Origin of the sequence: Solibaculum intestinale (assembly GCF_040096205.1) — a bacterium.
In the GTDB taxonomy this organism is placed as follows: domain Bacteria; phylum Bacillota; class Clostridia; order Oscillospirales; family Acutalibacteraceae; genus Solibaculum_A; species Solibaculum_A intestinale.
Window position 1 is genome coordinate 1 of record NZ_JBBMFD010000020.1, and the last position, 47,329, is coordinate 47,329.

56 protein-coding genes are annotated in these 47,329 nt (G+C 56.3%); 34 read left to right on the forward strand and 22 right to left on the reverse strand.

Annotated features, from left to right (window positions below; translation table 11 throughout):
- Both WMO26_RS10360 and WMO26_RS10365 read right to left on the reverse strand, forming a co-directional pair.
- On the reverse strand, positions 1-211 hold a 211-nt coding region (locus WMO26_RS10360; protein ID WP_349220194.1), incomplete at its 3' end, for a pentapeptide repeat-containing protein.
- A 6-nt stretch (positions 212-217) separates the two neighbouring features.
- Positions 218-358: a hypothetical protein gene (locus WMO26_RS10365; protein ID WP_349220196.1), complete on the reverse strand. Its 141-nt coding sequence runs from the start codon at positions 356-358 to the stop codon at positions 218-220.
- A gap of 410 nt (positions 359-768) precedes the next feature.
- On the opposite strand from WMO26_RS10365, the gene WMO26_RS10370 reads away from it, so the two are divergent.
- Positions 769-1,230: a DUF5067 domain-containing protein gene (locus WMO26_RS10370; protein ID WP_349220278.1), complete on the forward strand. Its 462-nt coding sequence runs from the start codon at positions 769-771 to the stop codon at positions 1,228-1,230.
- A gap of 41 nt (positions 1,231-1,271) precedes the next feature.
- Here the strand turns inward: WMO26_RS10370 and WMO26_RS13610 are convergent, their stop codons facing one another.
- Positions 1,272-1,505 (reverse strand): helix-turn-helix transcriptional regulator, encoded by a 234-nt coding sequence (locus WMO26_RS13610; RefSeq protein ID WP_353963369.1) that lies wholly within the window; start codon positions 1,503-1,505, stop codon positions 1,272-1,274.
- Between the two features lie 180 nt (positions 1,506-1,685).
- On the opposite strand from WMO26_RS13610, the gene WMO26_RS10375 reads away from it, so the two are divergent.
- The 5 genes from WMO26_RS10375 to WMO26_RS10395 all read left to right on the forward strand — a co-directional run bounded on the left by WMO26_RS10375 (position 1,686) and on the right by WMO26_RS10395 (position 5,536).
- Positions 1,686-2,168 (forward strand): helix-turn-helix domain-containing protein, encoded by a 483-nt coding sequence (locus WMO26_RS10375; RefSeq protein ID WP_349220198.1) that lies wholly within the window; start codon positions 1,686-1,688, stop codon positions 2,166-2,168.
- A gap of 102 nt (positions 2,169-2,270) precedes the next feature.
- On the forward strand, positions 2,271-3,509 hold the full coding sequence (locus tag WMO26_RS10380; RefSeq protein ID WP_349220200.1) for a hypothetical protein: 1,239 nt from the start codon (positions 2,271-2,273) through the stop codon (positions 3,507-3,509).
- Positions 3,510-3,579: 70 nt separating this feature from the next.
- Positions 3,580-3,777, forward strand: a complete 198-nt coding sequence (locus WMO26_RS10385; protein ID WP_349220201.1) for a type II toxin-antitoxin system HicA family toxin — start codon at positions 3,580-3,582, stop codon at positions 3,775-3,777.
- A gap of 48 nt (positions 3,778-3,825) precedes the next feature.
- Positions 3,826-4,212, forward strand: a complete 387-nt coding sequence (locus tag WMO26_RS10390) for a type II toxin-antitoxin system HicB family antitoxin (protein ID WP_349220280.1) — start codon at positions 3,826-3,828, stop codon at positions 4,210-4,212.
- Between the two features lie 136 nt (positions 4,213-4,348).
- On the forward strand, positions 4,349-5,536 hold the full coding sequence (locus tag WMO26_RS10395) for a tyrosine-type recombinase/integrase (protein ID WP_349220202.1): 1,188 nt from the start codon (positions 4,349-4,351) through the stop codon (positions 5,534-5,536).
- Between the two features lie 508 nt (positions 5,537-6,044).
- On the opposite strand, the gene WMO26_RS10400 is transcribed toward WMO26_RS10395, so the two are convergent.
- Positions 6,045-6,758, reverse strand: a complete 714-nt coding sequence (locus WMO26_RS10400) for an acyl-[acyl-carrier-protein] thioesterase (RefSeq protein ID WP_349220203.1) — start codon at positions 6,756-6,758, stop codon at positions 6,045-6,047.
- Positions 6,759-6,894: 136 nt separating this feature from the next.
- Positions 6,895-7,641 carry a MerR family transcriptional regulator gene (locus WMO26_RS10405; RefSeq protein ID WP_349220204.1) on the reverse strand — a complete coding sequence of 249 codons (747 nt, stop codon included), beginning with the start codon at positions 7,639-7,641 and terminating at the stop codon, positions 6,895-6,897.
- Positions 7,642-7,775: 134 nt separating this feature from the next.
- Here WMO26_RS10405 and WMO26_RS10410 point away from each other — a divergent pair, with 134 nt between their 5' ends.
- Together WMO26_RS10410 and WMO26_RS13670 are read left to right on the forward strand one after the other, a co-directional pair.
- Entirely contained in the window at positions 7,776-8,294 is a 519-nt protein-coding gene (locus WMO26_RS10410; protein ID WP_349220205.1) for a DUF6125 family protein, read from the forward strand.
- A gap of 73 nt (positions 8,295-8,367) precedes the next feature.
- The gene (locus WMO26_RS13670) at positions 8,368-9,342 is read left to right on the forward strand and encodes an immunity protein Imm33 domain-containing protein (protein WP_349220206.1); all 975 of its coding nucleotides are present in this window, start codon (positions 8,368-8,370) and stop codon (positions 9,340-9,342) included.
- Between the two features lie 205 nt (positions 9,343-9,547).
- On the opposite strand, the gene WMO26_RS10420 is transcribed toward WMO26_RS13670, so the two are convergent.
- Positions 9,548-9,781, reverse strand: coding sequence for a helix-turn-helix transcriptional regulator (locus tag WMO26_RS10420; RefSeq protein ID WP_349220207.1), 234 nt, complete (start codon positions 9,779-9,781; stop codon positions 9,548-9,550).
- Positions 9,782-9,893: 112 nt separating this feature from the next.
- On the opposite strand from WMO26_RS10420, the gene WMO26_RS10425 reads away from it, so the two are divergent.
- The 3 genes from WMO26_RS10425 to WMO26_RS10435 all read left to right on the forward strand — a co-directional run bounded on the left by WMO26_RS10425 (position 9,894) and on the right by WMO26_RS10435 (position 11,275).
- Positions 9,894-10,169: a helix-turn-helix domain-containing protein gene (locus WMO26_RS10425; protein ID WP_349220208.1), complete on the forward strand. Its 276-nt coding sequence runs from the start codon at positions 9,894-9,896 to the stop codon at positions 10,167-10,169.
- Positions 10,170-10,301: 132 nt separating this feature from the next.
- A complete protein-coding gene (gene sfsA / locus WMO26_RS10430) occupies positions 10,302-10,985 on the forward strand; it encodes a DNA/RNA nuclease SfsA (RefSeq protein WP_349220209.1) in 684 nt (227 codons plus the stop codon).
- Between the two features lie 17 nt (positions 10,986-11,002).
- On the forward strand, positions 11,003-11,275 hold the full coding sequence (locus WMO26_RS10435) for a GIY-YIG nuclease family protein (RefSeq protein WP_349220211.1): 273 nt from the start codon (positions 11,003-11,005) through the stop codon (positions 11,273-11,275).
- Between the two features lie 45 nt (positions 11,276-11,320).
- Here WMO26_RS10435 and WMO26_RS10440 read toward each other — a convergent pair whose 3' ends face one another.
- Entirely contained in the window at positions 11,321-11,737 is a 417-nt protein-coding gene (locus WMO26_RS10440; protein WP_349220212.1) for a YjdF family protein, read from the reverse strand.
- Positions 11,738-11,963: 226 nt separating this feature from the next.
- Between WMO26_RS10440 and WMO26_RS10445 the strand changes: the two genes are divergently transcribed.
- Positions 11,964-12,410, forward strand: a complete 447-nt coding sequence (locus tag WMO26_RS10445; RefSeq protein ID WP_349220213.1) for a MarR family winged helix-turn-helix transcriptional regulator — start codon at positions 11,964-11,966, stop codon at positions 12,408-12,410.
- Positions 12,407-12,946, forward strand: a complete 540-nt coding sequence (locus WMO26_RS10450; protein WP_349220215.1) for a flavodoxin domain-containing protein — start codon at positions 12,407-12,409, stop codon at positions 12,944-12,946. Before WMO26_RS10445 ends, WMO26_RS10450 begins: the two co-directional genes overlap by 4 nt.
- 129 nt (positions 12,947-13,075) lie before the next feature.
- Here the strand turns inward: WMO26_RS10450 and WMO26_RS10455 are convergent, their stop codons facing one another.
- The 4 genes from WMO26_RS10455 to WMO26_RS10470 form a co-directional block, all read right to left on the reverse strand.
- Positions 13,076-14,137: a DUF3788 family protein gene (locus WMO26_RS10455; RefSeq protein ID WP_349220217.1), complete on the reverse strand. Its 1,062-nt coding sequence runs from the start codon at positions 14,135-14,137 to the stop codon at positions 13,076-13,078.
- A gap of 12 nt (positions 14,138-14,149) precedes the next feature.
- Positions 14,150-14,908: an N-acetyltransferase gene (locus WMO26_RS10460; protein WP_349220219.1), complete on the reverse strand. Its 759-nt coding sequence runs from the start codon at positions 14,906-14,908 to the stop codon at positions 14,150-14,152.
- 24 nt (positions 14,909-14,932) lie between these two features.
- Positions 14,933-15,667 carry a zinc ribbon domain-containing protein gene (locus WMO26_RS10465; RefSeq protein ID WP_349220220.1) on the reverse strand — a complete coding sequence of 245 codons (735 nt, stop codon included), beginning with the start codon at positions 15,665-15,667 and terminating at the stop codon, positions 14,933-14,935.
- Between the two features lie 70 nt (positions 15,668-15,737).
- Complete coding sequence (locus tag WMO26_RS10470) at positions 15,738-16,643, reverse strand: helix-turn-helix transcriptional regulator (protein WP_349220222.1); 906 nt, start codon at positions 16,641-16,643, stop codon at positions 15,738-15,740.
- Between the two features lie 125 nt (positions 16,644-16,768).
- On the opposite strand from WMO26_RS10470, the gene WMO26_RS10475 reads away from it, so the two are divergent.
- A complete protein-coding gene (locus WMO26_RS10475; protein WP_349220224.1) occupies positions 16,769-17,311 on the forward strand; it encodes a nitroreductase family protein in 543 nt (180 codons plus the stop codon).
- 189 nt (positions 17,312-17,500) lie between these two features.
- Here the strand turns inward: WMO26_RS10475 and WMO26_RS10480 are convergent, their stop codons facing one another.
- The 3 genes from WMO26_RS10480 to WMO26_RS10490 form a co-directional block, all read right to left on the reverse strand.
- Entirely contained in the window at positions 17,501-18,313 is an 813-nt protein-coding gene (locus WMO26_RS10480) for a MerR family transcriptional regulator (protein WP_349220226.1), read from the reverse strand.
- Between the two features lie 314 nt (positions 18,314-18,627).
- Complete coding sequence (gene feoB, locus WMO26_RS10485) at positions 18,628-20,643, reverse strand: ferrous iron transport protein B (protein WP_349220228.1); 2,016 nt, start codon at positions 20,641-20,643, stop codon at positions 18,628-18,630.
- Entirely contained in the window at positions 20,640-20,873 is a 234-nt protein-coding gene (locus WMO26_RS10490) for a FeoA family protein (protein WP_349220229.1), read from the reverse strand. Before WMO26_RS10490 ends, feoB begins: the two co-directional genes overlap by 4 nt.
- Before the next feature lie 193 nt (positions 20,874-21,066).
- On the opposite strand from WMO26_RS10490, the gene WMO26_RS10495 reads away from it, so the two are divergent.
- The 7 genes from WMO26_RS10495 (at position 21,067) to WMO26_RS10525 (ending at position 24,022) form a co-directional block, all read left to right on the forward strand.
- Positions 21,067-21,402 carry an arsenate reductase family protein gene (locus WMO26_RS10495; protein ID WP_349220230.1) on the forward strand — a complete coding sequence of 112 codons (336 nt, stop codon included), beginning with the start codon at positions 21,067-21,069 and terminating at the stop codon, positions 21,400-21,402.
- Positions 21,403-21,679: 277 nt separating this feature from the next.
- The gene (locus WMO26_RS10500; protein ID WP_349220232.1) at positions 21,680-22,201 is read left to right on the forward strand and encodes an O-acetyl-ADP-ribose deacetylase; all 522 of its coding nucleotides are present in this window, start codon (positions 21,680-21,682) and stop codon (positions 22,199-22,201) included.
- A 2-nt stretch (positions 22,202-22,203) separates the two neighbouring features.
- The gene (locus WMO26_RS10505; protein ID WP_349220234.1) at positions 22,204-22,563 is read left to right on the forward strand and encodes a YccF domain-containing protein; all 360 of its coding nucleotides are present in this window, start codon (positions 22,204-22,206) and stop codon (positions 22,561-22,563) included.
- A 14-nt stretch (positions 22,564-22,577) separates the two neighbouring features.
- Positions 22,578-22,778, forward strand: a complete 201-nt coding sequence (locus WMO26_RS10510) for a YwbE family protein (protein WP_349220236.1) — start codon at positions 22,578-22,580, stop codon at positions 22,776-22,778.
- Positions 22,778-23,008, forward strand: coding sequence for a hypothetical protein (locus WMO26_RS10515; RefSeq protein WP_349220238.1), 231 nt, complete (start codon positions 22,778-22,780; stop codon positions 23,006-23,008). The genes WMO26_RS10510 and WMO26_RS10515 overlap by 1 nt, the downstream gene beginning before the upstream one ends.
- Entirely contained in the window at positions 23,005-23,355 is a 351-nt protein-coding gene (locus WMO26_RS10520; RefSeq protein WP_349220240.1) for an arsenate reductase family protein, read from the forward strand. Before WMO26_RS10515 ends, WMO26_RS10520 begins: the two co-directional genes overlap by 4 nt.
- 13 nt (positions 23,356-23,368) lie before the next feature.
- Positions 23,369-24,022, forward strand: a complete 654-nt coding sequence (locus tag WMO26_RS10525; RefSeq protein WP_349220242.1) for a CatA-like O-acetyltransferase — start codon at positions 23,369-23,371, stop codon at positions 24,020-24,022.
- On the opposite strand, the gene WMO26_RS10530 is transcribed toward WMO26_RS10525, so the two are convergent.
- Complete coding sequence (locus WMO26_RS10530) at positions 24,019-24,582, reverse strand: sugar O-acetyltransferase (RefSeq protein WP_349220244.1); 564 nt, start codon at positions 24,580-24,582, stop codon at positions 24,019-24,021. The genes WMO26_RS10525 and WMO26_RS10530 overlap by 4 nt on opposite strands.
- Before the next feature lie 147 nt (positions 24,583-24,729).
- Here WMO26_RS10530 and WMO26_RS10535 point away from each other — a divergent pair, with 147 nt between their 5' ends.
- From WMO26_RS10535 to trxB, 3 genes are all read left to right on the forward strand, one after another.
- Positions 24,730-25,584: an NAD(P)/FAD-dependent oxidoreductase gene (locus tag WMO26_RS10535; RefSeq protein WP_349220246.1), complete on the forward strand. Its 855-nt coding sequence runs from the start codon at positions 24,730-24,732 to the stop codon at positions 25,582-25,584.
- A complete protein-coding gene (gene trxA / locus WMO26_RS10540; RefSeq protein ID WP_349220248.1) occupies positions 25,577-25,909 on the forward strand; it encodes a thioredoxin in 333 nt (110 codons plus the stop codon). Before WMO26_RS10535 ends, trxA begins: the two co-directional genes overlap by 8 nt.
- A gap of 260 nt (positions 25,910-26,169) precedes the next feature.
- Positions 26,170-27,090 carry a thioredoxin-disulfide reductase gene (gene trxB, locus WMO26_RS10545; RefSeq protein ID WP_349220250.1) on the forward strand — a complete coding sequence of 307 codons (921 nt, stop codon included), beginning with the start codon at positions 26,170-26,172 and terminating at the stop codon, positions 27,088-27,090.
- Between the two features lie 96 nt (positions 27,091-27,186).
- On the opposite strand, the gene WMO26_RS10550 is transcribed toward trxB, so the two are convergent.
- Genes WMO26_RS10550 through WMO26_RS10560 form a run of 3 tightly spaced genes read right to left on the reverse strand, consistent with a single transcriptional unit; the run spans position 27,187 to position 29,414 of the window.
- Positions 27,187-27,702 (reverse strand): GNAT family N-acetyltransferase, encoded by a 516-nt coding sequence (locus tag WMO26_RS10550; protein WP_349220252.1) that lies wholly within the window; start codon positions 27,700-27,702, stop codon positions 27,187-27,189.
- The gene (locus tag WMO26_RS10555; protein ID WP_349220253.1) at positions 27,699-28,703 is read right to left on the reverse strand and encodes a helix-turn-helix transcriptional regulator; all 1,005 of its coding nucleotides are present in this window, start codon (positions 28,701-28,703) and stop codon (positions 27,699-27,701) included. Before WMO26_RS10555 ends, WMO26_RS10550 begins: the two co-directional genes overlap by 4 nt.
- A gap of 12 nt (positions 28,704-28,715) precedes the next feature.
- Positions 28,716-29,414, reverse strand: coding sequence for a M48 family metallopeptidase (locus WMO26_RS10560; protein ID WP_349220255.1), 699 nt, complete (start codon positions 29,412-29,414; stop codon positions 28,716-28,718).
- A gap of 135 nt (positions 29,415-29,549) precedes the next feature.
- On the opposite strand from WMO26_RS10560, the gene WMO26_RS10565 reads away from it, so the two are divergent.
- The gene (locus WMO26_RS10565) at positions 29,550-30,077 is read left to right on the forward strand and encodes a nitroreductase family protein (RefSeq protein ID WP_349220257.1); all 528 of its coding nucleotides are present in this window, start codon (positions 29,550-29,552) and stop codon (positions 30,075-30,077) included.
- 171 nt (positions 30,078-30,248) lie between these two features.
- On the opposite strand, the gene WMO26_RS10570 is transcribed toward WMO26_RS10565, so the two are convergent.
- Positions 30,249-30,722 carry a pyridoxamine 5'-phosphate oxidase family protein gene (locus tag WMO26_RS10570; RefSeq protein WP_349220258.1) on the reverse strand — a complete coding sequence of 158 codons (474 nt, stop codon included), beginning with the start codon at positions 30,720-30,722 and terminating at the stop codon, positions 30,249-30,251.
- 234 nt (positions 30,723-30,956) lie between these two features.
- On the opposite strand from WMO26_RS10570, the gene WMO26_RS10575 reads away from it, so the two are divergent.
- Positions 30,957-32,216 carry an HlyC/CorC family transporter gene (locus WMO26_RS10575; RefSeq protein WP_349220260.1) on the forward strand — a complete coding sequence of 420 codons (1,260 nt, stop codon included), beginning with the start codon at positions 30,957-30,959 and terminating at the stop codon, positions 32,214-32,216.
- 33 nt (positions 32,217-32,249) lie between these two features.
- Positions 32,250-35,222 carry a diguanylate cyclase domain-containing protein gene (locus WMO26_RS10580; protein WP_349220261.1) on the forward strand — a complete coding sequence of 991 codons (2,973 nt, stop codon included), beginning with the start codon at positions 32,250-32,252 and terminating at the stop codon, positions 35,220-35,222.
- A gap of 246 nt (positions 35,223-35,468) precedes the next feature.
- On the opposite strand, the gene WMO26_RS10585 is transcribed toward WMO26_RS10580, so the two are convergent.
- The gene (locus WMO26_RS10585; protein WP_349220282.1) at positions 35,469-36,716 is read right to left on the reverse strand and encodes a glycosyltransferase family 2 protein; all 1,248 of its coding nucleotides are present in this window, start codon (positions 36,714-36,716) and stop codon (positions 35,469-35,471) included.
- A gap of 347 nt (positions 36,717-37,063) precedes the next feature.
- On the opposite strand from WMO26_RS10585, the gene WMO26_RS10590 reads away from it, so the two are divergent.
- The 6 genes from WMO26_RS10590 to secF all read left to right on the forward strand — a co-directional run bounded on the left by WMO26_RS10590 (position 37,064) and on the right by secF (position 43,300).
- Positions 37,064-37,408: a TIGR04076 family protein gene (locus tag WMO26_RS10590; RefSeq protein ID WP_349220263.1), complete on the forward strand. Its 345-nt coding sequence runs from the start codon at positions 37,064-37,066 to the stop codon at positions 37,406-37,408.
- 31 nt (positions 37,409-37,439) lie between these two features.
- Positions 37,440-38,201 carry a nickel pincer cofactor biosynthesis protein LarB gene (gene larB, locus WMO26_RS10595; RefSeq protein ID WP_349220265.1) on the forward strand — a complete coding sequence of 254 codons (762 nt, stop codon included), beginning with the start codon at positions 37,440-37,442 and terminating at the stop codon, positions 38,199-38,201.
- Entirely contained in the window at positions 38,198-39,400 is a 1,203-nt protein-coding gene (gene larC / locus WMO26_RS10600; protein ID WP_349220266.1) for a nickel pincer cofactor biosynthesis protein LarC, read from the forward strand. Before larB ends, larC begins: the two co-directional genes overlap by 4 nt.
- A gap of 90 nt (positions 39,401-39,490) precedes the next feature.
- Entirely contained in the window at positions 39,491-40,768 is a 1,278-nt protein-coding gene (locus tag WMO26_RS10605) for an aspartate aminotransferase type Ic (RefSeq protein ID WP_349220268.1), read from the forward strand.
- Between the two features lie 172 nt (positions 40,769-40,940).
- Entirely contained in the window at positions 40,941-42,350 is a 1,410-nt protein-coding gene (locus tag WMO26_RS10610) for a preprotein translocase subunit SecD (RefSeq protein WP_349220270.1), read from the forward strand.
- Entirely contained in the window at positions 42,347-43,300 is a 954-nt protein-coding gene (gene secF / locus WMO26_RS10615; RefSeq protein ID WP_349220272.1) for a protein translocase subunit SecF, read from the forward strand. The genes WMO26_RS10610 and secF overlap by 4 nt, the downstream gene beginning before the upstream one ends.
- 439 nt (positions 43,301-43,739) lie before the next feature.
- Here secF and WMO26_RS10620 read toward each other — a convergent pair whose 3' ends face one another.
- Positions 43,740-44,330, reverse strand: a complete 591-nt coding sequence (locus WMO26_RS10620; protein WP_349220274.1) for a biotin transporter BioY — start codon at positions 44,328-44,330, stop codon at positions 43,740-43,742.
- Positions 44,331-44,433: 103 nt separating this feature from the next.
- Positions 44,434-45,411, reverse strand: coding sequence for a biotin--[acetyl-CoA-carboxylase] ligase (locus WMO26_RS10625; RefSeq protein WP_349220276.1), 978 nt, complete (start codon positions 45,409-45,411; stop codon positions 44,434-44,436).
- A gap of 273 nt (positions 45,412-45,684) precedes the next feature.
- Between WMO26_RS10625 and rny the strand changes: the two genes are divergently transcribed.
- Positions 45,685-47,247 (forward strand): ribonuclease Y, encoded by a 1,563-nt coding sequence (gene rny, locus WMO26_RS10630; RefSeq protein WP_435431557.1) that lies wholly within the window; start codon positions 45,685-45,687, stop codon positions 47,245-47,247.
- Positions 47,248-47,329: the final 82 nt, after the last annotated feature.

Consider the following 47,329-nt stretch of genomic DNA (forward strand, 5'->3'; position numbering starts at 1 on the left):
CACCCGTGAGGTTGGCATACGTGAGGTCGGCATCCGTGAGGTTGGCACCCGTGAGGTTGGCATACGTGAGGTTGGCACCCGTGAGGTTGGCACCCGTGAGGTCGGCACACGTGAGGTCGGCACACGTGAGGTCGGCACGCCTACCATCCCCATCGCCTGATAACCATAGCTTGTGATTTTTTAACAATTCCTGGATCTCTTTCTTTTTCATACCATTTCACTCCTTGTCCATTTCGTCCATTTGCCTGACATACCGCCTGACACGCCGCTCCCGCTGATCGGGCTCGGGTATACAGCACCCGCGCAGGGCCAGCGCCGTCAAAAACGCCACACCCAGGATTGCGATTACCGTTTGCATGAGGATTCCTCCTTTCATTCTTTGATCGGTCGAACGCCCGTTTGCTCAATCCTCTGCGTTGCTTTGAGGGCGGCGCATATATCATCGGCCAGGCTGTCGATGTCGACAAAAAGTCTCCTCCCGTCTCGCAGCGATGGGACCAGGCCTTGTTTAACCAGCCTTTGCAGCTGGTAAAGCGTGATTGGCGACCCTGGATCAACCTCCTTTAGCGCCTCAATTGCCTGTGGCAGTCTCCTAAGTCTCATGGTTTTCTCCTTTCCCGCTCCCGGTGAGCGTTTTTTGTCTTAATATGTTGATTTTTCGCGGGTCAAAAGGTATAATGTGGATGAATTGGTTTGCATTTTGCAAATCTAAAGCCAAAAGGAGTTTTGAAAATGAAAAAGAAAGCGTCTCTTGTGTTACTTTGCGCTATGCTCTCCCTATCTCTTGCCGCTTGCGCAACATCTGGCGGAGGACAGAAAAGCAGCGCGCCGTCCGATTCGTCCTCATCTGCGCCCGCCAGTTCGGCAAACGTCGCCTCGAAGTCCGACCAGGATGTTTCTGTGAAAATTCTGGGCTCTTCCGTGAGCACGGATTACTCCGGCGACAACATCCTAATCGTTGAGTACGAGTTTACAAACAATTCCGACCGAGAAAGAAACTTTATGACCACTTGCGACGACAAGGCTTATCAAAACGGGGTAGAGTGCGGTAGCGCTTATGTGGTTAGCGGCGTTGACGCCCAGGCGGAGATGAATGACCTTAAACCTGGTGCTACAATGACGCTTAAATCCGCGTATAAGCTGCAAGACACCACCACTCCGGTCGAAATCGAAATCAAGCAGTATTTCGGCAACGATGTGTTTCTGGAAGAAACCATAAACCTTTCCTGATTACGATTTCCTTAACCCGCCCGATTGGGCGGGTTTTCTTTTTAACTGGCTCTATAACTCCCATCTGATACCGATCTATCTTCTTTTAGTCCTAATAGATAATCGGTAGAACACTCAAACAATCTTGCCAAGCGAAGCAGCTTAGTAGACGGGATGGGGCACCCGTTAACGTAATTGCTATACGTTTTTGTAGTGACATCCAATTCTTTCGCTACAGCTTGTTTCGACATTCGGTGTCGCACTCGTTCTACCTCTAAATTATTTTTGTACAACATACAATCACCTCGATTCTCGTTTTGAAAATTTCTGTTTTAATTATATTTTCGATTTGAGTATTTGTCAAGATATTTTTATAAATAAATTTTCGATTCGGGAATATTTTTTTTAATTTACGAAATCAAATACTTGACATGGGTATTTTACTATGATAGATTAAGTTCAGGAGGTGAGAACAATTGTTTTGCAAACGACTTCGTTCTCTGCGCGAATCAAAAGGGCTAAACATGAAGCAATTCGCTTTCGAACTAGGGATACCATACACAACTTATTACAATTACGAGACAGGGAGCAGGGAAGTGAACTCAGATATTTTGGTCCTTTTGTCTGAATATTTTAATGTTTCGGTGGATTATCTTCTAGGAGTCACAGATATTAAAGAAAGAACCGATAGATTGATAGAAAGCTATCCAACGCCCCACGAGCAAAAAGTAATAACGGCCTATCGCGCCCAACCCGACATGCAGGCGCCGGTCGATAAGCTTCTCGGGATTTCCGACGACTTGGTGTCCGGCGGCAGATATGTTAATAAAATGCCGCTTGCGGCGCATGGGGGCGGCGTCACGCTCGTTGATGCTCCCGATCCCAGCAAAAAACAAAAAATCGAGCGCCTGACAAAAGAGGCGCTCGACGAATCCTTCGACGAGGATGAAGAGTTTTAACTTACAGCATTTACCTGTGCATTTGTGATAGTTTTACACGGTTGTTTTTGTCGTGTTATGGTATTATTTTATCAAATAATACCTTGGCAGGTGACTAACAACATGTATAGTGTACGGGAGTATGCAGACCTATTTATCAACCGCGAGGGCATCCATGAGATGCCGGTAAACGTCAAAAAGATCGCAAAATCAAAAGGATACATAATCAAGTCGTACAGCAAAGGCGCGGCACTGATCCAAACTCTTGGCCTTACTGCCCACGCCAGCTGTTTTGACAGCTTTTCATGCCGATATGAGGGCAAATGCTATATCTTTTTGGCCGACGATATTGACGGGCAGTCCGAACAAAGGCTTATTGGCCACGAACTGGGGCATTTGGAAATGCATATGTCGGAGGACCCCGGCCGCGTGCTCATTGGTTATGACGACGACGAGGAAGCCATGTGGCGGCTGGAAAGAGAGGCGGACGAATTCGGCGCCTTAATCCGTGCCCCTCTGGCGTTGCTCTACGTCATGGGTGTATCGACCATCTCCGATATTGCAGAGGCGGCCGATGTTGAGCGCAAAGACGCGATTATTTTATCGCAATCCCTTGTATCCTATCGGGCTGCCCTTAAATCGGCATCGCGGCAGCTCGGGGAATACCGACAACAGCGCCGCGCACATTTGCGGCGTGAGGGCGCGAAAATGGCATCAAAGATTATGGGCGTTGCCGTGGTAACGATTACGGTATGCCTTGGGCTTGCCTGCCTGATTGCGTCCGTAGTGGCCGGGCAGAGAGCGCCCGAATTGCTGCTGGATGATTTCGGCCAGACGAGCTCGGCTGTAGAATCTGTTGCAGACTCGGCCCCGGAAAGCTCTACGTCAGATGATCCCGCCCCTGGGAGCAATCCAGTAAGCGAGCAACCGCAGGATCAGCCCCCAACCGTAAATAATGACTCCCCTGCAGCAAGCTCCCAAGCTCAAGCGTCTGCGGTGGAGCGTGTTCCATCTACGACGCATCAGCCACAAACGCATTACACGCAACCGCAGCAGCCCGCCGCGCCATCAAGCAGCGCGCCTACATATACGCCGCCTGCGTCGTCCATCGCTCCGCCTGTATCGTCATCGGCCACCGAAATTGTCATACCAACAAAGCCAAAAGAGCCGTACATCAATATCACGCCATATACACGGTATTATTGGACGGGCGGCGGGACCAAGTACCACTTGTTTGAGGATTGCTACCATATCAGAGACTCGCTTTATCAATTGGAGAGCGGCTTGCTGTCGGACGCCCAAGCAGCGCGAAAGGATGGATTGTGCGCAGATTGCGCCCGGAGAAATAACAAAAACAAATAACTTTTTTCTGATTTTCTATTGACACGTATCTATAATACGTGTTATAATAACATCAGAGGGAGGGGGTAGGATGAAGCGATATACTTCACGGGAAATACTTAAAATCTTGATGGACGATGGATGGTACGAGGTTAACTGCAAGGGCGATCATCACCAATTTAAGCACCCAACTAAAAAAGGTAGGATTACTCTGACGCACCCTAAAAAGGACATCCCTATCAAGACCCAAATAAGTATATTCACTCAGGCGGGAATCAAAATAAAATGATTCCCGCTCCCTCCCTCATAGCCGAAAGGAGAGATAGTTGTGAAAGACATGTACTCGTACATTGCTGTTTTTACGTTTGCGGATGATGGCATCTCAATTGAGTTTCCCGACCTCCCCGGATGCCTGCCGTGCGCACAAACCGGCGATGAGGCGATGCGTAACGCAAAAAAAGCTCTAGGCTTGCATTTATACGGCATGGAGCAAGATGGAGATGTGATTCCCAATCCTACCCCAATCAACAAAATCCACACCGCCGAAAACGAGGTCGCGGTACTCGTATCCGTATATATGCCGGCTATCCGAGACAAAGCGCAAACTGCCAGCGTCAAAAAAACCCTTACCGTCCCCACTTGGCTAAACGACATGGCGGAAAAAGAGGGCATTAATTTTTCTCAAGCACTGCAATCTGTCCTCAAAAGCATGTTGCTCAAATAATCGTAAACAAAAACCGCCCCCTGGTGTTGGCGCACCAGAGAGCGGCCACCGGCCGGACGGTCGGTGATGCAATTACTCGCATTTAGATTGTATCATAAGCCGTCCGTTTTTACAACCGTGAAAGGACGGAGATAATATGGCAACCGTACAAAAGAGGGGAGATGCGTACCGCATCCGTGCATCCGCAGGCTACGACGCGACCGGGAAGCAAATCATGCGGTCTATGACCTGGCGCCCAGCGCCTGGCATGTCCGCAAAGCAAATTACAAAGGAGCTGGAAAGGCAGAAAGTCCTTTTTGATGAAAAGACGAAATCTGGTCACCATCTGGACGGCAACATTAAGTTTAAGGACTTCGCGGAGAAATGGTTTGAAGATTATGGAAAAGAGCACCTGCGAGAACGTACCTATTACCGATATAAGGAGCTCGCGGAGCGAACCTATACCGCTATCGGTCATATACGGCTGGATCGGCTACAGCCTCACCACCTTTTGGAATTTTATAGGCAATTGGCCGAGCCCGGCGTTAACATGCGCACCGGCGGCGGACTGTCTCCTAAAACGATTAAGCATTATCATACGTTTATCTCGTCGGTGATGGATCGGGCGGTTAAGTGGCAGTTGATCCAAGACAATCCGTGCAAGCGTGTGGATGCTCCCAAAGTCGAGGCGCATGAAATTGATTGCCTCGACGAGACGGAGGCTGCTCAATTTATGCGATGTTTGCAGGACGAGCCGGTCGAGACGCAGGTTATTTTCTCGCTGCTCATCCTGACAGGGATGCGGCGCGGGGAACTCCTTGGCTTAGAGTGGACTGATATTGATTTTGACAATTGCACTATCACGATCCGGCGCACATCCCAATACGCTACCGGGCGAGGCATCTATACGGACACGACAAAAACCGAGAAATCCAAGCGGACGATCACAATACCTGTCGAGCTCGCCGCGCTGTTGCGGCAATTTCGGGCGTGGCAGGGCGAGCGCCGGTTGCGTCTTGGAGATGTGTGGTGCACTGACTGGGCGGAGCATCCCCGTCTCTTTTGCCAATGGGACGGCAAGCCTATGCACCCAAATACCCCATACCAGATGCTGCAAAAATTTCTTGACCGCCATGGGATACGTCGGGTGTCGCTCCATAGTCTGCGTCATACTAATGCCACTCTATTGATCGGGTCGGGCGCGGACGTACGAACCGTATCATCCCGACTAGGGCATTCGCAGACCAGTACCACCCTAAATATCTATGCTCACCAGTTGCAGAGCGCCGACAAAGCTGCATCCGAGGCACTTGCGGACACTTTGATCCGTAAGCGGCCAGGATGATCTTGGTCGTTATTTGGTCGTTATTGTTTCAAAAACACCCATTTTTAAACTAACCTTAAATCCTCTCAAATTAGATGAAACCCGCTTAAATACTAGATTCTTTGGCTTTTTGCATCTTGGCAAAATGTGCTTTTTCGCTTTCAAGTCCCGTCTCTCGCACCAAACCGGAGCAGGTGATCTATCGCCTGCTCCGGTTTTTTACAAAGTCACGTTTGGTTTACTTGCCTGGTTGCAAGCGCTTCACGGCGGCTCGCAGTCGCTGCCAGCTTTTTGCGAATTACAGGGGGTCAGGCCCCGCCTATGGAATCTTAGAAAGATTTTTCTTTCTGTTTTGCATGGTTTTTTCACGGTTCGTTGCCCATAAAATAGTCACAAAAACAAGAAACCGCAGCGAAATGCAATTTGTGTTCCGCTGCGGTTTCTTTCATATTCGGGAATGAAACCAAAGGCCCGGCTGGCAAGCAGCAAGCGGCCGGGTTCCCGACGCTCCGGTTCGGGCGGCGACGGATCAGGAGCCGAGGGAGAACTCCAGCACCGCATACGTCTGCCCATCGTTGCCGGACAAGGTAATGTAAACCCGGTTTCCGGCTTCCACCAGGCCCGGGTAAAGCAGGTCCCCCAGCTTGGCGGGCGCTTTGTATTCCACGCGAAACCCCAAAACCGTCCGCCCCTGCGGCAGCAGCTCCATTGCCGCTTCCAGATACCGGGCGTTGTTCATATGTCCATTTAAGTCGATGTCATTTCGTCGGACCGGCATCGCGGGCAGGGGCTTAGATTCGCCGGACGGCAGGAGGATGCGCTTGTCCCCATAGTCCATATCAAGCTGCGGGTCTAAGACCACCTTGTCCATCTCCTCCTTGGGAAGCCGGACCATCCGCCCGGTTTCATAGCTGACGAACGCGCCGATTCCCCAGGATTTGACGCAAGGCCCTCCGTCCTCTCCGTAAAGGAAGGTGTTGCGGTAGCCGTAGAAGCCCTTGCACTGATAGATGCTGGTGGCGGCGCGCACCCGTTCGCCGTACTTTGGCAGCCGGATGACCTGAGCCTGGCGGAACAGCAAAAACATCCCCAGGTTGTTTGACGAAAGGAAGGTGGTGAAGGACGGCTCCGATTCCATCCAGAGCATGGAGCAGTCCTGCATCAGGTCCACGGCGGAAATAAGCTTCATGTTTCCGTCCGCGCCCGTCTGGCTGGCCCCTACGCGGGAAGCAATGGTGTACATAGGGTGTGCTCCTTTCTTGTTTTTTTGATTATACACCCGCCGGGCCGTCCACGGCAATGAAAAAGAGCCGCTGTTTTTTATAAAACAGCGGCCCTTTCCGGTGGGCTGTTTCCCTGCGGCGGCGTTTTAAGCCCGGTTACCCTTCCCGGCAATAAACGGCGATGGCGTCGCTAAAATACCGAGCGAGGCCGGGAGCGAGCCCCTCAAAGGTCTCGGCAAAGCGGGAGTCCTCCACGTACATCTGCCCGAGGCCCGCGAGGATTTCCTTGGTGCAGGCGTAATGGTTTTTCGAAATGTGTTCCTGCCAGCGGGCCGCCAGGGCCTGTACCGCCGGGCCGGACGGGGCCGCGCCCGCCGCCATTTGTGCGGCCAAGGCGTCGAAAATCTCGTTCATCTCCCCTTGGATGCGGGCCCAGTCCGCCTTTGTATAGGCGGCGGCTTTTTTTTCACTTTCCCGGTAAGCGGCGGTGCCGCCGTACCGTTCTTTTGCCTCTTTTGCATACCGGTCCCGCGCCTCCTCCAGCGAGGAAGCGTCAAACGCGTCAAAACGCATACTGCATTCTCCTTTCAAAAGCGAATCCACCAGGCGCAGAATGCCGTCGAGCCGCTGCCGCTTGAGGGTGAGCAGCTCCCGGTGGCGCACGAGCGCCTGGGTCTGGTCAAAGGAGGGATCGTCGAGAATCCCGCGGATGTCCATGAGCGCAAAGCCCAGCTCCCGGAAGAACAAAATCTGCTGCAAACGCGCCATGGCCGCGTCGTCATAAAGGCGGTAGCCCGCCTCGGTGACCTCGCTGGGAGGCAGCAGGCCTGTTTCGTCGTAGTAATGCAGCGTGCGCACGCTGATCCCGGTAAGCTTCGCCACTTGGCTGACCGTGCGTTTCATGGGGCATCTCTCCTTTGCAAGCATGATGATACCGTATGACGTAACGTGAGAGTCAAGAAAAAGTTTTCGCGCCCGCAGAAAGGCGCGATTGTGGTATACTCAAAAGCAGATTATCAATGAAATGGAGTGGCGTTATGCAGAATTTTGAACGGTTACACGCGCTTACCAAGGAAGAACTGATCGGGCTCATCGAAATCTACTCGAAAAACTGGCTCGCCATGGACGGGGTATGGTTTCAGTCCATCGAGCGCAAGTACGGCATGGAGGAAGCCATGTTTCACGACGGGGAGGCGTGGAAACGCTTTACCGTCATGGAAGCCAAGCGCATCAAGGAATTTTTGGGCCTTCCGGACCGGGCGGGGCTTGAGGGTTTGGCGAAGGCCCTGTCCCTTCGCTTTTACGCGAACCTCAACCGCGACGAAATCCGCGTCGAGGGCAACACCCTGACCTACCGCACGCTTACCTGCCGGGTGCAGCAGGCCAGGGAACGAAAGGGGATGGAGTTTCACCCCTGCAAGCCGGTGGGGGTCATCGAATACGCCGGGTTTGCCAAGGTGATTGACGACCGGATTGGTTGCAAGGCGCTGAGCTGTTATCCGGAGGTCACCGATCCGTCCTGCTGCTGCTCGTGGCAGTTTACGCTGCACGAATGAGAAACGCCTCCCCGTCATACATATGATACCAGGATAACGCCGCGAAAAAAGCGGACGGAAGGAGCCAACGCCCATGCCCGAACTTTATACCGAGGAAGAACGAAACGCCCTCGAAACCCATATTCAAAAGCATTTCGGCCAGTTCGCCAACGTGTTCCAGGAAATCGCCTCACCGGACATCCAGGTGGACATCGGCATTATCAGCCCAACCCCGGCCCGCGATTATTATACCCTGGTGACCATGGGGATGGGCGCCCACAAGATGCACCTGCCCGACGGCCTGGAAGGCCATGGCTTCGAGCGGGCGGAAATGGTTCTCTGCCTGCCGCCCGAGTGGGACGTAAACAGCAGCGAGGAAGAGGACTACTGGCCCCTTCGCTGGCTCAAAATCCTCGCCCGTCTGCCCGGCAGCGAGGACACGTGGCTGGGCTGGGGGCACACGGTGCCAAACGGGGAGCCGCTCGCGCCGAACACCCAGTTTTCAGGAGTGCTTTTAGAGCTTCCCTACCGGTTCGGGGAGGAGGCCATGGCCTGCCGCCTGCCCGGCGGGGAAACGGTGCGGTTTTACCAGGTGCTTCCCCTCTACGAGGAGGAGATGGACTTTAAGGTGAAGCACGGCGCGGACGCGCTCCTCGACCGGTTCGGCAAAGAGGCGCCGGACCTGGTGGACATTCACCGCAAAAACGTCTGCGCGCCGCCGCCCAAGCCCTACGCCATCCCCATGGAAAAGATCAAGCCCCTGATTTCCTCCCAGGAGGGCTGCATCGTCAGCGACCGGATCATGGTGGACGGATGCAAGGTGGGGTTTTGCTACCGGGAGGAGCCCATGCCCGACCAGCCGGACAGCGGCTGGCGGTTCCTCTCCGGGGACGAAACCCAGGAGTATCTGGACGATCCGGGCCACGCCGACGTGTACGGGCTGAATACCCTGTGCAACTACGACCCGGATGTGATCGAGCTGCTGGACGCGTCGGTGGGCAGCGCGTTTCTGCGGGGGCCGGACGGGCGGCTGCACCCGGATGAGGACTGGCAGCCCGAGCTCGTATAGAAAAAGCAAAACACCCGCCCGGAGCGAGGGAAACTCCCTGCTCCGGGCTTTTTCTATGCCCAGATGCCGGCGGAAAGGCGACGCGAAAAAAATCCTACAAATTGAATATGTTATGCTAGGGACGAAGATCTTCGAAATTCCATAAAGAAAGGAACATCCACTCAGAATAAAGGGATGCGTTCCCCACTCTAGTCGGATGTTCCTTTTATCTATCTGGATAGGGCATCTCACGGGGAAGCCCCAACAAATAATTCGCAGATACGTTATAGTATTTACAAAGGATGACGATATCATCTAAAGAGGGCTCAAATCGACCTAACTCAATTTGCGACAATTTTTGCTGCGATATCCCCATTTCCATGGCAGCGGCGGTTTGTGTTTTTGGAGGCTCAATTTGTTCTCTCAGCAGCCTTACTTTCTGTGCAAATGTCACCGACATCACCTCGCCTCTTTAAATTATCACACAATCAGAATCAGGCATTGACTTCACATATAAAATATGTAATAATGATCAAAACAACATATTTTATATGTAGAAAGGACGGGAAACCATGACCAAAGAAGAGGCAATCAGGCAGCTTTGTGCGAACCTCCGGTATCTGCGGGAGCGGACGGGCCTGTCCAAAACCCGCATGGCCAAAATCATGGGAGTCACCACGGCGACCCTGACGAAAATCGAAGAAGGGACCCTGCCCCGCCGGACGGGGGTGAAGGTTCTGCTGCGCCTGTCCGATCAGTTCGGCATCCGGCTTAACTGCTTCTTTCTGCCCGGGCTTGGGGGCTGGCAGCCCGGGGAAGGGGCGGGACGGGAGGATCAAAATCCATAAGGCTGCGGCCATAGGGCAGCCCGCCGTACAGGATGGTGGGCCTTCCCCCTTTGCGGCGGCCGGTCCCGTCCACCCGCCTTTGACAGAACAACCCTTTCGCGGTATCCTAAGAAAAAACCGTCAGGAGGGCCTATGACCTATTCGAATGTCCGAAAGGGCGCGTTTTTGGAGCGCCCCAACCGGTTTGTGGCGCAAGTGGAGCTGGACGGGCGGGCGGAAACCTGCCACGTGAAGAATACCGGTCGCTGCAAGGAGCTGTTGCTCCCGGGGGCGGAGGTTTACCTGGAGGAAAGCGCGAACCCGGCCCGCAAAACGAAATACGACCTGGTGGCGGTGAAAAAAGGCGCGCGGCTCATCAACATGGATTCTCAGGCGCCCAACCGGGTGGTGGAGGAATGGCTGCGAGGGGGCGGGCTGGTTTCGAACCTGACCGCCCTTCGCCCCGAATGCCGCTACCGCCATTCCCGGTTTGACTTTTACCTGGAGGCAGACGGGCGCAGGGCTTTCCTGGAGGTCAAGGGGGTCACGCTGGAGGAAGGAAACGAAGCCTTCTTCCCCGATGCGCCCACCCAGCGCGGGGTCAAGCACATCCAGGAGCTGTGCGCCTGCCGAAAAGACGGGTACGACGCGTACCTGGTCTTTGTCGTCCAGATGAAAGGGGTATCCTGCTTTCGGCCCAACGACCGCACCCACAAAGCCTTCGGGGACGCGCTGCGCATAGCCCGAAAGGAAGGGGTGCGCCTTGTGGCGGTGGACTGCCTGGTAACTCCCGACACCCTGCACATCCACGAAGAAGTCCCCGTCTTGTTGGGGTGAGGAAAGGAGGGGAGCGGATGGAACAGGCGTGTTACGTCTATATCCTGCGCTGCCGGGACGGCACGCTCTATACCGGCTGGACCAACCGGCTCCCAGAGCGGGTGGCGGCCCATAACCAGGGCAAGGGAGCCAAGTACACCAAGGCCCGCCGCCCGGTGACGCTGGTTTACTGGGAGCAGGTCCCGGACAAGGCCGCGGCCCTTCGCAGGGAATGGGCGGTCAAAAAGCTTTCCCGGGCCGAAAAGCTTGGGCTCATCGCCCGGTTCGAAAAAGAGACGAAAGCCGTCTGAACGCAATCGCGTGCAGACGGCTTTCCTTCGACGCGGACCCGGGTGCTACCGGCCCCTGTGTTTTTCCTTGCGCTTCTGGGTGCGCAGGGCAAACCGGCGTTCCTTTTCCTCCAAAGCACGTTCCCGCCGCAAAGCCTGCCTTATCTTGCCGGCTTCCTCCCGCTGGGCGCTGACGGCCTGCTGGGCCTTGGTGCCCACCCCGTGGGAAAGAAGGGCGCGGGCGGCTTCCCGTTGCGCCCGCTTGGGGTTTGGCCGCCGCTGGGGCTGGCTTTGCGGGGCCAAAACCGCGCCGAAGCGCAGGCGGGAAAAGTGCGAGAGAAAGAACTCGTACACCTGCCCGTCGGTGGGTTCCTTGCCGAAGGTGACCTTCGCCGCCTCCAAAAGCGGCCCGGCGCGCCGTTCGTACACCCCCACCCAGAACGGGTCTTCAAAGAACACGGTTAACCTTGCTGTGACGTCCATCGTCATTCCTCCTATTTTGTGAAATCCCCGCAGAGAATGGACAACCATAGGAGGCAGGTTACTGACGGCAATCGGCCGTGCCCGGACTACCAACCGGACCGTGTTTTGATCTCTGCGCTTTTATGCTAATCCCTTTGCCTGTTCCTGTCAAGCGGGGCTTGACAAAAGGAGGGCCGTCTGGTATCCTGATAAGTAACCAGTTACCTAATTGAGGAGGCCGCATTCTATGGAGAAGCTTACCCAGCGTCAGTATGTCTTCGGCGCGCTTTTCGTCTTTGCCAACAAGCTGCAGTTAATCGGGGACCGGCTGGACCCGAACATCACCATGAAGCAGTGGTTTTTGGTGGCGATGCTGTCCCAGTTCGGGGAAAAGGCGCCCACTATAAGCGAGCTGGCGGCGTTTATGGGGTGCTCCCGGCAGAACGTCAAGAAGCTGGCGGGACGGCTTTCGGAAAAAGGGTTTTTGCAGCTTCAGAAGGACCCGGAGGACAGCCGGCAGACCCGCCTGCGCGTGACCGGCGCGTGCAAGGACTATTTTGCCGCCCGGGCCGGCCGGGAAGAGCAATGGCTTTCCCAGGTGTTTGACGGCATAAGCCAGGCGCAGCTTGACGGGCTGTATCACAGTATGAAGCAGCTCGAACAAAACATTGGGCGAATGGAGGAAACGTTATGAAATCGGTTTTGGTCTGTTACGAATCCCAGTACGGCTATTCGCAGAAGTACGCCCAGTGGATTGCCAAGGAGCTGGGCGGCCGCGCGCTGCCGGTGTCCCAGGCAGGGGAGGAGGATGTCCGGAAGGCGGACCTGGTGGTGGTTGGCGGCGGGCTCTATGCCGGGAAGGTGGGGGGCGCTTCCTTTGTCAAGCGGCATGAGGCCGTCCTAAAAGGAAAGCTCGCGGCGCTGTTCACCGTGGGCCTTTCGCCCACCGACAAGGAGGAGGTGTTTTCCCCTCTCATGGAGAAAAATTTTGCGCCGCACATCCTTGCAAGCACCAAGGTGTTCCACCTGCGCGGCGGAATGGATTACCAAAAGCTCAAATGGATGCACCGGATGATGATGAAAATGCTCGTGCACATGCTCCGCAAAAAAGCCCCCTCCGAGCGGACCCGGGACGACCAGGGCCTGCTTGATTCCTACGGCAAGGCGGAGGACTTTTCCGATCCCGCTTCGGTTGCGCCGCTGGTGGCCTACGTCAAAAGTCTAAGATAGGAAACGCCCGGATGGAGAAAACCATCCGGGCGTTTTTGACGAAAATGGGACGCTTATGCCGCACCGCCGTGGAAAAAAGGAGGAGGAACCCCTTTTCTGAATAAAGGCCTTATACGGATAAGCGGCGGTTTAGCCGTTCGCCCTTTTGATCGGGACGCGCAGCACGGTCTTGAGCCGGTCGGGATTGGCCCGGCGAGGATCGGACAGGTAGAGCTCGTGGTGCCTGCGTTCGCCCAGGTCCTCCTGGTATCCGTTCTCTCTTGCGAAACGCACAAGGGCGTTCATGGTCGCCGCTTCCGTGGAATAGGGCCCCAGGTGCATGGCCTGGACGCAAAGCCCCTCTTCGAACATTTCCAGGCGGGCCTTTTCCACCGGGACCTCCGGCTTTTTGCACCGCACCTGCGCCGCCGCTTCTTCGAACACGGCCTTGGTCACAAAGTCCGGCTGGCGGATCATGGCGGTCCAATGCCAGGAGGACCGGTCGGACAGGTCCAGCTGGCCCCCTTCGCTCCACCAGAGCCCTTCCAGCGGCGGTACCACATAGTCCACGTATCCTTGCGGGACGTTGCCGGTCCTCTTGCGCATTTTGATGGAGAAGGCCAGGGCGTACAGGGTTTGCACCGCCTCCTGGTAGCATTCCCCCGCGGGGTCTCCCGTCCCGTCCACCATCAGAAAGGGCATAGGCGGCACGGTGACCAGGGAAGGAGTTTGCTTTGGAAGGTACAGGTCGGGATAGGCCTTTTTAAAGTCCAGCTTCTCTCCGGCTATGGCCGGCTTCTTTCCGCCCGGCTTTCGCTTGGCGGTGAGAAAGGGGAGAACCTCCTCCAGCATGGCTGTCCCGTCCAAGGGGAACAGCGCCCATTTCCCGTCGCGATAGGTGGCGGCCTGGTCGTAGAAAGAGAGCAGGGCCGGAGAGAGGGACGCACGCAGCGCCTCCACCTTTTCCCGTTCGGCCTTCCCGAAGATCAGCAGAAGCCCCGCCTTTCCCTCATCCGCCAGCAAAGACGCAATCGTTTTGCCGCCCCGGCGGAACTTGCATTCGTATGTCCATTCCTTGCCCCCGTCGTGCCAGGCAAGCTGTGGGCTATACGTTTGCTGTAGATAAGCGCAAAGCGCCTCAAAGCGGGAAAACGCCTCCGGCCCCAGCATTGCGGCCAGTTTTTCCGTAGTGGGTGCGGATACCGTCGCCATTTGTTTTGCCTCCTAAAAACCGTATTTGGTAAAGATAGCCTGCAGCTTCTTTTCACTCAAAATTTCGTTGGTGACAAAAGCGCCGTTATAAAATAGGCTATACGTCGTGGCCGGAGTGGGGGCCCGGCGGGCTTGCTCTTGCGTTTCCAGCTTGCGAAGAACGAACGGGATTCCCCGTTCCTTTGCCAGCGCTGCGGCCAGCGGCGCGTAAGCCTCGGTATGAGGGCACTGGTTCGTATAATAGAGAACAAAACCGTCCTCCTCGGGCCGTCCCTCCTTGGCGCAGGGGAGAAACCGGGGAACCGTGCCTTTGCGGTCGAGAAAAAGGCAGGCAAGAACAAAGGAGGACCGCGCCTCGTCCACCGGTTCGAACCCTTTGTAGGCCAGGTGCTTGGGGTCGCAGAGAAAGGGCAGCTTTTTCTTGGAGGTCAGCGCCACGACGCCGTGCTTTCCCTGGGCCTTGGCGTCCTGCAAACAGGCTTCCAACAGCCCGTTTGACAGCCCCTTTCCCTTATATTGCCCCGATACCCAGAAGCAGTCGATGAACAAGTACCCCGGCGCGTCCACCGGGTACCAGGCATGTTCGGCGGGCAGGTATTCGAGGAACGCCTTGCCCCGCACGTCGTATTTCAAAAACACCAGCCCTTCCCCGAAGGCGGCCCTCATCCAGGCCTTTTTGGAGGGAACCCGGCAGTCTCCCTTTTTGTCGCTGATGGCGCAGCAGATGTGTTCCTGCTCCAGGTTCTCTGCCGTGACCTTAATGATTTCCATGAAAAAACCCCTTTCTCGTTTCGGTTACTGGGTTTTCTTCCATCGCCGCAGGGTAGGCAGATACCGGCGCATGGCCTGCCGGGCCGCTTCCTCATTTTCAAAGGAACTGCTCTGCATCAGGAAGGGCAGGCATTGCTCGATCATGCCCTCCAGGGTCGGAGCGGTGGTAAAGGCCCCGTTCTCGTAGCAATCCTTGCAGTATTCGGTGCTTTTGCATCCGTCGACTTCGGTTCCCCATTCCTGGCCGTTCATAGGCATGCCGCAGCTTTGGCAGACGGGAGTTTCCTGCTTTTCCTCGTCGAGGGCGATATAGATGTGGATTTCCATGTCCTGCATGCCGCCCGAGCCGCAGATGTATTCTTCAAAATCGGTGGTATAGGCCCTGGGCAGGCCAAGCGTCCACAGTTCCTGCCAAAAAGCCGCCACGGCCTTTTGCACATCCCCGTGGATGACGAAACGAGCGTAAGGCCCGCCGGCAATCGTCGCGGTCGTAAAGCCTTCCGGCAGCCGGTCGACGCCGGTTACCTCACAGCAGGCCATCATGTCGTAAGCGCCCAGATGGTCGCTTTCGTAATGGTGGTAAAGCCCGATTCCCCGGCCGGTCACCTTGTCCGGAATGCGCTCGAAAGCCTGCGAATAAAACCGGTTCCACAGCCCGCCGATGTCTTCGTTCATGCTGTCGGACAGGTTTGAGGTGCGAAGCCCTAGGCCCGCCACCGTTTTCGGGGAGAGTACGACCCGTTCGTAGGATACATTCATTGCAGTCAGCTCCTTTATCTTAAGGTGTCCCCAGTGTACCACGCGGAATGTGACAACTGCGTGTCCAGTTTCACCGGTAATTTTCGAGGGCCGCTTTCAGGCTCTCGCGGATTCGTTTACGCGCCCATGGGGGCTCCAACACCGTCAGCGCACCGCCGAAGGACAGCAGGTACCCCCACACCCATTCGCTTTCCCAGAAGACCACCCGGGCCGTCAGGCTCCCGTCCTCATGTTCCGTCAGGCAGCCGGCGGGAAATTCGTCGTAAACCCGGTGCCGCATGGCGACGGAAAAGCCCAGGACCATGGGCAAAGGGTTGGCGGCGGCCGAAAGGTCCGGCTCGATGGGGATGTCTTTCCTCCGTTCTTCCGGGAAGGTATCTTCCGTCACCTGCAAATTCCCCATCCGGATGAGCTTGAAGGTGCGGTAATCCTCCCGGGCCAGACAGTATCCCTGCAAGTACCAGGCGCTTCCCTTAAAGCGCAGCTTGACCGGTTCCACCGTCCGCCTGGTTTCTTTCCCCGCGGCGCTGACATAGTCGAAAATCACCCGCCGCCTTGACAGAATGGCGCCGCGCAGCCGGTCGAACAATTCCTTTTCTTCTTTGCCGCTTCCCCAGCCGGTAAAGTCCACGTCGATCCAGTCGGGGTCCTCCTTGCGAAAGAAGGTGCGCAGTTTTTCAAGTACCGCCCCGGCTTCCGGGTACCGGGCGGCCGACAGGCTCTGCAGGCCGAACAGAATGTTTTCCTGCTCTTTCTGGGAGAGCACCGACTTGTTGAGCACAAAGGCGGGCAGCAGGCGAATACCGCCTCCCTTGCCCTTGGCGGTGTAAACCGGGATGCCCGCGGCGGAGAGGGCGTCCACGTCCCGGTAAATGGTCCGTTCAGACACTTCGAACCGTTCGGCTAGCTCCTTTGCCGTCACGTTTTCCCGCTCGAGAAGAAGATATACGATTTCAAACAACCGGCCAATCTGCATGACACTCCCCTCCTTTGCTCTTAGTATACCATAGAAATAAGACATCTTATGTCAGGTTATTCATTTTCCAGCCACAAATTCTGCTTGCCCTTTGTGTTATACTGAAAGAAAAAGGAGGAATCGCCATGACATCGTTTTTTGACCTGATCGAAAAAAGGGAAAGCTGCCGCAACTTTGCCTCCGCCCCGGTGGAGAAAGAGAAATTGGAAATGTGCGTAAAAGCCGCCCGGCTTTCTCCCTCCGCCTGCAACAGCCAGCCCTGGAGCTTTGTGGTGGTCGAGTCCCCCGACCTGTCTCCCAAGGTGGCCGCCTGCCTGCAGGAGATGGGGATGAACAAGTTTGCCTCCAACTGCCCGGCCTTCGTGGTGGTCGTGGAGGAAAAAGCCAAGCTCTCCGAACGGGTGTTGCAGAAGTTCAAAAGCCAGGACTTTGCCGCCATCGACTTAGGGCTCACCACCGCCCACCTCTGCCTTGCCGCCACCGAACAGGGCCTTTCCACCTGCATTCTGGGCTGGCTCAATGAAGCAAAGCTCAAGGAACTGCTGGGCATCCCCGCTTCTAAACGGGTGCGGCTGGTCATCGCGGTGGGCTATGCCGCCGCCGATACCCTGCGCCCGAAGCAGCGCAAACCCCTGGAGGACCTGGTGCGTTACGAATACGGGGAATAGAGCGCGGCACAAACAGGCCGACGAAGCGGCCCGTACGGGGCGCTGGCTCCAAAACGCGGCGGGGCCGGATTTATGGGGAACGGCCGTGACCGCCCGGCGGTAGAACATCAGGCCGGGTGCAAATGCCTGCGAGTTGCGGCCGTAAAACGAAGGGCCCGGGAGTATACACTTCCGGGTCCCTTTGCGGTTTTATTTCTTTTTCACCGGGAACTGGATTTCCGTCAGCCAGTCCTCTTCCTTTTCCTGGTTCCAAATCCCGTCGATGTAGCTTTCCCGGGGATTGTCGAGAATCTGATAGCCGTTGTCCTCAATCCATTTGGTGGCGAACAGATAGGCCTCCCGCAGATTGGAATAACTGCCCTTGTGGAGCACGCACACCGCTGCGGGCACCGCCGGCAAAACCTTGAAGGAAAGCAGCTTGGTGTCCTCCTTCTTCTCCGTAACCGCCTGGCACACCTCCGTATCGATGTCCCGCTCCTTGTACTCCCCGCTGTGGTAGATGCTAAAGCAGTATTCCGGCTCTCGGCACTTGCACCCCAGCCGCATCAGCTCCGGCCCCATCACCTGGGGAAAGAGGGTAAACAGGGCGCTGTAATCGGGCATCACCCGCCTGAGGCTGGCGACGATGACCTGAGGGAGCTCCTTGATGGTGGCGGTATATTGTTTCATAAAATCTCCTTTCGCGCTTTGCAGGACGTTTTCAATCAGCATAAGCTTTTCCCCGATGTCCGCCGCCGCGCCCGCAAGCTCCCGCTTTTTGGCCAGAAGGAGGGCCTCCATCGCGCCGCGGTTTTCCATCAGCAGCCCGATTTCCGTCAGGGAAAAGCCCATCTGCTTTAAGGAGAGAATCTGGTGCATCTGCATCAGTTGCTCGCTGGAATAGTAGCGGTACCCTGTGTCTGGGGCGGTGAAGGCAGGCTTTAAAAGCCCGATTTCGTCGTAGTGACGCAGGGTCTTGGTGGTGACATGGTGAATTTTTGAAAACATCCCGATGCTGTACATGTAAGACCATTCCTTTCGTTTCGCCGCCCCGCGCGCTGGCGGCATCCTTAGCATACCGGTTGCCCTAAGGGCAATGTCAAGCCCTTTTTGCAAAAAAACTCCGCCCGATCCCGTTATTTAGACGAGCCGGGCGGAGTGTTCGTTTTTTTCTCTGCTTGGCAACCGGAGCAGCCGTCCGCCCTGGTGCAGCCTGAGCAGCCCGCACAATGGGCGCCCCGCTTTTTGCGCCGCCTGAAAAAGACGAACACGGCGATCACCAAAACGGCTAGAATGGACAATACCACGATATCCGCAGGAGTCATAACGTTCCTTTCTTATCCGAAAAACAATTGGCCGAACTGAAAAATGACAAACGCCGCCGCATAAGCCACCCCGGTCTGATACGCGGCGGTGGCTACGGCCGCCCGCAGGGAGCCGAGTTCCCGCTTGGTAGCGGCGAAAGCGGCCACGCAGGGCATGTAAAGCACAGTAAACGCCAAAAAGGAGATGGAGCTGACCGGGGTGAAGATGGTGTGCAGCACCGCGGAAAGCTGAGCGTCGCTGGCGGCGCCCGTAAGCACGGTTAATGTACTCACCACCGATTCCTTGGCGGTAAGCCCGGTGATCAGTGCGGTGGAAGCCCGCCAGTCGTCAAAGCCCAGCGGGATAAACAGGGGGGCAATGACCGAGCCGATGGAAGCGAGAATGCTGTCGGTGGAGTCCTCCACCCAGTTGAGAGACCAGTCGAAGCTCTGCAAAAACCAGATGACGATGGCCGCTACGAAAATGATAGTAAAGGCCTTGCGGATGAAATCCTTCGCCTTTTCCCACATGAGCATCAGTACCCCTCGCAGGGCCGGCATCCGGTAAGACGGCAGCTCCATAACGAAGGGAACGGGGTTTCCCTTAAAAATGGTGCTTTTGAGAAGAAGGCCCGACAAAATCGCCACCACCATCCCCAGCACGTACAGGGAAAACATGACGATTCCCCCCTGCTTGGGGAAAAAAGCCATGGTGATCATGCCGTAGATGGGCAGCTTCGCGCTGCAGGACATAAAGGGCGTGAGCACAATGGTCATTTTGCGGTCTCGGTCGCTTGAGAGGGTGCGGGTGGCCATGATGGCCGGCACGCTGCACCCAAACCCGATGAGCATGGGGACAAAGGAACGACCGGACAGGCCGATTTTCCGCAGCATCTTGTCCATCACAAAGGCGACCCGGGCCATATATCCGCTGTCCTCCAGCAAGGACAGGAAGAAAAACAGCAGCACGATGATGGGCAGGAAGGACAGCACGCTCCCCACTCCCGCGCAGACGCCGTCGATGAGAAGGGAGCGAACCCATTCGCTGGTCCCAGCAGAGATAAGAACTCCTTCCAGCCAGTCGGTGCCCACGCCGATCCAGCTGTCCAGCAGATCCTGCAGCGGCGCGCCCAGTACCGAGAAGGTAAGCCAGAAGATGAGCAGCATGATCCCCAGAAAGATGGGAATGCCCAGGTACTTGTGGGTCAAAAGCCGATCGATCTTTTCCGAGCGGACCTGTTCCTTGGTCTCCCGGTGCTTGACCACGCAGTCCCGGCAGATTTCTTCAATGTAAGTGTAGCGCATATCTGCCAGGGCCGCTTCCCGGTCCATATCCAGCGCCTTTTCCATATTCTCTACCACATGGTCGAGAATATGCTTCTGGTCGCAGGTCAAATGCAACGCCTTCATCATCAGCTCGTCCCCTTCGACGAGCTTGGTGGCGGCAAAGCGCAGCGGATAGCCCGCCGCTTTTGCCTGATCTTCAATGATATGGGCGATAGAATGAATCGCTTTATGTACCTCACCCCGGCAGAAGTCCATGCGTACCGGTGGCTTCGGATGGCGAACGGTTTCGGTCACCGCGTCCAGCAGGTCGGAAATCCCTTCGTTTTTGCCCGCGGAAATGGGGATGACCGGCACCCCCAAATGGGCGCTCAAAAGCTTTACATCGATGGAGTTTCCGCTGGCGCGCACCTCGTCCATCATGTTCAGAGCGATCACCATGGGGATCCCCAGTTCCATCAGCTGCAAGGACAGATAGAGGTTGCGCTCAATGTTGGTGGCGTCCACAATGTTAATGACGGCCTTGGGGTGCTCTTTCAAAATGAAATCCCGGGTGACCACCTCTTCCGAGGTGTAGGGAGAAAGGGAGTAGATCCCGGGCAGGTCCACCAAAATCATGTCCTTGTGCCCCTTGATGGATCCTTCCTTTTTCTCCACCGTCACGCCGGGGAAATTGCCCACATGCTGATTGCTGCCGGTCAGGCAGTTGAACAGGGTGGTTTTGCCGCAGTTTTGGTTGCCGGCGAGAGCCAGTAAATCGCTCATACGGGAGAGACCTCCTTAAGTTGGATCTTAGCCGCATCTTCCCGCCGAATGGTGAGCACATAGCTGCGTAAGTACAGCTCGATGGGGTCGCCCATGGGCGCCACCTTGCGCACCATGACTTGGGTTTTGGGGGTCAGCCCCATATCCAGCAGCCGGTGGCGCAAAGCGCCTTCCCCGCCAACCGCTGTGATGATCCCGCCGTAGCCGGGCTTTACCTGATCGAGGGTCATGGCAGGTCCTCCTTGGAAGAAAATGTGAAGAATTTGTGAAGAAATATTAATTTCATTGTACACGCGGATCCCGCGTCTTGTCAAGGCGAGGTGACGCGGCGCAGGCATACAAAAAAGCCCGGTTTGCTTGCAAAATTTGCCGCCTATGCTACAATGGAGCCAGAGCAAGAACGGATAAGCAAAGGAGCCTCTTATGAATATACAGATTTACGGGAAGAACAAGTGCTTCGACACGAAGAAAGCGGAGCGCTATTTTAAGGAGCGGGGAGTCAAGTTTCAGCGCATCGATGTGGCGAAATACGGTATGAGCGCAGGCGAGCTGCAAAGTGTCAAACGGGCGGTGGGATCTCTAAACGCCCTCATCGACGAGAAGGCGCAAGCGGCGCCCCTCATCCGGTATCTGGCCTATGAAAGCGACCGGGAGGAAAAGCTTTTGGAAAACCCCAACGCGTTCAAGACCCCCATTGTGCGAAACGGCAGGCAGGCCACGGTGGGATATTGCCCCGAGGTTTGGAAAACCTGGGAGTAGGGAAACCTGCGGAGAATGTGCTGAGGATGAACAGCATCCTCCATCGGTCCCCTTCCTTTAAAGAGTACAGGCTATACGTATGTGAGCTTACCCCGGGTCATTCCACCCGGGAAGATTTTGAGAAAATGTACCCGGTCCTGCCCGGCCGGCGGAACACGGGAAAACCCAAACGCATGGGGCATGCCAGGACAGACGGCCGGGCAATGGATACTCGCCGAAAAAAGCGGGCATGAACGACCCAAAGAATCCATATGCTAGCGCAAGGAGATGAGAACGGATGGAGCGATTTTCCATCATACGAGGCGATATTACCACCCAGGCGGTGGACGCCATCGTCAACGCCGCCAACACGTCGCTGCTGGGCGGCGGCGGGGTGGATGGGGCCATTCACCGGGCGGCGGGGCCGCAGCTTCTGGAGGAGTGCCGCACCCTGCACGGCTGTAAAACCGGGCAGGCAAAACTGACCAGAGGTTACCGGCTGCCGGCAAAGTACATCATCCATACTCCCGGCCCCATTTGGCAGGGCGGGGGACACGGGGAAGAGGAGCTTCTGTGCAATTGTTACCGCAACAGCCTTACCCTCGCAAAGGAGCAGGGATGCAAAACGGTGGCCTTCCCTTCCATCAGCACCGGGGTTTACCGGTTCCCGCTGCAAAAGGCCGCGTCCCTTGCGGTGAATACTATCCTGGCCTTCCTGGAGAAAGACCAGACCATCCAATGGGTGACCATGGTCTGCTTTGACGAAAAAACCAAGGCCGCTTATGAGCAGGCCTATCGGGACGCCGCAAAAGGAGGATAAACATGGGATGTGTTGGCAACGCGCTGTGGTTTTTGTTCGGCGGCCTGATTATGGGCCTGAGCTGGGTGCTGGCGGGGGTTTTGTGGTGCATCACCATCGTGGGCATCCCCATCGGGACGCAATGCTTTAAGTTCGCGTCCCTTGCCTTCTTTCCGTTTGGCAAGGAAGTGGTATACGGCGGCGGGGTAGGCTCGCTGCTTCTCAACATCCTGTGGATGATTTTCAGCGGCATTTTGCTTGCTGTCGAAGCGGCTCTCATCGGCTGCCTTTTCTGCATTACCATCATCGGCATTCCCTTTGGAATGCAATGCTTTAAGCTGGCAAAGCTGGCGCTGATGCCCTTTGGGGCCAGCGTGCGATAGGAGTAAGGAGAAATATGGACGCAAGAACGCGCAGCGCCATTTCCATCGGGGCGACGGTGGATGTGGTGCTCAAAAAAGATCAGCCCACGGGCCGTCTGACCCGCGGGCGTGTCAAGCGAATCTTAACCAAAAGCCCCACCCATCCCCATGGCATCAAGGTGATGCTGGAGGACGGACAGGTGGGCCGGGTACAATCGATTTTGGAGGAATCGTAATGGGACTGTTTCATAGGCACCGTGCTCCGTTGCCGCAGGACGGGGAGTTTACCGAGAAGGACGTGGCGGTAGAATCCAGCATTTGTACCGGGGAAACCCTAATTGGGTTTCGTAAAAAGGACAGCGGCCGCCTGCAGCAGGCGGTGGTGGTGCATTCGGAGAAGGATATCGTCCGGTTTTACCGGCGGCATCATCTGCGCAGAACCGTCAAAAGAGGAGGGCTGGTATGACACTGTTTTTGGAATACCCCAAATGCTCCACCTGCCAGAAGGCGAAGAAATGGCTTTTGGAGCATCATGTGGCGTTTGAAGATCGGCATATTGTCGAGCATCCCCCTACCGTTGAGGAGCTTCAAAAGTGGGCGGCCCAAAGCGGCCTGCCCCTCAAACGATTCTTTAACACGAGCGGCCTCAAATACCGCTCTTTGGGCCTCAAAGAAACCCTCCCCTCCATGAGCGAGGAGGAACAGCTTTCCCTGCTTGCCTCGGACGGCATGCTCGTCAAGCGCCCGCTTTTGGTCACCGATTCTGCGGTGCTTGTGGGCTTTCGGCCCGCCGAGTGGGAGAAAGCGCTGTAAAAAGGAGGAAACCATGGGTTTTCATCGGATTGACTCGTCCGCCTGGGAGCGGGCGGAGCACTTTGCCCATTATCGCAGATCGGTTCCCTGCGCTTACAGCGTGACGGTCTCCCTGCGCATTACCCGTCTGCTTCCCCTCCTCCGGGAAGGGGGCTATAAATTTTTTCCCACCCTGGTCTATCTGTTGGCCAGAGAGGTAAACGCCCATCGGGAATTCCGCCTCGCGCTGGACGGGGAGGGGCAGGTGGGCTATTATGACGAGATGGTCCCTTCCTACACGGTCTTTCATGAGGACAGCGAGACCTTTTCCAATCTTTGGACGCCCTATTCGCCGCAGTTTTCTACTTTTTATCGTGCAATGCAGGAGGACCTTGCCGAATATGGGGAAAACAAGGCCTTTTATGCAAAGCCGGATGGGCCCAAGAATCAGTTTCCCATTTCCTGTACTCCCTGGACCGGCTTTACCGCCTTTCATATCCACGTGTTTGAGAACCAGGACTATCTCTTTCCTATCTTCACCATCGGCCGCTACGAGGAGCAAAACGCAGAAATCCGCCTGCCGCTGGCGGTGCAGATTCACCATGCCGCAGCGGATGGGTTTCATACCGGCCGGCTTTTTCGCAAGCTTCAGGAATTGTGCGACCAGCCCGAACAGTTCTTGCCTTAACGGGATTCCATGGTCTTGATTACCTTGGCGGGGACGCCCGCCGCCAGGCTGTTCGGCGGCACGTCCTTGGTCACCACCGCGCCCGAAGCGATCACCGCATTGTCCCCAATGGTGACGCCGGGATTTAAGATGGCGCCGCCTCCGATCCAGACGTTGTTGCCCACAGTGACGGGTTTTCCGTATTCGAGCCCGCTTCGGCGCTTGTGGGGGTCTAGGGGATGCCCGGCGGTGAAAACCGAAACCCGGGGACCTAGCATACAGTCGTCCCCGAAGGTGACCGGGGCTACGTCCAAAAGGATACAGCCGAAATTCGCGTAAAACCGGTCGCCGACCCGGATGTTATACCCGTAGTCGCAATGAAAGTCCGGCTCTATGAAGGGGGCGAGGCCGGCCCCGCCGAAGAGCTTTCGCAAAAGCGCTTCCCGGCGGCCGCGCTCGTGGGGAAGGGTACGGTTATATTCCGCCGTCAGCGCCTGGGCGGCCAGATGCTCCTGTACCAGAACCGGGTCGCTGGCGCGGTAGAGCTCGCCGGTAAGCATTTTTTCCTTTTCGCTTTTCATGGGCCGTGTCCTCCGTATTCCTTGATTTTTGTGTATCATAGCGGAGAACGCCGCCCTTGTCAAGGAGAAAACACGAACGAATACCGACCCCAACCGCATACATAGATAACAGAGAGGTGATCGACCACGCAACAGAATATTGACGTTATGATTATCGGCGCGGGACCGGCTGGCTTGTCCGCGGCGGTCAACGCCCTGACCCGGGGAAAGACCGTGCGGATTCTGTCGGGCGGGGACCCCTTCCTGAAAAAAGCCGAGCGGGTGGACAATTATTTGGGACTTTACCACGTGTCCGGCAAAGAACTGATGGCATCCTTCTTAGAGCACGTCAAGGCCATGGGCGTGGAGCCGGAAATCGGCCGGGTGGTCAACATCCTGCCCTTTGGCGACAAGTTTATGGTCAATTTCAACAGCGAAATCCTGGAGGCAAAAACGGTGATCCTGGCCCTGGGCGCCTCCTCTCCCAAGCAGATTCCGGGGGAAGGGAAGCTTCTCGGGCACGGAGTCAGTTACTGCGCTACCTGCGACGGTATGCTTTACCGGGGCAAGGAGGCCGTGGTGTACGGCCAGTCGGACGGGGCGGCGGGAGAAGCCAATTTCCTCCATAGCATCGGCGTAGAGGTGACCTATGTTACTGCCCGGGAACGCCCCGCCGAGCTTTCGCCCGCTATCCCCTACCTGCGGGGAACCATCACGGAAATCCTTGGAAGCAAGACGGTGACCGGCGCACGGGTCGGTGACCGGATTTTGGAAGCCCAGGGCGTCTTCCTGCTGCGAAATTCCATCGCCCCGGATGCGCTGATGGACGGCCTCGAAATAAAAAACGGGTTTGTGGTGGTCAATTCCGCCATGGAAACCAGTATCCCCGGCGTATTCGCCTGCGGCGACTGTACCGGGAAACCCTTGCAGGTGTCCAAGGCGGTGGGAGAAGGCCTGATTGCCGGGCAGCAGGCTGCCAAGTACCTTGACGAGATTTATAAGGAGGAAAAAGAATATGTCTGATCTGGTGCTGCATCCCAGTTTAGAGGAGTTTGACCGGCTTTTGGAAAGCGAGCCCCTCTTGCTGGTGGATTTTTGGGCTACCTGGTGCACTCCTTGCAAAATGATCGCGCCGCTCATTGAGCAGCTGGCCGACCAGTATGCGGGAAAGGTGACGGTGGTGAAGGTGGATATTGACGAGCATGCTTCCCTTGCCGACCGGTACGGCGTTCAGATGATTCCCACCGTGCTGCTCTTCCACAAGGGAAAGCGGGCGGGCAGGCAGGTGGGGATGAAGCCCGCGGGCGTGTACGAAACCATGATCGAGGAAGAGCTGTCCGTGCGGTAAGGCCCACGGGTGCATTTGAAACATAGAAAGGGAGGCGCCGTACTGCAGCGCCTCCCTTTTTCATTTGAGGGACCCGTCTTTGCATGGCACCGGGTTTCGTTCGGGCAGTGCGCGCCAAGGATCCCCGATAGGCCAAAGGCCGCGCCGTCTTGCTAAAAAAATAGGCTGCCCGTGCAACCCGGCCGACGCCCTGCGGTACATAATCGGTCCCGCCTTCATCCATACTAAACAGAGAACAACGCGAAAGGGCGGGAATGCGGATGGTATACGATACGTTGATTATCGGCGGCGGGCCGTGCGGGTATACGGCGGCCCTGTATGCGGGCCGTGCGGATCTTAAAATACTGGTGCTGGAAAAAGGGACGGCCGGCGGGCAGATGTCTACCACCGACCACATCGACAATTACCCCGGCTTTCCGGACGGAACCGACGGTTATTCCCTGGCGAGCGCCATGGAGCGCCAGGCCGCCCGGTTCGGGGCCCAAACGGTCCAGGCCGAGGTACAAAAGGTACAGCTGGACGGCCCCGTCAAAACGGTCACGGCCGGCGGCAAGGACTATTGCGCCCGCACGGTCATCGTGGCGGCCGGGGCCTCCCCTAGAGAACTGGGCTTTGAAGAAGAGCGGCGCCTGCGGGGAAAAGGCGTCAGCTACTGCGCCACCTGCGACGGGGTGTTCTACCGGGGCAAAACGGTGGCGGTGGTCGGCGGCGGAGATACCGCGGCGGTGGACGCCCTCTTTCTAACCCGGTTTTGCGAGAAGGTGTATGTGGTGCACCGGCGGGACGCTCTGCGGGCCGCGAAGGAATACCAGAAGCGGCTCTTTGCCAACGAAAAGGTGGAGCTTATTTGGGATAGTGTGGTAGAACGCATTTTGGCAGACGGCAACGTGACCGGTCTCCGGCTTCGCAACAAAAAGACCGGGGAAATCCGCGAACTGCCCTGCCAGGGCGTGTTCATCGCCATTGGAAGCGTACCCAACACCGCCTTCCTGGAAGGCCAGCTCCCTTTGGATGAGGAAGGCTACGTCATGGCCGGGGAGGACACCGCCACGCCGCTTGCCGGGGTATTCGCCGCCGGGGACATCCGGCGCAAGGCCTTCCGGCAGATTGTCACCGCCGTGTCCGACGGGGCGACGGCAGCCAAGATGGCGGAGGAATCCCTCATGCACCTGCGTTCATAGAGCGTCCGTCTGAAATGCACACACAGTTTAATCGTATGCAGACACAAAATACAAAGCGCCGCACGGGAAAAGAAGCTCCCCGTCCGGCGCTTTTGCTCAGCGCGGTTTGAATTCCATCTGGTACCGGCAGTCCAGCAGCGGCGCGTCCGCCAGCGTAAAGGTGAGGGTCTCGCCGGTATCCTCAAACCCGGCCTTCTCATAAAAAGCGCGGGCGCGCCGGTTGCCGTCGAGCACCCACAGGTAGCAGCCGGACAAGCCCTGCGCTTTCATTTCCTGTACCATTCGCTGGACCAGACGGCTGCCGTAACCCTTGCGAAAGCGACCTGGCATTACATAAAGGGATACCAGCTCTCCCCAGCCTTCGTACTTCTCCTCTCTTGCCCGGCCGTAGATGGCGCACCCTGCGATCACTTCCTTCTCAAAGGCCAGCAGAGCGGTAAACCGGCCGGTTGTAATCCAGTCTGCCACCGTCTGCGTCCAGTGATGGTCCTGCAGTTCGTCCAGGTAGCTTTGAGGGACAAGGCCCGGATAAGCAGCCCTCCAGCTTTGGGCGTAAAGGCGGCTGATTTCACCGGCGTCCGTAGGAACGGCGGCGCGAAGGGTAACGGTCATGATTGGTCTCCTTTCTGGTAAAAAGGTTCGGCGGCCGTCTCCAGCATCTGCCGGTATTGGTCCATCACCGACGGCGGGTAAAGGAGAACTGCTTTTCCAGCAAAGCCAAACAGCCAGCCGAAAAAGGAGGGGCTTGGCACCACCCTGGCCGTGACACAGAAATGCCCCTCGTCCACCGGCCGCAGATAGACCTCCTGCCCAAACCGGTCGAGTACCACGTTCATCAGAGAATTGTCGAACTGGATTTTTACCGGCGTTTCCTCGCCCGCGAACATGCCGAACAGCTTTTTGCAATAATCCGCCGCATTGAAGCGGGCCGCGTCAATATGGGCCCGCCTTTCCTCCGTCCGGCTCAGGTCCATCATCCGGTCCACCCGGAAATGAGACAGGCTTTGGTAACGCTCGTAATAGGCGATCAGATAGTAATTTTCGTTGTTCCAGCAAAGGGAAAGGGGGCTGACCACATACCGTTCCCCGCCCCGGCGCAGCACCTTCTTTTTGTTCACCGCGTAGTCAAAATAAAGGAAAGAGACCTGCCGGTCATCCAGGATGGCGCTTTGCAGCCGGTCGACGGTATAGTAGATTTCCTCATTGTCCGCCTTGATGCGGTCGGCCACAAAAATCTGCCGGTTGAGCTGGCTGGCCTGATGAATGCTGGTGAGGCTCTCCAGCTTGCCGATAAGCTCCCGGCTTTTCTTGGGAGTGATGAATCGGGAACAGGCCACCGCGTCCACCAAAAGCTTGAGCTCCGCCAGCTCAAAGGTACGCCCGGCTATGAAATACTCGCACCTTCCTCCCACCTTGCGCAAAACGATGTCCATCCCCGCTTCCCGCAGCGCTTGCAGGTCGCTGTAAATGCCCTTTCGTTCGGCGGATATGCCCCGCGCCTCCAGTGCCTCTAGGATCTCGGGTATGGTCAGCCCGTGCTCCTCGTCCGTTTGTTCGTCCAAAATCCGGTACAGATTTAAAAGCTTTGCCTTAATGCTTTCGGTGCGGCTCACGCCATCCCCTCCTCATTCTTCCCTGACGGTGCTCCAGTGCACGAAATCAATTTCGTTTCCCAAATCGGCAAGCCTTTGCCTTCTGGCGGCATAATCGGGCATTTGCCCCTTCACCAGCGCCCAAAAGGCCGGGGAATGGTTCATCTGCCGCAGGTGGCACAGCTCGTGCACCACCACATAATCGGCAAGCGCCTTTGGCAGTAGCATCACCCGGTAAGAAAAGTTCAGATTTCCCTTGCTGCTGCAGGAGCCCCACCGGGAGGCGGCATGCCCCACCTTCACTTGCCGGTAACAAACGCCCATTTCTGCCGCCAGCTCGGCGCACCTTTTGTTAAGAATCGCTTTCGCCCGCCCTTTGAGCCAGGCTTCCATGACCGGCCCGGGCTGCTCCCGTCTCGCTTGGGGAAGGGAAAAGGACGTACCGTCGAAGGCCACCTCCGGGCTTTGGGAAAATCCCGTTACCGGGTACCAGTTTCCCCGGTAGAGCATCTGCCCGCCCGGATACAGGCAGATCCGGGACCGCGCTGCGTTTCGCGCCGCTGCCGCCTGCTGCCGCCCGCGAATCCAGGAGGAATGCTGCTCTACCAGCCCCTCAATTACCTTCGCAGAGGCGTGCAGGGGCGCCCGCACCTGAAGCGTTCCGTCCTCCAGTACCCGCAGGCAGATGGTTTTGCGCCGAGTGCGCACAATGGTATAAGACAGCGGTTTCATAAGAAATCCCTCCTTCATCTCCCATAGTTTACCATAAACGCTGTCCCGTTTATGGGACATTCAATGGCCTTTTCTTGCATTATAAAGCATTCTGCGCTAGGATGAAAGAAGAAAAATCATGAGGAGGTCCAAAAGATGAATGAAGTAATGAAAACCATTCTCAGCCGCCGCAGCATCCGCAAGTATGAGCAGCGGCAGCTGGAGGAACAAGACCTGCAGGAAATCCTCAAAGCGGGCAGCTTTGCGCCCAGCGCCATGAACCAGCAGTCCTGGCATTTTACCGTGATTCAAAGTCGGGAGGTCATTGATTCCATCGCCGCTGCCGCCGGCAAGGCACTCGGCCGCGGAGAGCCCTTTACCCCCTTTTATAACGCCCCCACCCTGGTCCTTGCCTTCGGCCAGGAAGACGCCATCTCTCCGGTAAGCGACGCGAGCCTTGCCTTGGAGAACATGTTCCTGGCCGCCGCCTCCCTTGGTGTGGGTTCTTGCTGGGTCAACTGCGTCATCGACTTTTTTGAGAGGACCCAGGATGGCAAGGTCATGCGCAAAACTCTGGGCATCCCCGACGGCTACCGCTGCGTGGGGTCCGGGATTTTCGGCTATCCTGCCGAGCGGCCGGCGCCCAAGCCCCGCCGGGAGGGAACGGTTCATTACATTCGGTAACGCAGCTTGGCATAAAAAGGCCCCGAAACGGCAGTGCAGCCGTTTCGGGGCCTTTTTATGCAGAAACCGGTTCGGGCAGAACGTGCGAAAACCAAAATACGGTGCCTTCTCTCATGCGTGTCCGGTAACGGCCCAAAGCGTTCTTGGACGAAAAAACTGCCGTATCCGTGCTTATCCGGGAATGCGTTTCGCTTTGCCCGTCAGAGTGGTGACCGTGATTTTACAGATGCCGGTGCGGGCCAGGGACCGCTCGATGGCAGCGGGAACCTGCGCCATATTTTCCGCCGCGTACTTTTCACAGAGCTTTGTCAAAGCGAACCGCTTTTCTGCCGCGTCCTCCACCATCTCCGCCCGTCCGCAGACCACCGCCGATTCGTAGGCGGTAGAAAACGATTCGGGCAAAAGCCGGGTGTCCCCCACGCAGGTCAGGCATACCTGGGGCCGGCTTGTCAGATTATCTATTTTCTGACCCTCCAGCGCGCAGTGAAAATAGATGACGTCGCCGCAAAGAACCGGCGAAATCGGAATGCAGTAGGGCGTTCCGTCCCCGTTTACCGTGGCGAGCACTCCGTATTCGCATTTTCTTAAAACCGAGCGGGCGAAGTCCTCCCCCTGTTCCCGGTCCTTTCTTCGCATGCTGGGCATGAAACCGCCTTCCTTTCCTAGGACCGTTCGGTTTTCCGTACGGTCATGTTTTTGTTTTTTTATCATATCATGAGTAGAAAGGCAGGGCAAATAGAAAAAGAAGAGAGATTTGACGCAATCGGCTTTACAAAAAAGGAAAAACGCGGTTTAATAGGAGAAACCGGGCGTCAGCAAAATGCCCGAATCAACCGGCGTCCTGAAAGGCCGGTAAATTAAAGGAGTCGTTGACATTCCATGGATAGCAGTTCCATAGCCATGATCGCATCGCTGGTGGTGCTTGTTGCCCTGTCGGCCTACTTTTCCGCGACGGAAACCGCATTTTCCTCTCTCAACCGCATCCGCTTGAAGAATATGGCAAACTTAGGCGACCAGAAGGCCGCGCTGACCCTTTCCTTGTCGAACAATTACGATAAGCTTTTGTCCACCATTCTCATCGGTAACAACATCGTCAACATCACCTCCGCCTCCCTGGCGACGGTGATTTTCGTCCAGTATTTCGGGGATGTGGGCGTCACCCTGTCCACCGTAATCATGACGGTGGTGGTGCTGATCTTCGGCGAAATTTCCCCCAAAAGCCTGGCAAAGGAGAACCCGGAGAGCTTTGCCATGTTTTCTGCTCCGGCTATGCGGGTGCTGATCTGGCTGCTGACGCCGGTCAACTTTCTGTTCGCCCAGTGGAAAAGGCTGCTTGGGAAGCTCTTTCGCGCGAAAAACGACCAGGGAATTACCGAGGAAGAGCTGATGACCATTGTGGACGAAGCGGAGGACCAGGGCGGGATCGGCCAGTACGAAAGCGAACTGATTCGTTCAGCCATTGAGTTCAATAACCTGGAAGCGGACGATATCCTTACCCCGCGAGTCAATATCGTGGCGGTGGAAGACGATGCGAGCAGGGAGGAAATCGCCGAAAAGTTTGCAAACTGCGGCTTTTCCAGGCTTCTTGTTTACCGGGAGTCCATCGACCATATCGTCGGCGTGCTGCATGAGAAGGATTTCTATTCGGCCCTGCACGCCGGGGAATTCCAGATGAAGAAAACCATGCGCAATGCCGTTTATGTCATCGGCAGTCTCAAGATTTCCGATCTGATGCGCCAGCTGCAGCGTTCGAAGACCCATGTGGCCGTGGTGGTGGACGAGTTCGGCGGAACCCAGGGCATCGTCACTATGGAGGATATCCTGGAGGAGCTGGTGGGTGAAATCTGGGACGAACACGACAAGGTCGTGGAGAACATGCAGCCCATTGCAGACGGGGTTTATCTGGTGGCAGGCGGCGCCAATCTGGAAAAGACCCTGGAAGTGTTGGACATCGACCGGGAATACGACTCCTTTACCGTGAGCGGCTGGGTGATCGAGGAAATGGGGAAAATCCCCCATGCGGGCGAATCCTTCGACGTAGAAAACCTGCACGTCACCGTGACCAAAGCGGACGGCCGCCGTGTGATTGAGGTAAAGGTGGAGGTCAGGCAGCCGCAAGAGGAAGAAACCCGGAAATAGCCGCAGCGTATCCGGACCAATGGAGGGGATTGGGTGAAGATCAAGCGCGTCGTGCTGACCGCATTGCTGCTTTTTTCCGTTCTGCCCATGCTGGCGGTGGCCGGCATCTGCGTGGGGGGCTTTACGCACAATTCCATTTATATGGCCCAGGAGAACGTGCGCACGGCCGCCATGGTACAGGCAAAGCATCTGGAAAACTTTTTCGAACAGCGGGAAGTAAACCTGAAGGTGGCCGCCCGTCTTCCGTCTGTCCTGCAGTTTACGGTTGAGAGCAACCGGGCCGAGCCCCAGATGAGCGAAGAGGAGTATCGCGCCTATCAGCAGATGGTCAGCGAGGTTTTGCAGATCCGCCAAGAGGAGCAGGACTTCCTCATTCGCATGTCGCTTGTGAACCGGGACAATATCGTGATCGCGTCCTCCGATGCAGAGATGGTGGGAGAAAAAACTCTAATGCCTGTGGACTATGCTCAGCAGCTGCGCGCCAATCGCTATGTGGTATCCAGTGTGGAGAAATCCGACCGGTTTCTTTCGGGGCAGAAGCATTTCGTGGTGGCCTGCCCGGTCCTCAAGGACGGGGAATACCAGGGAACGATGATTTACGCCATGAACATGCATTATTTTGAGCGGCTTCTGGAAGACACCGGCTTTTTCGAAACGGGAACCTTCATCGTCCTGGACGGAAACGGAACCGTTGCCGCCACCAGCAGCCCTTATCTGGGAGACCGCATTGACCAAATCGGGCCGGCCAACACTTTGACGGAACAGATCGAGCAAATCAGGTCGCAGGATGGGGAGAGCGGCCTGTTTGACTATTCCATAGACAACGTCAATAAGATCGGCTGCTATTCGAAAATCGCCGACACCGGCTGGGTGGTCATCAGCGCGGTGGACTGGTCGGAGTTCATGGCGCCCATTCAGGACACCATCTTATTGATTCTAGGTCTGCTGGTGCTGGTGGTGTTTTTGGTGATCGTGCTGTTTTTGTATGCCTCCCGCGTCATCTCCAAGCCTATGAACCAGCTGATTACCTCTATCCGTCAGCTGCAGAAGGGGGACGCTTCCTATCGGGTGGAGTACGACCAAAAGAACGAGTTTGGAGAAATCGGTGCCGCTTTCAACGACTTAATGGACCAAGTGGCGAGGGATAACGAGGCCCTGCGTACCAGCGAGGAACGGTACCGGATCGTAAGCGAGCTGTCGGAAAACGTCATCTTCGAGTATAACATGCAGGACGACAGCGTATTTCATTCTCATAACTGGCTGGATAAGTTCGGTTATACACCCATTACCCACGATTTTATTCAGGAAGCCATCGACCGGAAAATCGTCCATCCGGACGATCAGGAAACCTTCCAAACGCTCTTTACCGAGTTGAAAAACGGCCGAAAGAGCGGCGGGGTGGACCTTCGTATTCGGATACAAGACGGCAGCTACATTTGGTGCTCGGTGCAGGCGACCACCATTTTCTCCGATGACGGCAAGCCTCTCAAGGTGGTCGGGAAACTGACCGACATCGACGAACGCAAGCGGGAAACCGAAACGCTCCTTTCCCGTGCCCAGAGGGACACCCTCACAGGCCTTTATAACAAAGGGACGGCCGAACGTCTCATTTCCAGCTGTCTTGCCGCCAGTCAGCCCGGGGATATGCACGCTCTCTTCGCCATCGACGTGGATAACTTCAAGGCTGTCAACGACAACCTCGGCCACCTTTTCGGAGATGCGGTGCTCAGCGAGATTTCCTCGAAGATTACCGGCCAATTCCGTTCTTCCGACATTGTCGGCCGCATCGGCGGGGATGAATTTGTGGTCTTTTTGAAGAACCTGCGCTCTCTGGACCTGGTGTATGAAAAGGCCGAGGCGATGATCGACGTGTTCCGCCACTCCTTCACCGGGCAGAATATGGATTATAAGATATCCGGCAGCATCGGCATCGCCCTGTATCCCCGGGATGGAAAGACGTATCCCACGCTTTTCAAGAACGCGGACAACGCCCTGTACTGCGCGAAAAACCAGGGCAAGGACGGGTTTCGGATATATGACGATTCCATTGAAGAAGCTCACTATGCGTTGGAGCTGGAGCAGGAGGAAAAAAGAGACGAAGCGAAACCCTTCCGCGACCATGTGTCGGAATACATCTTCCAGATTCTCTATGAGGCTAAGGATGTGCGCAGCGCAGTGCGCCTGATTCTCGACATCGTCGGGCGGTACTATAACGTCAGCCGGGCTTATGTGTTCGAAAACTCGGAGGACGACCTTTATTGCAACAATACCTTTGAATGGTGCAACGAGGGGATCGAGCCCCAGGCACACCGGCTTCAAAAGGTGCCGTACCGCTTTATCGGAGACTATGAGTCCAACTTCAACGAGGATGGTATCTTCTATTGCGCAGACATCAGCACGCTGCCCGAAAATCTTTACGGCATTCTCGCGCCTCAGGGCATTCATTCCATGCTCCAGTGCGCCATTCTCAACGACGGGAAGTTCAAAGGCTATGTGGGCTTTGACGAATGCAGGGATTACCGGCTCTGGACTAAGGAGGAAATCGGGACCTTGACCTTCATCTCCAAAATCCTGAGCACCTTCCTTTTGAAGATGCGGGCCCAGGACCGGCTGGAGAAATCCTACCAGATCACCAAAACCGTTCTGGATACCCAGGATATGTGGACCTATGTCATCCGCAAGAATACTTATGAGCTTTTGTTTATCAACAAGAAGACCAAGGAGCTGGCGCCGGACGCCCAGGTGGGGGACCGGTGCTATCACGCTTTCTGGGGCGGGAGGGAAAGCCCTTGCGAGGTTTGCCCCATGAAGGGGATCGACCGGGATCACGACCGGTGTACCATGGAGATTTACAATACTACCTTCCATGTATGGACCAGCGCCACCGCCGCGAAGATGAACTGGACCGACGACAGCGAGGTTTATCTGCTGTGCTGCACCGACATCACCCGGTATAAGCGTCGGGAAAACCTGCAGGACCCTCACGACGGGGAAGAAAAGGCATAAGTTGAGGACGTTTTAAAGCGAGGCGCCTTAGCGGCCTGTACGGGTTTATGCGAAAAAGCAGTTCTCCTTGGCAGCGTTGCCTTGGCGGGACCTGTTGCTTCTGTGCGAAAGAAAGCCGTGTGCATGATTTGCACACGGCTTTCTTTCCGTTTTTATGGAAGCGCTGGCATGCTTTATGTCCTTCACAGGTGGATTTGACAGCCTGCTTGTGGGCAAGCGTGCCCGGCATCGGGATCTGTCTGGAGGTTACAGCTCCTGCTTTATCTGCTCGATGGTCATGGCCTTGGTGTGCTTGATGGGCTTCCAGACCGACTTGCGGTAGAACAAACCCACGAAGTTGATGATGGCCCAGGACACCACGAAAATCGGATACATCAAAAGCCCTTTCCACATGGGCTGTACCTTCTTTTTCTCCAACAGCAGCACCAGGATTCCCTGGCCTACCATCACCAGGTACCCGCCCGCCAGAGACAGCAGCGCAATGGGCAGGGTGGTAGGTAATGAGGCGGGGTTTGCGATCATCAGGCCCAGCTGCAGCAGGGCGGAAAACACCATGAAGCTGACGCTTGGGATGCACAAAGAGAACATGAACACATCCAAAGCCACTAAACTATGTTTTTGGAAGGCGGCCTTGAGCAGATCCCCTGCGCAGTAGATGACGCTTTGGATATTGCCCACCGCCCAGCGGTACCGCTGGCGGATGGACAGAGCGAAGGAGGTGGGCTGCTCGTCGTAAAAAATGGCCTCGGTGTCCAGGACGATCTTGTACCCGTCCGCTACCCGGCGGAAGGAGAACTCCACGTCCTCGCACATGGACCGGGTGTTCCACCCGCCCAGCTTTTTCATGACCTCCCAGCGGAACATAAAACCCGTGCCGGTGCACATGGCGGTCAGGCCAATGTTGTTGCGTGCCACATAATAAAATCGCATCAGGGTGTACCAGTACAGCGAGTACCCGCCGGAAACCCAGTTGTCCGCCGGGTTTTTCATGTCCCGGTAGCCCTGGGCGATCTGTGTGCCCGCGCACAGCTGCCGATTCATTGCCGCCAGATACCCCTTGTCCACAATGTTGTCCGCGTCGAACATGCAGATGGCGTCGTAGGTATCGGGACATTCTTTGAGCAGCCGGTCGTAGAGCCAGTGGAGTGCAAAGCCCTTGCCCACCTTTTGGTCGTTGAACCGTTCGTAAACGATGCAGCCCTTGTCCCGGGACACTTTGGCGGTTTGGTCGGTGCAGTTGTCCGCAAGCACGATGATGTCAAAGCAATCTCTGGGATAGTCCTGAGCGAGCAGGCTGTCGATGAGGTACTCGATGACTCCTTCCTCATTACGCGCGCAGATGACGATGCCGAACTTGTGCTGCCGTGTGACCTGTGCCCGGCATTTCCTGGCCGGCTTCAGGCCGAAGGCCGCAATCGCGATCTGGTAGACCATGAACAGGGTGGCGATCACCCCGAAGGCAATGTTGACGCCGTTTAGAATGGAAAACAACATGTCGTTCAACGTTAGAACCCTCACTTATTCAAAATGTCGCAAAAAACAAAGAAGCATATACTGAAGAGACGCGGCCTTTCCCCAAAGCCCTGCAAAAGCCGACATCATTCGTCCATTTTCTTTTCTGAGGCCATACATCGGTTCCTAATCATACCATAGGAATCGAAAAAGGACAAGAAAAAACCCGGATGGAATTCTATGAAAAATTGGTGTTTTCCCCTCCCGGCATATGGCCTGCCCATTTTCGGAAAGGAGGACGAGGGGAAGAAACACGGTTTGACAGGGCTGCGGGTACGTATTAAACTGGAAATAACCATCCGTATCCCAATACATAGGAGAGATACCTGATGAAAAAAGTCAAAATCACGGTGCTGAAAACGACTCTGGATAAAGAACTGGCGAAGGAATACGGCGCACAAGGCCTGACGGCATGTCCTATGATGAGGGAAGGGCAGGTGTTCTACGCCGATTACGCGAAGCCGGAGGGCTTTTGCGACGAGGCGTGGAAGGCGGTTTACCAGTATGCATTCGCCCTGTCCCACGGGGCGGGGGAGGGCCTTTTTTACTACGGCGACTGGATTCGTAAGCCGGGAGTCGCTATCTGCAGCTGCAACGACGGATTGCGTCCGGTCATCTTTAAGCTGGAAGCCACCCAAGAAGAATCGACCGTCGACTATACGCCGGTACGCTGAGCGGCCCGGGAACGGAAAGGAAGTCAGACCTATGGATGTTAAGGCATTGCTCGAGGCGGTCCGGGATGGAAACATGGGCATAGAAGAAGCCCAGGAGCGCCTCAAGGAGCTCCCTTTCGAAGATATAGGCTTTGCCCGGCTCGACCATCACCGGCAGCTGCGCAAGGGATTTGCCGAGGTGGTGTTCGGCCCGGGAAAAACCTGTGAACAGCTTTCTGCGATTTTCGCCCGTTTGGCGAAGAAAAGCCGGGCGGTGCTGGCCACCCGCTGCACAAAGGAGCAGTACGAGGCGGTGCAGAAAAAAACGCCGGGCGCCCGCTACCATGAGGATGCCCGGGCAATCACCCTGTTAAACGAGCCCGTAGCTCCCATAGGGCTTGTGGCGGTGTGCACCGGCGGCACGGCGGACATCCCGGTGGCCGAGGAGGCCGCCCTGACAGCCGAGCTTTTCGGAGCAAGGGTGGAGCGGTATTACGACGTGGGCATTGCCGGGCTTCACCGGCTGTTGACCGTGCTGCCCGAAGTGCGGCGGGCCAACGCCGTGGTGGCGGTAGCCGGGATGGAAGGGGCCCTGCCCAGCGTGCTGGCGGGGCTTTTGGAGGCGCCGGTGATCGCCGTGCCCACCAGCGTGGGCTACGGGGCGGGGCTTCACGGAATCGCCCCCCTACTGACCATGCTCAACTCCTGCGCCGAGGGCGTGGGGGTAGTGAATATCGACAACGGCTTCGGCGGAGGATACCTGGCCGCTCAAATCAACCGCCTGGCTGGACGAAAACCGGAGGAACGCCTATGAGAACCTTGTATCTGGAATGCTATTCGGGCATCAGCGGAGACATGACGGTGGCCGCTCTTTTGGACGCGGGGGCCGATCGGGAGAAGCTGCTGGCCGCCTTAAAGAGCCTGCCCTTGGACGGCTACCGGGTGGAGATCACCCGCACCTTCAAAAACGGCGTGGCCGCGCAGGATTTTCATGTGATCCTGGAGGACGCCCATTCCCACCATGTCCATCGGGGCCTCAAAGAAATTTTCCCGATCATCGACGGCTCGAAAATGGATCCGTCCGCAAAGCTCCTTGCTAAGGAAATGTTTCAAAGGCTTGCCCAGGCGGAAGGAACGGTTCACGGGAAGGCGCCCGAAGAGGTGCATTTTCACGAGGTGGGCGCGGTGGACTCCATTGTGGACCTGTGCGCCGCCGCCGTCTGCTTTGTTGACTTAAAGGTGGAACGGGTCTGCTGCTCGCCCTTGTACGAGGGAAGAGGGACGGTTGAGTGTCAGCACGGGTGCATTCCAGTGCCCGCCCCCGCCGTCTGCGAGCTGGCAAAGCAGCATAGGATCCCGTTGCATATCACCGAAACCCAGGGGGAGATGGTCACCCCCACCGGCGCCGCCATTGCAGCGACGCTGGCCGACACCTTCGACGCCCCGTCTCTTGCGAACATCAAAGCCGTCGGCGTGGGCGCCGGGAAGAAGGATTTTCCCCAGGCGAACATTCTGCGCGCCTACCTGCTCGAAGAGCCGGACAAGGAAGCGGCCGACTGGGTCTGGTGCCTGGAGACCTGCATCGACGACATGAGCGGGGAAGCCCTGGGCTTTGCCATGGAGCGGCTGTTTGCAGAAGGGGCCGTTGACGTATGGTTTACGCCGATCCAGATGAAGAAAAACCGCCCCGGCGTGCAGCTGACAGTTCTCTGTAAGGACCCGTCGGTGGAAGCGATGACCCGCCTCCTCTTCCGGGAAACCTCCGCCATCGGCCTGCGCAAAAGGCGGTGCGGGCGTGCGGTGATGGCCCGGACGAGAAAGACCGTGGAAACCCCGTACGGCCCGGTTTCTATGAAGGAATGCACCTACGGGGACATAAGAAAGGCCAGCGTAGAGTATGAGGACGCCAGGCAGGCGAGTCTGTCCGCCGGGGTGCCGCTGCGCGACGTTTGTGCCGCCGCAGAAACCGCATATGAAAATATGCAGGAAAGTAAAAAAGAACTTGCAAAATAGCGTTGATTCGTTTACAATGAAAACCGCTGTATCCGCAGAAAATGAGCGGATTCGACTACCAATGAACCAAACTTGTGGAGGGAAACCGTTATGATGGCATTGAGCCAGATGAGCCGTGAACAGCTCGAACAGGAAAAAGCGCAGCTAGAGAAGCGTTACCACGCGTTTCAAAGCAGGGGACTAAAGCTGGATATGTCCCGCGGCAAGCCCGGAAACGACCAGCTCGACCTTTCCAACGGTATGCTTGAGGTGCTGACCGCCGACGACTACAAGGCGGAAAACGGGCTGGACTGCCGCAACTACGGCAACAGCGACGGCCTGCCCGAGATGCGCAAAATTTTTGCCGACCTTCTGGAGATTGACCCGGACGAGGTGATCGTAGGTGGTAACTCCAGCCTGACCATGATGTTCGACAACATCGCTTCCAACATGACCCACGGCGTGCGCGACGGCAAGCCCTGGGGAAGACAGGGGGAAGTGAAGTTTTTGTGCCCGGTGCCTGGTTATGACCGGCATTTTGCAATCTGCGAGTATTTCCACATCAAAATGATCAACGTTCCCCTGCATTCCGACGGCCCGGATATGGATATGGTGGAGCGCTTGGTTTCCTCTGATCCGCTCATCAAGGGAATCTGGTGCGTGCCCAAGTACTCCAATCCCGACGGCGTGGTTTATTCCGACGAGACGGTACGCCGCTTCGCGCATCTGAAGCCCGCGGCGGACGATTTCCGCATTTACTGGGACAATGCCTATATGATCCATCATCTGGGCGAAGAGCCGGCCAAAATCCTCAACCTCCTTACCGAATGTGAGAAAGCCGGCAATCCCAATATGCCCCTGATTTTCACCTCATTCTCCAAGGTCAGCTTCTCCGGCGCGGCGGTGGCCGCCATGGCCGCCTCCAAGTCGAACATCGACTACATCAAAAAGCGTCTGACCGTGCAGGCCATCGGCCCGGATAAGCTCAATCAGCTGCGCCACGTCCGCTTTTTCAAGGACGCCAATGGCGTGCGCGCCCACATGAAAAAGCATGCGGCCATCCTGCGCCCGAAGTTTGCAGCCGTCCTGGATAAGCTGGATGAGGAGCTGACTCCCTATTCCGTCGCCACCTGGGAAAAGCCCACCGGCGGCTATTTCGTCAGCGTAAACGTAGCTGAGGGCACCGCCAAGCGGGTGGTGCAGCTGTGTAAGGAAGCTGGCGTGGTCCTCACCGGCGCCGGCGCCACCTACCCCTACGGCAAAGACCCCCTGGACCGCAACATCCGCCTGGCCCCCACCTATCCGCCTCTTGAAGAGGTAAAAGAGGCCATCGAGCTCTTCTGTATCTGCACAAAGCTGGCAGCGGTGGAAAAAATGCTCGAATCTTAAGCGTCGGCGGGATTTTGTCACTTTTTCACGAAAATAGGCGGATTTTATCTCATTGACTTTTGAGATTGTCCAGAATATAATAGTCCTATTGGTGTTTTCCTGCAGAAAAAGCGCATATTTTTGCGCTTTTTTCCGTGTGGAAAACCAGAAGTTGATCAATGGAGGACTTACAATGAAGCGAATCGGAAAGCCAGTGTTTTTCATTGTGGCTCTGTTGATTGTCGCGCTCACCGTCACATCGTTTACAGGCATTAAGGTTGGCAGCGGCAGTTCGCAGACCACAATCATCAAAGGCGCCGGGGACATTCGATGGGGTATCGATATCCGGGGCGGCGTCGACGTGACCTTCCGTCCCCCGGAGGGGTACGACGCCACCGACGCGGAAATCGACTCCGCCAAATCCATCATTGAGACCCGTTTGGTGTACCAGAACATCACCGACTATGAGGTATATCCCGACTATAACAACGACCGCATCATCGTCCGGTACCCCTGGAAGGCCGGGGAAGAGGACTTTGACGCCAGCGCCGCCATTCAGGAGCTGGGCGAAACCGCCCTGCTGACCTTCCGGGAAGGCGATTCGGTGGACGACGAAGGAAAACCCACGGGGGACACCCTCAACAATATCATCTTAGAGGGTAAGGACGTGGTCAACGCCACGGCGAATTACGGCCCGATTGACAGCACAGGTGTCAATCAGCACTATGTTTCCCTGGAATTCAGCGAAGAGGGCACTAAGGCCTTTGCAACCGCCACCGGGAAACTGGCTTCTTCCAAAGGCTCCATCTCCATCTGGATGGACGATGTGTTGATTTCCGCTCCCACGGTGCAAAGCGCCATTACCGACGGCAAATGCATCATCTCTGGTAATTTTGATGCCGCCAGTGCCGCCGAGCTTGCCAACCGCATCAAGGCCGGTTCCCTTCCCTTCAAGCTGGAGGCGGAATCCTACGGCTCCATCAACCCTATCATGGGTGAAAAGGCGAGAGACGTGATGGTCTTGGCCGGCTTGATTGCCTTGATCCTCATCAGCATCTTCATGATCCTTTACTACCGTCTGCCCGGCGTGGTGGCCTCTATTGCGCTGGTGGGTCAGGTGGCCGGTATGGTGGCCTGCGTCACCGGATATTTCGGGGCCTTCGGCAGCTTTACGCTGACCTTGCCCGGTATCGCCGGTATCATCTTGTCCATCGGTATGGGCGTGGACGCCAACGTCATTACCTCTGAGCGCATCCGTGAAGAGCTGCGCGCCGGAAAGACCATTGACGGGTCCATCGACGCGGGCAACAAAAACAGCTTCTCGGCTATCTTCGACAGCAACATCACCTGTATCTTTGTTGCGGTCATCCTCATGGGCGTGTTCGGCCCGCCGGAGAGCCTGTTTGCGAAGATTCTTTCGCCGGTTCTCTTTATGTTTGGCCCGGCTGCGACCGGTGCGGTGTATTCCTTCGGTTACACCTTGCTGACCGGTATTATCTTCAACTTTGTAATGGGTGTTACTGCTTCCCGTCTCATGCTCAAATCCCTCTCGAGATTCAAGGGACTGCGCAAGCCCTGGCTGTTCGGAGGTGAAAAAGCATGAAACTGAAAAGACAATTCGATTTTATTAAAAACCGCAAGTACATCTTCGCGGTTTCCATCGGCCTGCTGCTCATCGGCCTGATTTTCAACTTCATTTTCGGCACCAGCCTGGACATCCAGTTCAAGGGCGGCACCATGGTCAGCTATACCTATCACGGCTCCATCAACGTCAACGAAGCCGACAGCGTCATCCAGGAAGCCATCGGCATGCCGGTCAACGTGCAGGCGTCGGAGGATCGGATGACCGAATCTCAGAAGCTGGTGGTCAACCTTTCCAACGACACCGAGCTCACCACCGAGCAGATGGATGCCATGAACGCGGCGCTTGCCGAAAAGTTTGCGGACACCGGCATTGAATTTTTGCAGGCGAACTCCGTCAACCCCACCATGGGCCAGGAGTTCTTCCAGAAGAGCATGGTCGCCGTTGGCCTGGCGGCGCTTTTGATGATTCTTTACATCGGCATCCGCTTTCGCAAGATCGGCGGTCTGTCCGCCGGTATCTTTGCGGTGCTGGCCCTGCTGCATGACATCGCTCTGGTTTACTTTACCTTCATTGTGCTGCAGATTCCGCTCAACGACAGCTTCATTGCCGCCGTTCTCACCATTCTCGGTTACTCCATCAACGGTACCATCGTGGTCTACGACCGTGTCCGTGAAAACCGCCGTCTGATGGGCCCGAAGGCAGGTATCGCCGAGGTGGTCAATGTAAGCATCAACCAGTCCCTTTCCCGTACCATCAACACCACCATCAGTACGGTCATCGCGGTGGGTACGGTTAGTGTCTTTGCAGTCATCTATAACATTTCCTCCATCCTTTCCTTCTCCATTCCGATGCTTGTGGGCATCATTGCCGGCTGCTATTCTTCTACCTGTGTTACCGGCCCGCTGTGGGTCATGTGGAAGCAGTTCAGAGAGAAGAAGCTGCGCGGTGGGGAAGCCGAGGCAAAATAACCGTTTGTCAAAAGGCCCGGCGGGTATCATACACACCGGGCCTTTTTCTCTGTTGTTTTGACAAGAATCCGTCGCTTTCGACGGCGAAAGCGGCAGCGATGCGTCCGGGAAAACATTGGCGTATCACGGAAAGCGGTTCCTTGAGGCTGTCTGGCGGGTCTACGGCTACTTCGGCCGGCATTCTTTACGCAAAAGGCTACCCTTATACCCTTTTGGGATCCATTGCAGAATGTGCGTCCGCTGTCCCATTCCGTCTGATTTCTGCAAACGCGCGGTTCTTGCCGGTATTCTAGTTAAAAAGATTTCCATCGAGAGCACCGGGCATCCCCATGCGGTGTTTTTGTGGAAAGAATCCCACTAAAAAGCCGTCGGATGAAATTTTTCATCCGACGGCTTTTTAGATTCTAGAAGGTTTCATTCCAGCCCCTTCACCGCGTGCTTATAAATACTTTTGCACCGCTTTGCGGATACGGGGCGCTACTCCCGCCAGCAGCAAGCACCAGAGAAAGTCAGTAAGCAGGAACGGAAGGACAAAGACGCTCAGCGCATACCCCAACTGCGCGTTTTGCCCGAAGTAGACGTTCTGCAGCAGCAGATAATAGGAAACCCCGAACAGATACACCACCGCCAGGCAGCCGATGGCAGTAAAAAGCATGGCCGGAAAGGTGATTTTACCCTTTCGCTTCATCAGCCAGTCGCAAACCAGGCCCGCCAGCAAGGCCGACAGAGCAAAGCCGATCAGATAGCCGAAGGTGGGCTGCAATACGTACCCAATTCCGCCGCCCCCCGTGAAGAGAGGAAGACCCAAAAGCCCCAGCACTAGGTAGATGCATTGGGCCGCAAATCCCCGTTTTGCACCCAGCAGCACTCCGCCGATGGTGCAAAAGAAAAACTGCGCTGTAAAAGGAACCAGCGGCCCGGGGATTTTCACATAGGCGCCTACCGTGCTCAGCGCTACGAACAAGCCGATGAGCGCGATGCTTAAGGGAGAGACCCTCCATTTTACGGAAGAAACCGTCTTTTCCTGCATGCGTTATTTCTCCTTTGAGGCAGGGAACCCCTGCTAGATTCTGCAAAGGAGTATAACATAAAAAAATTAAATTGTAAACATTTAATTTAAATATGGTTTACAATTAGCAATAGCCCAGCATTCCCCGCACCGATACTTCCCCTGAGTTCACCGCCCGGATTCCCTGCCCGGTCTGTACCAGCAGCGCGCCGGTTTCGCTGATTCCGATTGCCGTCCCGGCGAATTCCTCGTTGCCCATGACCACTTTTACCAGGCTGCCGATGGTGGCGCAGCGCTCGGCGTAGCGCTTACGGAAGGCCGCATTTGCTCCCTGCCGGAGAAAGGTCTCGTATTCCTTCTCCAGCCGCAGAAGGATGCGGGCAGCCAGCTCTTTGCGGGAAACGGGCTTGCCCGTCGCAAGGAGGAGAGAGGTCGCCTTGTCCTTTAGTTCCTCTGGAAAGGCGGGGTTGTTGACATTGACGCCGATGCCCACCACCAGCGCGCAGATCCGGTCCTCCTCCGCCGCCATTTCGGTCAGGATGCCCACCAGCTTTTTTCCGTCCAGAACAATGTCATTGGGCCACTTGATTTGCACGGGTAGCCCGGTCACCTCCCGAATGGCGTCGCAGACTGCAAGCCCAGTGAGAAGGGTGATCTGCGCAATGTCGGCAGGCGCCAGCTTCGGGCGCAGCAGCACCGACATCCATACGCCTTCGCCTCTGGGGGCGCTCCAAGCTCGTCCCAGCCGGCCCCGGCCTCCCGTCTGCTCCTCCGCGAAAAACACGCTGCCGTGAGGCGCGCCCCGGTCGGCCTCCTCCCGGGCCCGGCGGTTGGTGGAGTCGGTCACCTCATAGGAAAAGACCGTGCGCCCCAGACACGCGGTTGTGAGCAGGGGAGAGAGCTCCCCCTCGGTAAGCAGATCCGGGGAAGAGACCAGCCGATAGCCCTTATTGGTCACCGATTGAATCCCATAGCCCTCTTCCCTGAGCTTTTTTACCGCCTTCCACACGGCCGCCCTGGATACCCCCAACTGTTCGCTGATGCGCTCGCCGGAGAGAAACCCGTCGGCGTTTTGCAGCAGCGTGAGGATTCTTTCTTTCATCCGCATCCGCCTTCTTTACCCGCCGGAAGCTCCGGCTCATTTGTTTTCTCTATTATACCAGCGGTTTCCTCAAAACAAAAGGGTTTGGGGAACCCTGGGGATTTTTGTGGACATTCCTGCAAAAAAGTGGGATTTCAACGCAGCTTTTCGAGCAAAAAGAATAAACACCTTGACAGGTGGACCCGCAAAGGATAAAATATCTACATAATGCAATTTTTATGCATTTCAATTAATGGTACAAGAAAAAACTAGAAACAGGAGGTGCAGAAATTAGTGGAACCATGGTTGATCGTTGTTCTGATCGTAGTCGCGTTAGCTTTGGTAATTGTTTGTTCTATAATCGCCTTTAATCTTGGCGTTTCACATAGAAAACGTACGGCGGAATCGCTGTTCGGTTCGGCGGAAGAAGAAGCCAAGAAGATTGTAAGCGACGCTATTAAGAGTGCAGAAGCAAAGAAAAAAGAGACCCTGTTGGAAGCCAAGGATGAAATTCACCGTCTGCGCAGCGAGGCAGACAAGGACATGCGGGAACGCCGCTCGGAGGTGCAGCGCCAGGAGCGCCGTATCCTGCAGAAGGAAGAGTCGCTGGACCACAAGCTGGAAAACCTGGAAAAGAAGGACGAGGTCCTCAATTCCAAGGTGCGCGAGGTGGAGGTTCGGCTCACCGAGGCGGACGAAATCAAAAAGCGCCAGTTTGAAATGCTCGAACGCATTTCTTCCTTCACCATCGAACAGGCGAAGGAATACTTACTCAAAAACCTCGAGGACGAACTGGTTCACGAGAAAGCCCTGAAGATCATGGAAATCGAGCAGCAGACCAGGGAGGAGTCGGAGAAAAAGGCCAGAGAGCTGATTTCCCAAGCCATCCAACGTTGTGCTGCGGACCATGTGGCGGAAGCTACGGTGTCGGTGGTCGCCCTGCCCAACGAGGAAATGAAGGGGCGCATCATCGGCCGGGAGGGGCGCAACATCCGCACCCTGGAAACCCTCACCGGCGTGGACATCATCATTGACGATACGCCGGAGGCCATTACCCTGTCCTGCTTTGACCCGGTGCGCAGGGAAATCGCCCGCATCGCGCTTGAGCGCCTGATTTCGGACGGACGGATTCACCCGGCGCGCATTGAGGAAATGGTGGAGAAGGCCCGCCGCGAGGTGGACGCTACCATCAAGGCCGAAGGCGAGCGTGCAGTGTTGGAAACCGGCGTGCACGGTATGCATCCGGAGCTTGTCAAGCTTTTGGGCCGCCTGCGTTATCGTACCAGCTACGGCCAGAACGTGCTCAAGCATTCGCTGGAGGTGGCCTATCTCTCCGGCATCATGGCCGCCGAGCTGGGGCTCGACCCGGCTTTGGCCAAGCGCGCGGGCCTGCTGCATGACATCGGCAAGGCTCTCGACCATGAGATGGAAGGCTCTCACATCGAAATCGGTGTGGAGGTCGCCAAGCGGTATAAGGAATGCGAAGCGGTGGTGCATGCCATTCACGCTCATCACGGAGACGTGGAAGCGAAGACGGTCATCGCCTGCCTGGTTCAGGCGGCCGACGCCATTTCCGCCGCCCGTCCGGGCGCCCGGCGCGAGAACTTGGAGAACTACATTAAGCGTCTTGAAAAGCTTGAGGAAATCGCCAGCTCTTTTGACGGGGTGGAACGTTCCTACGCCATCCAGGCGGGACGGGAAATCCGCGTCATCATCAAGCCCGAAGCCGTGGGAGACGACAAGATGGTGCTGGTGGCCCGCGAGATTGTCAAGCGCATTGAGAACGACCTGGATTATCCCGGTCAGATCAAGGTGCATTTGATCCGCGAAAGCCGCGCGATCGAATACGCGAAATAAATCGAACGTGCAGACGATGCAGCGCCCTATGCGTGCTGCATCGTTTTCGGTTTCATGGAAAATCGAAGCGGGGGGGGGGGGG

What these genes read in the sequence shown, in the direction of transcription:
- WMO26_RS10530 (WP_349220244.1), bottom strand. Translation starts at nt 24,582, where the DNA reads ATGAAAAGCGAAAAGGAAAAAATGCTTACCGGCGAGCTCTACCGCGCC.
- WMO26_RS10560 (WP_349220255.1), bottom strand. Translation starts at nt 29,414, where the DNA reads ATGAAACCGCTGTCTTATACCATTGTGCGCACTCGGCGCAAAACCATC.
- WMO26_RS10480 (WP_349220226.1), bottom strand. Translation starts at nt 18,313, where the DNA reads ATGTACAGCATCGGGATGTTTTCAAAAATTCACCATGTCACCACCAAG.
- WMO26_RS10610 (WP_349220270.1), top strand. Translation starts at nt 40,941, where the DNA reads ATGAAGCGAATCGGAAAGCCAGTGTTTTTCATTGTGGCTCTGTTGATT.
- WMO26_RS10605 (WP_349220268.1), top strand. Translation starts at nt 39,491, where the DNA reads ATGATGGCATTGAGCCAGATGAGCCGTGAACAGCTCGAACAGGAAAAA.
- WMO26_RS10380 (WP_349220200.1), top strand. Translation starts at nt 2,271, where the DNA reads ATGTATAGTGTACGGGAGTATGCAGACCTATTTATCAACCGCGAGGGC.
- WMO26_RS10440 (WP_349220212.1), bottom strand. Translation starts at nt 11,737, where the DNA reads ATGGACGTCACAGCAAGGTTAACCGTGTTCTTTGAAGACCCGTTCTGG.
- WMO26_RS10410 (WP_349220205.1), top strand. Translation starts at nt 7,776, where the DNA reads ATGCAGAATTTTGAACGGTTACACGCGCTTACCAAGGAAGAACTGATC.
- feoB (WP_349220228.1), bottom strand. Translation starts at nt 20,643, where the DNA reads ATGAGCGATTTACTGGCTCTCGCCGGCAACCAAAACTGCGGCAAAACC.
- WMO26_RS10370 (WP_349220278.1), top strand. Translation starts at nt 769, where the DNA reads ATGCTCTCCCTATCTCTTGCCGCTTGCGCAACATCTGGCGGAGGACAG.
- trxB (WP_349220250.1), top strand. Translation starts at nt 26,170, where the DNA reads ATGGTATACGATACGTTGATTATCGGCGGCGGGCCGTGCGGGTATACG.
- WMO26_RS10365 (WP_349220196.1), bottom strand. Translation starts at nt 358, where the DNA reads ATGCAAACGGTAATCGCAATCCTGGGTGTGGCGTTTTTGACGGCGCTG.
- WMO26_RS10525 (WP_349220242.1), top strand. Translation starts at nt 23,369, where the DNA reads ATGGGTTTTCATCGGATTGACTCGTCCGCCTGGGAGCGGGCGGAGCAC.
- WMO26_RS10395 (WP_349220202.1), top strand. Translation starts at nt 4,349, where the DNA reads ATGGCAACCGTACAAAAGAGGGGAGATGCGTACCGCATCCGTGCATCC.
- WMO26_RS10505 (WP_349220234.1), top strand. Translation starts at nt 22,204, where the DNA reads ATGGGATGTGTTGGCAACGCGCTGTGGTTTTTGTTCGGCGGCCTGATT.
- WMO26_RS10455 (WP_349220217.1), bottom strand. Translation starts at nt 14,137, where the DNA reads ATGGCGACGGTATCCGCACCCACTACGGAAAAACTGGCCGCAATGCTG.
- sfsA (WP_349220209.1), top strand. Translation starts at nt 10,302, where the DNA reads ATGACCTATTCGAATGTCCGAAAGGGCGCGTTTTTGGAGCGCCCCAAC.
- WMO26_RS10420 (WP_349220207.1), bottom strand. Translation starts at nt 9,781, where the DNA reads ATGTCGGTGACATTTGCACAGAAAGTAAGGCTGCTGAGAGAACAAATT.
- WMO26_RS10620 (WP_349220274.1), bottom strand. Translation starts at nt 44,330, where the DNA reads ATGCAGGAAAAGACGGTTTCTTCCGTAAAATGGAGGGTCTCTCCCTTA.
- WMO26_RS10385 (WP_349220201.1), top strand. Translation starts at nt 3,580, where the DNA reads ATGAAGCGATATACTTCACGGGAAATACTTAAAATCTTGATGGACGAT.
- WMO26_RS10550 (WP_349220252.1), bottom strand. Translation starts at nt 27,702, where the DNA reads ATGACCGTTACCCTTCGCGCCGCCGTTCCTACGGACGCCGGTGAAATC.
- larB (WP_349220265.1), top strand. Translation starts at nt 37,440, where the DNA reads ATGGATGTTAAGGCATTGCTCGAGGCGGTCCGGGATGGAAACATGGGC.
- trxA (WP_349220248.1), top strand. Translation starts at nt 25,577, where the DNA reads ATGTCTGATCTGGTGCTGCATCCCAGTTTAGAGGAGTTTGACCGGCTT.
- WMO26_RS10515 (WP_349220238.1), top strand. Translation starts at nt 22,778, where the DNA reads ATGGGACTGTTTCATAGGCACCGTGCTCCGTTGCCGCAGGACGGGGAG.
- WMO26_RS10470 (WP_349220222.1), bottom strand. Translation starts at nt 16,643, where the DNA reads ATGCAGATTGGCCGGTTGTTTGAAATCGTATATCTTCTTCTCGAGCGG.
- secF (WP_349220272.1), top strand. Translation starts at nt 42,347, where the DNA reads ATGAAACTGAAAAGACAATTCGATTTTATTAAAAACCGCAAGTACATC.
- WMO26_RS10405 (WP_349220204.1), bottom strand. Translation starts at nt 7,641, where the DNA reads ATGAAACGCACGGTCAGCCAAGTGGCGAAGCTTACCGGGATCAGCGTG.
- WMO26_RS10460 (WP_349220219.1), bottom strand. Translation starts at nt 14,908, where the DNA reads ATGGAAATCATTAAGGTCACGGCAGAGAACCTGGAGCAGGAACACATC.
- WMO26_RS10510 (WP_349220236.1), top strand. Translation starts at nt 22,578, where the DNA reads ATGGACGCAAGAACGCGCAGCGCCATTTCCATCGGGGCGACGGTGGAT.
- WMO26_RS10495 (WP_349220230.1), top strand. Translation starts at nt 21,067, where the DNA reads ATGAATATACAGATTTACGGGAAGAACAAGTGCTTCGACACGAAGAAA.
- WMO26_RS10570 (WP_349220258.1), bottom strand. Translation starts at nt 30,722, where the DNA reads ATGCCCAGCATGCGAAGAAAGGACCGGGAACAGGGGGAGGACTTCGCC.
- WMO26_RS10575 (WP_349220260.1), top strand. Translation starts at nt 30,957, where the DNA reads ATGGATAGCAGTTCCATAGCCATGATCGCATCGCTGGTGGTGCTTGTT.
- WMO26_RS10400 (WP_349220203.1), bottom strand. Translation starts at nt 6,758, where the DNA reads ATGTACACCATTGCTTCCCGCGTAGGGGCCAGCCAGACGGGCGCGGAC.
- WMO26_RS10490 (WP_349220229.1), bottom strand. Translation starts at nt 20,873, where the DNA reads ATGACCCTCGATCAGGTAAAGCCCGGCTACGGCGGGATCATCACAGCG.
- WMO26_RS10625 (WP_349220276.1), bottom strand. Translation starts at nt 45,411, where the DNA reads ATGAAAGAAAGAATCCTCACGCTGCTGCAAAACGCCGACGGGTTTCTC.
- WMO26_RS10565 (WP_349220257.1), top strand. Translation starts at nt 29,550, where the DNA reads ATGAATGAAGTAATGAAAACCATTCTCAGCCGCCGCAGCATCCGCAAG.
- WMO26_RS10465 (WP_349220220.1), bottom strand. Translation starts at nt 15,667, where the DNA reads ATGAATGTATCCTACGAACGGGTCGTACTCTCCCCGAAAACGGTGGCG.
- WMO26_RS10535 (WP_349220246.1), top strand. Translation starts at nt 24,730, where the DNA reads ATGATTATCGGCGCGGGACCGGCTGGCTTGTCCGCGGCGGTCAACGCC.
- WMO26_RS10435 (WP_349220211.1), top strand. Translation starts at nt 11,003, where the DNA reads ATGGAACAGGCGTGTTACGTCTATATCCTGCGCTGCCGGGACGGCACG.
- WMO26_RS10450 (WP_349220215.1), top strand. Translation starts at nt 12,407, where the DNA reads ATGAAATCGGTTTTGGTCTGTTACGAATCCCAGTACGGCTATTCGCAG.
- WMO26_RS10585 (WP_349220282.1), bottom strand. Translation starts at nt 36,716, where the DNA reads ATGTTGTTTTCCATTCTAAACGGCGTCAACATTGCCTTCGGGGTGATC.
- WMO26_RS10390 (WP_349220280.1), top strand. Translation starts at nt 3,826, where the DNA reads ATGTACTCGTACATTGCTGTTTTTACGTTTGCGGATGATGGCATCTCA.
- WMO26_RS10445 (WP_349220213.1), top strand. Translation starts at nt 11,964, where the DNA reads ATGGAGAAGCTTACCCAGCGTCAGTATGTCTTCGGCGCGCTTTTCGTC.
- WMO26_RS10475 (WP_349220224.1), top strand. Translation starts at nt 16,769, where the DNA reads ATGACATCGTTTTTTGACCTGATCGAAAAAAGGGAAAGCTGCCGCAAC.
- WMO26_RS10500 (WP_349220232.1), top strand. Translation starts at nt 21,680, where the DNA reads ATGGAGCGATTTTCCATCATACGAGGCGATATTACCACCCAGGCGGTG.
- WMO26_RS10590 (WP_349220263.1), top strand. Translation starts at nt 37,064, where the DNA reads ATGAAAAAAGTCAAAATCACGGTGCTGAAAACGACTCTGGATAAAGAA.
- larC (WP_349220266.1), top strand. Translation starts at nt 38,198, where the DNA reads ATGAGAACCTTGTATCTGGAATGCTATTCGGGCATCAGCGGAGACATG.
- WMO26_RS13670 (WP_349220206.1), top strand. Translation starts at nt 8,368, where the DNA reads ATGCCCGAACTTTATACCGAGGAAGAACGAAACGCCCTCGAAACCCAT.
- WMO26_RS13610 (WP_353963369.1), bottom strand. Translation starts at nt 1,505, where the DNA reads ATGTTGTACAAAAATAATTTAGAGGTAGAACGAGTGCGACACCGAATG.
- WMO26_RS10425 (WP_349220208.1), top strand. Translation starts at nt 9,894, where the DNA reads ATGACCAAAGAAGAGGCAATCAGGCAGCTTTGTGCGAACCTCCGGTAT.
- WMO26_RS10520 (WP_349220240.1), top strand. Translation starts at nt 23,005, where the DNA reads ATGACACTGTTTTTGGAATACCCCAAATGCTCCACCTGCCAGAAGGCG.